This window comes from Clostridium sartagoforme AAU1, assembly GCF_000401215.1.
Taxonomy (GTDB): domain Bacteria; phylum Bacillota; class Clostridia; order Clostridiales; family Clostridiaceae; genus Clostridium; species Clostridium sartagoforme.
This window is the reverse complement of sequence record NZ_ASRV01000150.1, coordinates 57,672-108,654: the sequence shown is the minus strand read 5'-3', so window position 1 is coordinate 108,654 and position 50,983 is coordinate 57,672. Positions and strand designations below refer to the sequence as shown.

Genomic DNA, 50,983 nt, shown 5'->3' with positions numbered 1-50,983 from the left:
GGCTCCTTGGTCAAGCGGTCAAGACACCACCCTTTCACGGTGGTAACAGGGGTTCGATTCCCCTAGGAGTCACCAGTATGGAAGCATAGCTCAGCTGGGAGAGCATCTGCCTTACAAGCAGAGGGTCACAGGTTCGATCCCTGTTGTTTCCACCATATTTGGCTCAGTAGCTCAGTTGGTTAGAGTGCCGGCCTGTCACGCCGGAGGTCGAGGGTTCGAGCCCCTTCTGAGTCGCCACTTTAAGTGGAAAATTTGTTATACGCTGGCATGGCTCAACGGTAGAGCAGCTGACTTGTAATCAGCAGGTTGTAGGTTCGATTCCTATTGCCAGCTCCAAAAGATTTTAGATTACTCTAAAGTCTTTTTTTATTTTAGAAAATTACATTTTAATAAACCAAAAGTGCAGTATTAAATATATACTGCACTTTTGGTTTATTTTCTTTTTAAATTTAATTGTATTCTTATATCTTCAGAATAAAATTTATATAATTTAAAATTACCAAGTAAACGAGAAGAAATTCTTTCAGAATAATTTTTGCTTATATCAGGTAAAGATAAATTTGTAGAGACTAGCATTTTCTTCTTCTTTAATAATTTTTTATTTAAAAAGTTAAAGAATTCTGTAGCTGAGAATTCAGTTAGTTGCTCTGCACCTAAATCATCAATAACTAATAAATCACAATTTATTAGAAGATCTTCTAGGTTATAATTATTTTCGAAGCGTATTTCCCTTAAATCCTTAATTAGCTCATCTATAGTTCTGTATACTACTAAATAACCATTATCAAGAAGCTCTTTTGCAACACAGCAACTTAAGAATGTTTTTCCAGTACCAGAATCACCATAAAAAAGCACATTATCAGAATTATTATTAAAATTAGGTATAAAGTTTCCTTTTAAATATTCAATAATATTTTCTATATTTTTCTAGGGGTATATTTATCATCACTTATCCTATAATTTGCAAATAAGGATAAGTCAAAGTTATTAAAATTATTAACTCTTAAGGTATCTTGTAAGTCAGAATCTTTATAATATAAACTAACTAATTTACTCTTATAGCAAGAACATTTTGAATTACCAATATAGCCTTGATCCTTACATTTATGGCATCTGTAATTAAGTGTGAGGTATTCTTGGTCATACCCGCTAGCTACAAGAGCTTCATATTTTTTAAATCTTAATTCTGTTATTTCTTCTTTTAATTTTTTTAATTCTAATTCATTTAATCCTTTTAGAATAGACATAGCTAAATTAAGAGATTTTTTTTGAATTAAATTATCCATTTCTAAAATTTCAGGATGTTTTTCTTCAATTTCACTACGTCTTTTTTTTAGTTTTTTCTCTTCTTCAACTCGTATATTTTCATATATTGATGTTAATTCCTTTTCATATCCTTTAATCATCATTATCCCATCCTAATAACTTCTTTTCTAAATCATCATAATCATAGTCACGACCTTTAAAATTATTAAATCTTAATTTAGGTTTTTCATAAGAATTAGCTTTTTGATTATTAAAATTCTTTTTAGAAGATGAATTTTTGAAAGAGGCTTCTTTTTCCTCTATTTGTTTTAAGGTTCTTAAGTTATCCTTATTCCAGCTTGCTAATATTCCATCTATATATTTAAAATCTGCTCTATTTAACCTTTGAAAGCATATATCACAAGCTTTTTTTATGATATCTAAAGAAAAATTATAAGTTGTAGTCCATTTTTCTAACATATCTTCTTGCGGTTTCATTATTTCTGTATTTCTAATACCTAAAAATTTAAGAATTTCTCTATAAGTGCCCCACTTATCTTCCGTTTTTCTTATATAATTTTGAGCATCATAAATAGTTTTTATATTCATTTCATTCCAAGCTAATGCTACCTTTTCTATATATCTGTGATTTGTTTTTCCTTTGGAAGCACAAAACTCAATTAGTAATAGTATCAATTCTGAAGAAAAGTCAAAATCTTTTTTCCATCCTATATAAGTAGCAAACTCACTAGGGGATAGAGGACGGCCTAATAATTTTTCAATATCCTTTAGCATACCATTATTAGTTTCATCCGATAATTCTTCTAATAAATTGAATTGATTTTTACCAACACATTTATCCTCAGAAAGATCTATAAATTCTATTTCAAAGTTTCCCATTCTATCTATTGGAATTAATTTAATAATACCTTCCTCATTCCAATAGTTAAGTGCATTTATTATATCAGACTCTAAAAGATTTAATGTAGTAGCTAATATTGAGGCGTTAACGCCTATTTCACCAGTAAAATTATATTTAAGCATTAAAAGATATACTTTAATAAATTCTCCTCTAGCTTTTGGTATATACTTTTCAATAAATATGTTGCTTACAGGAGTAAAGTCTAAAGGCTTTGATTTAAGCATAAAAGTGCTCATAATTACATCTACCTTTCTAAAAGTAATATTACAATAAGTTAATTATAACAAAGTGAAGTAATAGGCTCAACATAACTAAGGAATATAAAAAAAGAATATTATTTCTAAATTTGGCAAAACTAAAAGATGTGTTGCTTAACATTATTAAAAATGAAAGGAGTTTTTATGGATAAAAAAGGAGACTCGATAAGGTTAGTTGAAAAATTTACAGTATCGATATTTATAATTATACTTGTAGTAAATATTAATTTAATTAAAGCAAATGCAAAGATAAATGAACCATTTAGTAATATGAACTTAAATAACAAAACATATACTATATCTAATAGAATATCTAATAATAATATAATTGATAATCTATTAGTTGCATTAACAGGAAAAGTAAATGGATATGAGTTAGTTTTAGAGGATAGGGTAGTAGGATATACTTCACTAGAAAATAATATGAATAATATAAAAGATTTAGTATTACAAAAATATATAAATGAAATTAATATTAGACAAGATGCAGTATTATCTTTTGAAATAGAAGGAGATATTAAGCTAAAGGAAGATAGATTTGATGTATCTTTATTACAAACTAATAAAGAGTTATCTGATTATATATATGAATTATCAAAGGAAGATAAAAATAACATTAAACTAAGTTTAAAGTGTATTGATGAAGAAATAGTTAAGGTGCAGCCTAGCACAACGATAATCCCTACTGAAGATATGTATTTGGGAGAAAGTAAAGTCGAATATGGAGAAGTAGGATTGAAAAACCAAGTAAGGGAAGTTACATATAAAAACAAGGAAATTACAGAAAGCAATATAATAAGAGAGGAAATTATAAAAAAAGAAGTAGGTAAAAAAATATATAGGGGAACTAAGAACCCTTATGATTATGGTATGGCTTTTTTAAAAAGTCCAACTAGGGGGGATATATGACCTCTGGGTATGGAGAAAGATGGAATTCATTTCATAAGGGGATAGACATCGCAGGAAATATAGGAGACGATGTTCTTGTTGCTATGGATGGAGAAGTAATTTACTCTCAATATAATGATGGAGGCTATGGTAATTTAATAATTGTTAAGCATGAAGATAATATGAATACATATTATGGACACTTAGATGATTTTTATGTAAAGGTTGGAGAGAAAGTTAAAAAGGGCGATATAATTGGAGCTATAGGAAATACTGGCTTTAGTACTGGTCCTCATTTACATTTTGAACTTAGAGTAGATGATGAACCTGTAGATCCAACAAATTATATAGTACAATAATATTAAATATACAAATATAAAATGAAAGGTACTACTTTAAGTAACCTTTCATTTTACTATAGACTTAATATTTACTTTACCATCGCCTTGATAATTCTTTGGAATCTCTACTGGTTCGCAGGCAATTTTTAAAAGAGACCTTATATCTTTTGGTGTTAAGCTTTGATCACTTTCATAGATTAAAGCACATATACCGGAAACATAAGCAGCAGCTAATGATGTACCAGTAAATGTCTTGTATGAGCTATCAAGCTTTGAAGGGTATAATTTAATACCATCTCTTTCAGAGATATAATTGGTATTAGAGTTTAAAGATACTATATCAACACAAGCAGCGCATAAGTTAGGTTTGGAGTCTTTCTTTAAGCCTCCTATTGATGAATAAGTATAAGGTTTAATTTTGGAAGTGGAATCATATCCTGAAACAGTTATACAATCGTTACATAGTGCGATTCCTGTAATAGATCCATCAAAGTTTCTATTGCTACCACTTGGAACTATACAAGTTATATTTTTACTATTTTCTAAAGATACCATTGAGCTAAAACATTTTTGAACAAATACATTATAATTTAAAAGCTCAAAGGGTAAACATAAAACTTTAATATTATTTTTTTCACTTGTTTCAGCTATAAGTTCCATTGCATAAAGTATGTCAGATATAAATCCTTTGCCACTTTTATCAAAGGCTTTATAGCAGTGAATATTACAATTTGGAGCAATACCACGATACATTCCATTGGATTTTTCACCATTTCCAGCAATAATTCCAGCGGTACAAGTTCCATGGCCATTATCATCATAAGGATATTTAAGATTATCTATTAAATCTACAAATGTAGATATTCTATTTATTGGAGTAACTAAATCAGGATGAGGATATACTCCAGTATCTATTATAGCGACACCAATGCCATTACCCTTACTTTTTGTTTTGTTAGATAGTCTAACCTTATTTGCAGTACTAACACTCATACCACATAAAAATAAGTACTCATCAAAGCAAATATATTCTACTTCAGGATATTCCAATAATCTGTGAATAGCCTTAGAATTTAATTTTGCACAAATTAAATTACAATGTTTTATATTATTTATAAGCATACCATTATATGAGGATATTTTTTTTATTAAACTTTCCTGAAATCTTTTATATTTAATAATTACCCTATAATTATTATAGGGTTTTGATAACATACAGTTTTTTAAGTTTAAGTCTAATTTTTTATTAGAAGAAAACATAATATACTCCTAAAATTGATTACAATATATAGTATATTAAAAGTATGATTTTTGTTAATAGTTATAAATTAATATATAAAAAAGGTAATATGTAAGTTTTCTTAAAGAGTAAAAAAAGAGAAGTATTAACTTCTCCATTTAAAAATAATAATTCCTAATATCATAATAGCTATACCTATAAATTCCTTTAAGTGAAATGATATTTTTTCTGTTCCAAACAAGCCAAAAGCATCAATCATGCCAGCAGAAGCTAATTGGGCAACTAAAATTATACCTATACCACATGTTGCTCCCATAGCACCAATACTTTTCATAACAGTAAATATAATTATAACACCTAAAAATCCACCTAATAAATAAAGCTTATTTACATCTTTTATAGCTTTAAAATTACCTTTCCCAAATAAGGTTACAATAATTAGAGTAACTATTAAAGCAGTTCCTTGAACTATAACATTTGTTTCCCAGGTTCCTACCTTTTCTTCTAACTTAGTATTAAATACACCTTGTAATGTCATGGATATGCCTGAAATTATTGCATAAATAATTGCCAACATTTAAATCACCTCTAAGATAGTATTCCATTTAAAGATGATAAATATGAAAAAACCTTCTATGTTTTTTATAGAAGGTTTTTTGTTATATACTAATAAATGACTCTGTGATTTTAGATTCTGAATAACCTAAAGTGATTCCTAAGCTAATAAAATCTTCAATAAGAGTTATATAATGATCTTCAGATGGTGATATTATTAAATCATTTAAGTCTATAAATAAGTTTAAAAATTGATCGCTTAAACAGTAATCATTTGGCTTTATAATAATTTCTTGTATACTGTCATAATGTCTATAAATTCCAAGATTAATTATATGAGAAAAACAATCTAAGTATTTTTCAAATAATATAGACTTATTTACTGGAATATCTTCTGATAACCAATATTTATAACATTGGGTCTCGTCAGCTAGATAACTAAGCTTTGTATGTAATTCTAAGTGTTTTCTAGCCCAGATTTTATATTCGCTTAAAGTGTTATCAATAATAATATTTTTATTTTTTTCCTTTTGTGCTTCAAAAAAAGCTATTATTTCCATAAATATCCCCTATTTTTAAGGATTTACTATTATATATTTTACAAAAATATTTTACAAATGAAAAGCGGGGTAAACGAATACAAAAAAATAAATTTTTTTTATGTTAAGAAAAATAAAAAAAGTGTTTAAATTTAAACACTTTTTCAACTTATAAATATAAATTCTTTTTTAATGGATAACTTTTTATTAAAGTTTCCCTTTTATTGGTAGATACCTTCCAAATTTCAATTCTATCAACTTTAAGAGTTTCACAATTAGATTTAAAGTTAACTTCGCCATCAAATTTTTTCATATCCTTAGGTATATAGTTAAGATTAGCTAAGGATATATGCATTGATAATTCACTATTATAATTTTGTATATTAAACCCATGTAATTTTAATGTATCACTCATTAATCTATTAAGCCTTTTGATATATCCTACATCTTCTATTTTCATATTTAAAGTCTTATTGGTTTCAGAAACTGAAACTTCTGTAGATAATTGAACTTTAAAGTTTTTATAGGGCTTAACTATCTTATCTATCACAACATCTAATTTATCTATATTAGGATTTTCAATTATTTCTAAGGGAATATAAGGTGTTGGCGAATTCCTATTTGCTCTAAAACGTTTAGATAGATTTTTTTGGATTGGATTTAAACTTTTATAAGACTCATCATCAAATAATGCCACTAAATAGTATTTCATAGCTTTAGCCTCTCTTATTAAATTAATTTGTATAGATACAAACTTTGTTATAAATTATAACATATTACAAAAAAATTAAAAAGGAAATATAAATAAAAGTTCAATATTATAAAGGTTAGTAAAAAAGCTTTTATTTGGAAGAAAAAACTCTATTTCCTTAAATTATTTTTATGTTATAATGAGTATTGTAAGTTTTTAAGAATGTCACAGAAAAATGGTTAATAGTTGAAATAATAGGAAAGATTAATATATATACATAAAATATGATAAGGGTGAAATGGATGGAAAAATTAGTTATAAGCGGGGGAAAATCTCTAAAAGGTTCAGTAGATATAAATGGTGCCAAAAATTCAGCTGTAGCTATATTACCAGCAGCAATAATGGCAAGTGAAGGAAAATGTACAATAGATAACGTACCAGATATAGAAGATGTACATTGTCTTGAAAGAATATTAAGAAGTCTTGGATGTACAGTAAATAAACTAGATAACAATACTTTAGAAATAGATGCTACAGATGTAAGAAGTGTGGAAGCGTGTACTGATGACGTAAGAAGAATGAGAGCTTCATATTATTTTATTGGAGCTTTATTATCAAGATTCAAAAAAGCAAGAGTGGAACTTCCAGGGGGATGCCCTATAGGAGTTAGACCAATAGATCAACATATAAAAGGATTTGAAGCATTAGGAGCTAGTGTAACTATAGAACATGGAGCAGTTATTGTTGAAGCTGAACATTTACATGGAGCAAATATATTTTTTGACGTTGTAACAGTTGGAGCAACTATAAATGTTATGATAGCAGCAACACTAGCAGAAGGAACAACAGTACTTGAAAATGTTGCAAAGGAACCTCATGTAGTAGATGTTGCAAATTTTTTGAACTCTATGGGAGCAGATATAAAAGGTGCTGGAACAGATATAATTAGAGTAAAAGGTGTAGAAAAATTATCAGGATGTAATTATAGTGTTATACCAGATCAAATTGAAGCAGGAACATTTATGATAGCAGCAGCAGCTACTAAAGGTGATGTAACTATAACTAATGTTATACCAAAGCACTTAGAATCAATTGCAGCAAAACTTATTGAAATGGGAGCTACAGTTGAAGAGGGTGATGATAGTGTTAGAGTATATGTTGAGAGAGACTTAAAAGGAGTTAATGTAAAGACAGCTCCATACCCAGGATTTCCAACAGATGTACAACAACCTATGTCAGCTTTATTAAGTATAGTACCAGGTAAGAGTTTAATTGCTGAAAGTATTTGGGAAAGTAGACATAAGCACATAGATGAACTGAAAAAAATGGGAGCAACTATAAAGGTAGAAGGAAGAACTGCTATAATTGAAGGTAGTGAAAAGTTAGCAGGAGCTAGTGTTATAGCTACAGATTTAAGAGCTGGGGCAGCAATGGTTATAGCTGGATTAGTTGCAGAAGGTGTAACAGAAATATTAGAAATTGAACATATTGATAGAGGATATCCGCATATTGAAGATAAGTTTACTGCATTAGGTGCAGATATTGTGAGAGTAATAGAATAGTATCTGCATGGGGGATAGTAAAATGAAATTTTGCTCATTATATAGTGGGAGCAGTGGAAACAGTATGTTTATTGCTTCAGAGCATGCTAAAATATTAATAGATGCGGGTTTGCCAGGAAAAAAAATAGATGACGCTTTAAAAATCATAGGAGAAAATCCAGGAGATATAGATGGAATATTTGTTACTCATGAACATTCAGACCATATAAGAGGAATTGGGGTATTATCGCGTAAATATGATATTCCAATATACACTAACTCAGACACCTGGTCAGCTATGGAGGCAGGAATAGGAAAAATAAAAGAACATAATATAAGAATAATGGATAGAAGGTCCACATTATCTATAAAGGATTTAGATATAACATCATTTAATATACCTCATGATGCAGTTGCACCAGTAGGATATACAATGCATTATAAAAGAAAAAAGATAAGTGTGACTACAGATTTTGGAATATATACAGAAGAGATAAGAGATAATATAAAGGACTCGGATATAATATTATTGGAAAGCAACCATGACGTAAATATGCTAAAGTTTGGACCGTATCCCTACAATTTAAAACGAAGAATTTTAAGTGAAGTTGGACACTTATCTAATGAAGATTGTGGCAAAGCTATAGTTGATTTAATTAGATATAAACCAAACAAAAAGATAATATTAGGACATTTAAGTGGTACTAATAATCATCCAGACCTTGCATTAGAAACTGTTATTGGAGTATTGAGGGAAAATGATATAGTATCAAAATTAGATATAGAATTAACTATGGCTGATAGACACAGTCCAAGTAACATAATAGAAATTTAGTTATTAGGAAGAAGATGATTTATATGGATAGTAGAAAAATATACGCATGTAAGGATCATGTTGAAGATGCAATGGATGATTTTATTAATTATGAAGAAACATTTCCTATTATAGAAGAAGTAAAAGGTGTTAAATGTAATTATTGTGAAAATGATTCATGTTACATAATTAAATCAAAAGAGTAAAACTTATTAAATTAATTATAAAACCATTTAAAAAGGAGAATGAACTATGAGTTATATAAGCAATGGACAGATATGGTAGTTGAATATGTTAAGACAAAAGGAGAACAAGCTTTTTGGAATGAGTATATGGAAATTGAAAAAGCTATATACAAAGAAATATTAGCTAAGCATAAAGATAATTTCAAATTTACAATTAGTGATTTAGCAGCTAAACATAATACAACAGAAGAATTCGTTATGGGATTTGTTGATGGAATAAATGATAGCTTAAAAGAAACACTTGATTTAGAAGTTTTATCAGCTAATGATGAAATTTCATTACAAGTAGATTTAGAAAAACTTTATATTAATATGTTAGATGCAAAAGCTGAATACTTATATACACTACCACAATGGGAAGGAATATTCTCGCCAGAAAAGAGAAAAGAATTACAAAAAACATATAGAGAATCTGTTATTGTAAGAAATGAAAATAAAGTAGGAAGAAATGATCCTTGTCCATGCGGAAGTGGAAAGAAATATAAAAAGTGTTGTGGAAAATAATTTTATTAAAAGGCCTATGAATTTGGGTCTTTTTTTGTTATAGAATTAGATAATATATAAAGTACAAGTAATAATAAATATTTATATAAATATATTTTAAAAGTATATTAGTTTAAATTTAAAATTCATTTTATTATAATAAATATGAAAATAAAAATTATTGGGGGAAGATTATATGGATAGTAGTTTAAATTGGGTTAATGAACAAAGGATAAAAAGGACAATAGAGTCATTAAATAATAATAATATGAATGGATATTTAGTAAATTCAAAGGAAGAATTATTCTTTAAAATTGAACAATTAGTTTCTGAAGGTTCAGTAGTATCTTGTGGTGGATCAATGTCCTTATTTGAATATGGAGTTATAGATTATCTAAGAAATGGAAGATATAAGTTCTTAGACAGATATAAGGAAGGTTTAACATCAGAACAAATTACTAAAATATTTAAAGAGAGCTTTTTAGCGGATGCATATTTTGCAAGTAGTAATGCAGTAACTGAAGATGGAAAGTTATATAATGTTGATGGGAATGGAAATAGAGTAGCAGCAATGTTATATGGACCTGATAAGGTAATCCTTTTAGTAGGAGTAAATAAAATAGTAAAAGACATAGACGAAGCTATAAAAAGAAACAGAGAAATATGTGCTCCAGCTAATGCAAAGAGACTAAACAAGAAAACTCCATGTACAAAGGTTGGATATTGTATGGATTGTAAAAGTAATGAAAAGGTATGTAGAGAATTTACCGTTATAGCAAGCCAAAATAGGAAAGATAGGATCCACGTAATATTTATGAATGAAAATATAGGGTACTAGAAAAATTAACAATGGATAATTATTGATGTAATTTTTTTAAGATTACTAAAAATAAATTAAATTTAAAAGCTATATGAGATTTTTCTATTAGCTTTCATTTTAAGTTTTTAATTTTTATTGTGTTATATCTCCTTTTATTGTGTCAAAAAGCCTTATATAAAATAAAATTATATTATATAAGAATTTTTTAAGTAGGAGATATAATATGTTTCAGATATTCCCTTTTTTAATGAACAATATGACTGGTGGAATGTTTAATGGAAATAGTAATAATACTAACAATATAAATAATTTTAATAGTAATTATGGATATACTAGTTTTACTAGCAGTAATAATATATTTGGAGCTTTTGGAGGTACGTTTAATACTGTATTTAGTGAAGTTTTTACTTCATTAGTTACAAATGAAAATTTAATGAATAATATAGTAGATTCAGTCTTAAATAGTGAGGCTTTAAATTCAGCATTTAGTAGCATAGAAGATGAATTAGACTTAAAATTTATTGATTACGGAGATCGATATTTAATAGAAGGAAAGTTAGTTGGCCTAAATAAAAAAGATATAGATATAGATTATGAAGAAGATCACATAAGAATTAAAGTTAAAAAAAATCAAATTTTTAGTAATGAAAATTCCATGGTTGCAATCTTCCAAGAAGGATCAAATTTAGAAAAAAGCTATTATGTTCCTAATGTTGAACCAAGTAAGATACAAGCTGTTTATAATGCAGATGTACTTAGAATTTATTTAAAGAAAAAAACTCCAGTAGAAAAAGGAACAACAATAATAGATGTTGAAAACTTTACTAATGCAGATTAAATGATTTATATCTATAATAGTATAAATCATTTACTAATTAGAATAAGGTAAAACTTAAGAGGAGAAAATGGTTATGAATATAACAATAATTTCAGTAGGTAAATTAAAAGAAAAGTATCTAAAGCAAGCAATAGATGAATACTCAAAAAGATTAACTAGATATTGTAAATTAGATATAATAGAACTTCAAGATGAAAAAACACCAGATAATGCTTCGGAAAAAGAAGAATTACAAATAAAAGAAAAAGAAGGAGAGCTTATACTATCTAAAATAAAAGATAATATGTTTGTAATTGCAATGGACTTGAAAGGAGAAAATCTGACTTCAGAGCAATTTGCAAACTACATAGAAAACTGTGGAGTAATGGGGAATTCAAACATAGCCTTTATAGTAGGAGGAAGCTTAGGATTATCGCAAAATGTTATAAAAAGAGCAAATTATAAGCTTTGCTTCTCAAAAATGACATTTCCACATCAATTATTTAGAGTTATGCTTTTAGAACAAATATATAGAGCATTTAGAATAATGAAGGGAGAACCGTATCATAAGTGACACCTCAAATCTTCGATTTGATCGGTGGAACTTACTCAGTGAACGCATGTGAGTGGAGTTTCCTTATAAATGATTTTTATAGTCTTAGCTAATTAATATCAACGGCTAAGGCTATTTTTATATGTAAAAATAGCCTATCATAAGAAAGCCTATATTTACAAATTATGTTATAATTAATAAGTAATAAATTTAGAATTAAAGTTAAAAGGGGAATTTATAAAGGGGGTTAATAGGTGAATAATGATAGAGACTGGACAGTTTTATTTATTGGTGGAGCTTCGGGAACCGGTAAATCAAGCCTAGCGTATGAAATTGCAAAGTTTTACGGTGTTAATGTTCTAGAAGTAGATGATATTCATCTATCTGTAGAAAAGGTTACAACTAAGGATAGTTTTCCAGCAATACATTATTGGGATGATGGTTTGAATTGGGAGGATGTTGGAGTTGATGACAATGTGAACTGGTTGATTGATGTAAGCAAAGAGATGATTCCAGTATTGAAAGAGCTTGTAAACAGGCATATTAAAGACAACTTACCTATTATTATTGAGGGCGATTTTATCTACCCAGAGTTCACAAATTCATTTAGGGAACCAGAAGTAAAGTCAATTTTTGTAAACGAAACAGACATTAATCAAATATTACAGAATTATTTATCAAGAGAAGGTGGTAATATGCAACACTACAGAGCCGAAATAAGTATTACATATGGAAAGTGGATAGCAGATATTTGTAATCAAAATGATATTAGGATGATTGAGTCAAGACCCTGGGATACTGTTTTAACAAGAGCACTAAATAGACTTTAGTGATGCAAGTTTTTCTCATGATCTAAGGATAGGTTAGTTAGGGAAGAGATGAGTATAATTAATGAACCCTATTTTAATATTAGAGCAGAAGCTGTAGAGTCATTTTCTTTCTCTAAATATTCAGTTATAAGTAGAGAGCCAGAATAGAATGCTATAAAACATATGCAAGATTGGGCTAATAGTAATGGAATTAATAGACCACAAATAATAGGATGGGATTTTCCATACGTATCACAGGAGCAAATTAAAAGAAAAGAGTATCTTTATTATTACAGGAGAATATATGAAAAAGATTATGAATGAACAATTGATTTATCAAATACTTTCTGTTGTTGAAGAAATCCCAAAAGGGAAAGTAGCTACGTACGGACAAATTGCAAGTCTTATTGGTAGAGACAAAAATGCACGACTTGTAGGGAGGGTCCTTAGCCAGGCAGAATTTTATGGCAAATATCCATGTCATCGTGTGGTAAATCATGCTGGAAGGTTAGCACCAGGATGGCAGGAACAACGATATCTACTGTTAGAAGAGGGTGTATCTTTTAAAGATGAGAATCATGTTGATATGAAGAAAAATAAGTGGGATTGCTAGGAGCGAGGAATGCAGAATAAAGATAATTTTATAGAACAGTATAATATTAATATAAATAAGAATTTAAATTTTCAAAAGTAATAAAAGGAGCTGTCGCAACAGTGCGACAGCTCCTTTTATTATCCAATAAGATAAAAATTGAATTACATAAATCTAAAGTTACTTAACTTAGTAGTAATTAATAAAATAAAATTATCAACTATGAGATAAAGGTAAAATACTATTTACTATTTCTAACTATATTTTTAAAGCTAATATAAGTTGTATAGAAATATCCACCGTATATTATAGTAAGAGCTAAAGCTATTATTATAGAAGAGTTACTGAATAAATTTTTATTATAAGTAGCAAAGACTTCATTTACTACTTTCATACCAATTATTGAATGTATAATGGCTAGTGATAAAGGTGCCATGAAGTAAATTAAGGTTTGCTTTAATATTGATTTATTTATCATTTTTTCAGTAACACCTATTTTCTTAAGAGAATTATATCTACTAATACTATCACTTGCTTCTGATAATTGCTGTAATGCTAACACTGCAGCACTGGATATTAAAAATACTACGCCTAAATATATACCCAAGAATACAACCATTGCAGATGAACCATACACTAGGGAATATAATTGTTCCAATGTGTTTCCAAGAACTAAAGCAGTTGAACCATCAGGATTTCTATTTTCTAAAATATTAACATAGAATTTTGAAAACTTTTCTTCAGATTTTGCATAGTTACTTTTATCATATATTACATTAACATTTGATTGTTCTAGTGTTAATTTTCCTTCAAAGTTATCAGGTATTATGAAATATATAAATTTTAATTCACGGGCCACACTAGATATATTATCTTTAACTGTACTCCCATTTTTAATGATATAAGTATTATTATCGATTACTACAGAGTTTTCATTTTTAATAAATTTATGGAAGGCTTTGTTAAATTCATCATAGTTTGACACAATTAATATCTCATTATCTTTTAAATCTATAGAATCTTTATCTAAAAGTTTATTTATAGAATTATATTCAGATACTTTTACTGCTGGTATAGTATGATCTGAATAAGAAAACTTCATTTCATCTATCTCTTTTTTAGTTAAATAATCATTTAGTAGTTCGCTTAGATAAATATCAAGTTTGTATTGATTGAAAAAAACATATTTTTCAGAAGAATCAAAGTTAAAATTTATACTATTTAAAAGCTCTTCCATATCATTAATTTCTTGGACATCAGTATCAACATAAAGCTTTGCAGAACTATCAAAGTAAGTATTACCTTTTAAGGATTTATCAAAGGTATTTTTATAGCTAAACATGCTAAATAAAAGTGTTATAGTTAAAAAAAGCATAAGACATATAGTAGTCATGGATATAAAGTTAGTTGTTATTTTATTATTAATTTGTCTTAAAACAAATATATTTAATTTTTTAAAATATATATTTTTATTCTTTTGTATAATTTGAATTAAAAAGCTTGAGAGACTAAAAAACCATAGTATAGTTCCAATAATCCCTAAAACAATTGAAAGCATAAAACGATAATCATCAACAGATAACCCAATTTTCATTATTAGAGTATATGCAGATATAAGTGATGCTAGGGATAAAATAAACATAATTATTGAAATAATAGGATTATTGATCTTTACTTCCTCATTCTTCTTTGCTGCATTAAGCATGTCTATAAGTTTATACTTAGAAATAGTAACTTGATTAAATATCATTACTAAAATGAATATTACTCCAAAATATAATGAAGACTTAGCTATTGAACTTATTGATATAATAAATTTATAGTTATTCATATTAACTGATAATAATTTAGCTGTAATAACTGATAGCCCTTGAGAAACTATAATTCCTAATAAAATTCCAACAACTAAGGATAATAAGCCAATAAAAAAGGTTTCTAGAATTAGGATTCTAGAGATTTTCCTCTTAGACATACCTAATGTCATGTATATACCTAATTCTTTTTTACGCTTTTTTATAAGAAAATTATTAGCATAAACTATAAGACCGCCTAGAATAAAAGATACAAATATAGAGGCTCCAGCTATTAGTTTATTTAACATTATCATGTATTCTTCAGTACTAGTATTTATATCAAGTAGTGACTTTTGAGATTCAATAGAATTAAAGCTATAAAAAATACATACTGCAAATGTTAGAGTAAGAAAATATATAGAATAATCCTTAAAGCTCCTTTTTACATTATTTATTGCTATTTTAGAAAACATCGCTAGCATCTCCTCCAAGTAAAGTTACAATTTCAATTATTTTATTGAAAAATTCTTTTCTAGAGTCATTTCCACGAATTAGTTCATTAAATATCTTGCCATCCTTAATAAATAAAATTCTATGAGCATAGCTAGCTGTAAAAGCATCATGAGTAACCATTAGTATAGTAGCTTGAAGCTCTTTATTTAACTTTTCAAAAGAATCCAAAAGAAGTCTTGAGGATTTAGAGTCTAATGCTCCAGTAGGCTCATCAGCTAGTATAAGTGAAGGTTCAGTAACTAGAGCTCTAGCAGAAGCTACTCTTTGCTTTTGACCTCCTGACATTTGGAATGGATATTTAGTTAAAACATCTAATATCTCTAGTTTTTCTGCTACCTTTTTAATAAGACTATCTATTTCAGTAACCTTCCTATCTTGTATTGTTAGAGCCAAAGCTATATTTTCATAGGCAGTAAGAGTATCTAAAAGATTAAAATCCTGAAATATAAAGCCTAACTCATCACGTCTGAATTTTTCTATGGACTTAGGTCTAAGCTTAGTAATATCCTTATTATTTATAATAATATTACCTGTTGTAACATTATCTATAGTTGAAATACAATTCAATAGAGTAGTTTTACCACTACCTGAGGGCCCCATTATTCCAACAAATTCTCCCTTATCCACAGTAAAACTTATATTATCTATAGCCTTTGTTATATTACCTTTATTACCATAATATTTTTCAATTTTTTCTACCTTTAATATATTTTCCATTGCTTTCCTCCAAAGTCTTTCCCCCTAAAGAGATTTAATATTTACAGTTATTCCATATTACTTTAATTTTTTACTTTAAATTCAATTTTTTGTTCTATAATATCATTATTGCCATTAAAGATTGCTACTCCATATTCACCTTCTTCAAGACCTCCAGGAATTGATAGCTCGGCAGTAAAATATCCAGAGTTATTTATTTCTATATTTTCCTCTACCTTAAATCTATTTTTTGTTAATATCTCACCCTTGTACCAAACAACAGTTGCTTCTTTTATAGCAAACTTTTTTCCCTTTGCAGAAAGGTAAATCTTATCTTTGGAAGTAAAAGTATTAGTTGCCTCATTAGCTTTTCCTTTGTCATCAACAGATTTAGTTAGTGTAATTTCTATAATTTTAGGACCGAAGAAATAATTATAAGCAGAGTTCAATCCGGTCCATATTAAAATTACTAGTAAAATAGGTATTAAAAATTTTTTCATAAAAAATTCCTCCAAGCTTTGATTAATAATTTCTTTATGTATATTATTTTACTAACACTTCTGCTAGATGCATATTAGTTTATATTTCATTAAGGTTACATTTTTGCAAGATAAAAAATCTAAGTGGATAAAAAATAATGGACTCATAGCTATTTTAAATATAATTACTATGAATCCATTATAAATATAAATTTAATTTATCAAGTTAACCTTGCCAATTGGAAAGACAATAATAACTTTTGTTCCCTCACCAAGTTTAGAAGTTAAACTAAGGCCTAAGCCTAGTTGATCACAAAGCTTTTTGCATAAATAAAGTCCTATTCCAGTAGACTTACCAAGTTTTCTTCCATTATCCCCAGTAAAGCCTTTTTCAAAAACCCTATTGATATCCTTGTTTATTATACCTATTCCATTATCTTCTATAGTAAGAATTATATTATTTTCATTTAAAGTAGTATAAACTTTTATCCTTCCTTTATTTTCTGTGCTATATTTAATAGAATTTCCTATAATTTGATTTAATATGAATTCAAGCCACTTGGAATCACAGTATATATTACCTTCTACTGAGTCCATATCAACAGAAATTCTTCTGTTTATAAAGTTTCTTGAATTTTTCTTGATAGTATTTCTTACTACAGAGGCCAAAGAAATCTCTTTTATTATATAATCTTTGCTTACATTATTACTTTTTGAGTAATATAGTACTTGCTCAATATAATCTTCAATTTTTCTTATTTCATAATCAATACTCGTAGTAACCTTATTTTCATTATTTTCTATGATAAGTCGCGTTGAGGAGATAGGAGTCTTTATTTCATGAACCCAAGTCTCTATATACTCACGGTATTCACTTTGCATATCCTTATATTTTTTTACATGCTCATGCATAGCTTTGTTTGTTTCTTTTAATATATTGTAGGCAGTTTTTCCTTCAATAAAATCAGGTTCCTTTATAATTTCAGAGATAAGATATTTTTCATCTAAGTTTTCCATAGTATTATTTAAGTCCTTGTAAAACTTATTTGTTTTTATAAACTCAGTAATAATAAAAGAAAAAAGGGGGAAGAACCATATTGAGAAAACTAGAATTATTATATTGCTATTAACATTAATAAGTAGCATTATTAAACAGATGATAATGAATAATATAAAATTAATTAAAAGAAATAAGAATCTGTCTTTTAAATAATCTTTTAAACTCATGGCAGTATATATCCAAGTCCACGTCTAGTTTCTATATTGTCTTTCATTCCAATCGCCTCTAATTTCTTTCTTAATCTTGTAACATTAACAGACAAATTATTATCATCTACAAAAATATCTGAATTCCACATAAAATTCATTAGCTCATCTCTAGATACTATCTTCCCCTTATTTTTAATCATACATGAAAGTATTTTAAGCTCGTTTTTAGTTAACTCTACTGTATTTTCATTGTAAGTAATTGAGCTATTAGACAAATTAAGTTTTAAATCATAATAATACATTGTATCTTGAAGAGATGACCCTTGAGATCTTCTTAAGAGTGAAGAAATCCTCGCTAAAAGAATTTGAGTATTATAAGGTTTTGTAATAAAATCATCAGCACCTAAATTCATACTCATAATTTCATCCATTTCACTGTTTCTGCTTGTAACTACTATAATAGGCATATTTGAACTTTTTCTTATTTCTCTACATATGTGATAGCCATCAAATACAGGAAGATTTATATCTAGAAGTAATAAATCAGGATTTTCTTTTAGGATGTAATGAATAATGTTTTCAAAATTTGATGGAGCAAGAACTTCATAATCATATCTAGTTAAAAAGATATTTAATTCCTTTCTTATTGTTTCAGTATCTTCAATAATAATTATCTTTGACATAAATTCACTTCCCTTATAAGAATATTAAGATTAATGATATTATAATTTATTATAAGTATTACTGCAAAAATAAATCTAGATATTAAAGAAAATTGTTTTAAAGCTTAGAATACAATGATATATATTTAATACAAACCAATTACTTCTAATGCTTTTTTCTTAATTTCAGAGATAGCTTCAATAGGTTCAATAATTTTAATATCTTTACCATATCCAAAAGCAAATTCTATACCTTGCCATATTGCATCAAACTTTATTTTAATATAAAGTTCATCTTCTTCAATAAAGGTATCAATAATAGTTATGAATTGCCTTTCTTTTATATTATTTAATATATTTCGGTTAATTTTAAATGTAAAAGTATGTTTAGGAATTAACTTTTTATAATTGGTAGTAGAAGTTCTCCAGTAGTTTTTAAGATTAAAATCATGAGGTCTAATAAAAGAATCCATTAATAAAGCTGATTCAATAGATTTAACTTTATATGTTTTAATAATTTCATTGTTTATAGCTACTAAATACCAAATACTTCGTTTGCAAACCAAGCCAAGTGGGTTTAACTCTACTTCTTTTGTCTCATTTACTTTTCTATATAATATTTTTAAGGACTTTGAATTCCATATAGCATTTTGTAATATAGAAAGAATATTTATGTTAACTATATTATTAGATTCATTCCAAGTATACATATCTATATAAATATAGTTTTGAATATTTTCTAATTCTTGTATTTCATTAGTTGTAGATGTTCCTAAGATTTTAAGAACTGCAGAATATTTAAGGTTTTCTATACCTAAATCTTCTAAAATCTTATCACTAGTAGGAATGAATAGTGATAAAAGTTCTTTTTTACTTATTCCATTAAGTGATGTCTTATAGTCTCCTAAAAGTTTTATTCCACCATTTATGCCCTTATCAGTAAAAATAGGAACTCCAATTCGACTAAGTGTATCAATATCTCTGTAAATAGTTCTTATAGAAACTTCAAGCCTTTTTGATAGTTCGGAAGCAGTTAACTTTTTATTTATTTGCAATAACATTATTATAGAAATTAATATATCAGCTCTCATTTTTTCCTCCTATCACATGACATAAGATGTCAACTATTATGAATTATAATTAATTATATATTAAATAATAATGATAATAAAACATTTAAAAATTAAAATAATTTGTATAATTAAGGAGGCATTTAATATGAAAAGAAAAATAATTTTGAATTTGGCAATAAGTCTTGATGGGTATATAGCATCAGATGATGGAGGATATGATTGGATAGTTGGTGCTGGAGACAGCATATTAAATACTAAAGATAAATTTGATTTTGATAAGTTTTTGGAAGGTGTAGATATAGTGGTTATGGGAAAAAATTGTTATGATCAAAATATGCATAATGATTATAAAAATAAAAAAGTATATATAGCAACATCTAAAAATATTCATGATAAAGATAATATACACTTTATTAATGGCGATATAGTTAAAGTAATACAAGAAGAAAAAGAAAAGAAAGGAAAGGACATATTTCTATTTGGTGGAGGTGTACTTATAGATAGTTTTATTAAAGCTGATGTTATTGATGAATATATTATTGGGATAATTCCAATAATATTAGTTCCGGAAGACCTTTATTTTTAGGAAATAATCCTACGATAAAATTGCATCTAAATGAATATATAGTAGATAACGGTATTACTATATTAAAATATACAAAAAGAGATAATTAAAACAGACTAATATTTTTATATTAATTTTAAATAGTATATAAAGATTAAAAAATATGGAGGAGACTTGAATATCCTCCTCCATAATACTAGAATATCACTATTTGTAAGCCTGTTTAAATTAAAGTATTGCTTACTATATATCCATTACTATTTTGCCATCTTTTATTTCTATAATCCTATCAGCCTTTTCAGCTATTTTTCTATCATGAGTTATTACTACAAATGTTGTATTAAACATTTTATTTATATCTCTCATTAAATTATATATATTTTCAGTAGATTCAGAATCAAGATTACCAGTAGGCTCATCTGCTAATATTATCTTTGGATTATTCATTAAGGCCCTTGCTATTGCAGTTCTTTGCTGCTGACCTCCAGACATTTTAGTTGCAATATTATTTTTAACCTTATCAAGACCAACAAGACATAATAGTTCTTCAGCCTTTTTAATTATTTCCTTTGAAGGTTTAGAATGTTTAATATTATATGGCAATAAAACATTCTCTAGTGCGGTAAATTCAGGAAGAAGATGATGAAACTGAAAGATAAAACCTAAAGTTTCATTTCTAAGTTCTGCAAGTTCATTTTTATTCATAATGGAAGTTTTTTCTCCATTGATAAAGACATCTCCGGTAGTTGGTTTATCTAGAGTTGCCATTATATTTAAAAGAGTACTTTTGCCACTTCCAGAAGAACCTATTATAGAGTTAAAGCTACCTTCTTCAATTGATAGATTAATATTATTTAATACTTTAGTTTTTATTACATCACCATAAGTTTTATTTATATTATTTAAATTAATTATATTAGCCATTACGTATCACCTCTATTGGATTAAGTTTTGAAGATCGTTTTGCCGGTATTAATGAAGCTACAGTAGCAGATATAAGTGCAATTATTGCAGAAAGTGCTATGAAGCCATAATCAATATAAAGATCTACAACTGGGGTTCCATCAGGATTTAGTGCAAATTTGGTAAATACTACTCCTAATAGAAGCCCAAGTAACACGCCAAGGATTGCTCCCATAACTCCAAGCAAGAGTCCTTGGAATAAAAATATTAAACTTGCGGATCTATCTTTTATACCCATTGCTTTAAGAATACCAATCTGCTTTGACTTCTGAATAACTGTAATAGCTAGAATGCTAGCTATTGCTAGTGAAACTGATATTAGAACAAAAACTTGTATCATTATGCTTGAAATGCTTTGACCATTAAGTCCGCTAAGTAACTCTGCATTTTGAGCTTTCCAGTTATCAACTTTAAAATTATTATCAAGAGTAGGGATTAATTTTGATGCAATCTCATCTGCTTTAAAAACTTCATTAACTTGCATTTCAATACCTGTTATCCTATTATCAAGTGAAAATATCCTCTGTGAGGTTTCTAGGGTTGTAATCATCCAAGATTTATTTATAGAAGCCACATTAAGATTATAAAAACCAGTTATAGTCAATTCATTAATTTCCCCTGAATTAGTTATAATTTGGAGTTTGTCCCCGATTTTAGCTCCTAATTCTTGTTGAAGCTCTTTACCAATAATAGTTTCAAGCTCACTTTTTGGCTCTCTTCCTTCATATATTCTTTTTTTTATATTATAAATTTTATCGGAATCTTCTATATTCATTCCTCTTACTAAAACAGAATAGTTTTTTTCATCTTCATTAACAAGTGCTGGAACATCAGATGCTACAGAAATGTTTATAATTCTGTTATCTGAAGTTTTAATTTTATTAATAATTTCGCTATAGTCTTTTATAAACCTATCATCTGTATTTGACGAAATGGTAATTTGAGATGAATTACCTATGGTTTTATTTATAAGGCTTTTTTGAAGCCCTTGTATTAAAGAGCCAATAAATATCTGAACTGATACACCAACTGCAATTCCCAGTGCAATAAGTGCAGTTTGACCTTTACTTGACTTTAAAAAACGTACAGCTATTTTAAATGGTAGTGTCATACTATATCCTCCTATGTCAGTATAATTATTTTCAAATTTGGATAATGATTATTAGTTAAATATTGATATTATTATATATCACAATATGAATTAAAGCAATGACAAATACAAAAAATACTTATAAAATACACGAAATGTGATATAATTAATTAATGATATAAAAGAAAAGGAGTATAGTATGAATAACGGGTTTGCAAATCGTATGAAAGAACTTAGAAAGAATAAGGGATACACGCAAAAAAACTTGCAAGTTTACTTAATATAGGGCAGACTACTGTAGCTAATTACGAGCAAGGAACTAGAGTTCCAGATATGGAAAAGCTTAATAAGATAGCTGACTTATTTGAGGTTACTCTGGATTATCTTTTAGGAAGATCAGAGGAAATAGCTCGTTCTACGAAAGATGCTAAAAGTAAGGGTATAGATTTAAAAACTGCTGATAAAGTCTATTTAAATTATCTTTTACAAGGAGATAGTGAAAATGCAAGAAAACTTATAGTAGGTTTTCATGAAGATGGTGTGAATATAGAATATATATTTTTTAATATATTAGATAAGGTCTTGAAGGAAGTTGGTGTTTTGTGGGAGAAGGGTACAGTAGATGTATGGAAGGAACACTTTATATCAGAGGTTACAATTGATATTATGAGAGAAATAAAATTTAGGGAGAAGAAAAAAATATTAAATCAAAATCAATGATAGCCTTAAATGCAGGTGCAGAGCTTCATAATATTGGGTTAAGAATGATAAGTGATATATTGGACATTGAAGGCTGGAATGTAATTTACTTAGGATGTAATGTTCCAGTACAGAGTGTTGTTAAGGCAATAAATATTGAAAAACCTAAATTTATTGCTATTTCTATTACACTAGAATATCACATAGACTCTGCAATATATATGATAAGTGCTATAAAAAATCATTTCGGTAAAAATTCACCTATAATAATATTAGGAGGTTCAGCCTTCTCAAATTATGCGAAGGTATGTGAGAAAACAGGCGCGGACTATTATGCTAGGGATATTGATGATATCAGAGATATATTGAAAAAGAATAAACTTTAACATAAATAAATACAAGAAATTAATGTATAAAAGTAGTTATGATATAATTAGGTTGTTATTTGGATTAAAAAGGAATTGAGGAGATAAGTAAATGTATAAAATTCTTATAGTAGAAGATGATTTAATAATTTCTAAAGCTTTAAAAAATCATATAAAATCATGGGGATATGAAGTAGACTGTGTGACCGATTTTAAAGATGTACTTTCTATTTTTGCCTCCTATAATCCACAGCTTATTCTTCTGGATATTACCTTGCCCTTTTTCAATGGCTATCATTGGTGCAATGAGATTCGAAAAGTTTCAAAAGTTCCTATTATATTTATATCATCAGCTTCGGATAATATGAATATAGTTATGGCTATGAATATGGGGGGAGACGATTTCATTGCAAAACCCTTTGATCTTAATGTCCTAACAGCTAAGGTGCAGGCTTTACTTAGGCGAACTTATGATTTTACAGGACAGACTAATCTACTTGAGCATAGAGGAGCAATACTTAATATGAGCGATTCTTCCTTAACCTATAATGGGAATAAAGCTGAGTTATCAAAAAATGAAAATAAAATATTACAAACACTTATGGAGAATAAAGGAAAAATTGTATCTAGAGATATTATTATGACAAGATTATGGGAGACAGACAGTTATATTGATGATAATACATTAACTGTTAATATAACAAGATTACGCAAAAGGCTACAGGAGATAGGGTTATACGATTTTATCGTAACTAAAAAGGGTATAGGATATTTGGTGGAATGATATGAAAAAGACAGAGATTTTTAAGATTATAACTTTTTATATTAAGGCTAGACTTAAGGGCGTTATTTTTTTGATTTTGAGTTGTCTAACTTTTGTAATTGTATTTTCTTTATATAATCTTCCAGTAGAACCTGTAGCCTATGCTAGTATTCTTTGCATAAGTATAGGGTTCCTTTTTCTTATAGTAGATTTTTTTTATTTCTACAAGAAACATAAGCTGCTTCAAGAGTTAAAGGATAATATTATTTTAAATTTTGATAATCTTCCTGAGGCTAAAGATTTGATTGAAAAAGACTATTATGATTTGCTTACTATAACTTACAAGCAAAATCTTCAAACAGCTTATAATGCAGATATAAGTCGGAGCGATTTAGTAGATTACTATACTTTATGGGCTCATCAAATAAAGACACCTATTTCAGCTATGCATTTGATTCTTCAGTCGGAAGAAAGTGATTTAAGTTCAGAACTTTCTATGGAATTGTTTAAGGTTGAGCAATATGTAGAATTTGTATTACAGTACCTAAGACTTGAAAGCATGTCTTCTGATCTCGTATTAAGAAAGCAAAGTCTTGATAAGATTGTAAAACAGGCCGTACGGAAATATTCCAGAATGTTTATAAGAAAGAAGATAAAATTAAATTTTAAGGAGCTGAACTGTGATATATTAACAGATGAAAAATGGTTAGTATTCGTTATTGAGCAACTGTTATCAAATGCATTAAAGTACACGAAAGATGGGACTATTTCAATATACATGGATAGGATTTCCAAAATGACTCTTGTTATAGAAGATACAGGAATTGGAATAAGAGCGGAAGATCTATCACGTATATTTGAAAGAGGATTTACAGGATATAACGGAAGGTGGGATAAAAAATCTACAGGCCTTGGGTTATATCTATGTAAGCAGATTTTAAATAAGCTTTCTCACAGTATAACTATAGAATCAAGGGTTGATGAAGGGACAAAAGTAAAAATTAATTTAGAAACTATTGAGTTAGGAATAGAATAAGCTTTAATTTCAATCTTACAAAGGTGTAAGGTTATAGGAAGAAATGTAAGCCAAAGTTAAGGCAGGCATTTCTTCCTTTTGCTATACTGAACATAATAAGAAGTTTGGAGGTAACTTAACAGTTACAAAAACGTTATAAGAGTTTATAAAACCTTATAATGACTTTATAACATTAGCCTCCCACATTCATAAAGAGTGTGGAGTGATAGTTTAAAACTATCCAAAATCCTTTGAATTGCTGGAAGTTCCTAAAGCTAACTAAACCACAACGTAAGTTTGAAATAAAGCTAAGCGTGATGGTTACGAAAGTAGAAAAAATTAGTTAGATAGCATAAGGTTAAATCCTAAGTGTTAGTACAATGGATAATCAGCAGGTAAGCTCCGAACAGGAGAAACTTCAACGACTATCCCATAATGGGAGTACATCACAAGCTATTGGTGGTGGAAGTAGAGGATACCCAACCTATACTATATGTATAACGGGTAGTGATATAGTCTACGCTCGTATCCGAAAGGTCGAGGTCATTAACGTGAGTGAAATGGCATTATAGAAGTAGCGTTCTGTAGTAAATAAACATAAACTTTAAAAAAGTTCTTTGAAAACTTTATATAACTTTATAAAAAATAACGCTCTATTTTTCAGGGCGCTAGATACAAATTTCTTAAGAATAGTAATTATAAATCTCAAAATATTAATTTATTCTTCTTAATATAATTAAAAAAATTTTATGTTTAGTTAGTTCAAAATTGTTGTAATATCTATTAAAGCTTTTCATCTTCAATAATTTTTATATTTTACTTAGTACCATAAAAAGTACTTAAAATGGAAAAACTAAGTATATAAAATATAAAGTTAAAGGAGGTGAACTCTTGGTAAAAGCAAGAAAAATAAGATTATTACCAACAAAAGAACAAGAAATATTAATGTTTAAATCAATAGGTTGTAGTAGATTTACTTATAATTGGGCTTTGAATAAATGTATTTTAGCTTATGAACAAGGTGAAAAATATTCAATGTCAAGCATAAGAAAAGAATTTACAAAACTAAAAAAAGAAGAAGATTTTAAATGGCTAAATGAAGTTTCAAATACAACAATGGTTGAAAGTATGAGAAATTTAAATAAAGCATTCAAGTCTTTCTTTAAAAATAAAAGTTGTTATCCTAAATTTAAAACAAAGAGAAAATCTAGTAAATCTTTTTATGTTAGATATGATCATCTTTATTTTAAAGGTGATATTTGTAACATAGAAAAGATAGGAAAAGTAAGATTCAAAACAAATTATAAAATACCTAGTTGTAACTATAGTAACCCTTATTGCAGCTTTGACGGGAAGTACTGGTATTTAAGTTTTACTTTTGAGGACAACGAAAACCAAGTTGAACTTAATGAAGATTTATCTATTGGAATTGATTTGGGAATAAAGGATTTAGCAACTATAAATGTGCTAGATAAACCTATTAAAAACATTAATAAAACTAAACGAGTAAAAAAATTAAAGAAAAGATTAAGAAGATTGCAAAGACAAGTATCAAGAAAATATGAAGCAAATAAGGAAGGAAATAAATTTGTTAAAACTAATAATATTATAAAATTAGAAAAACAAATTAAATTGCTTTACAGAAAATTATCTAATATAAGAAAGAATCACATTCATCAAGCTACAAATAAAATAATAAAAATGTACCCATTTAGAATAGTAATGGAAAATTTAAATGTAAGTGGAATGATGAAAAATAAACATTTATCTAAAGCAATAGCAGAGCAAGGCTTTTATGAATTTATAAGACAAATAAAATATAAATGTGAATTTAATAAGATAAAATTTATTCAAGTAGATAAGTTTTATCCTAGCTCAAAAACTTGTAGCTGTTGTGGAAGTGTAAAGAAAGATTTAAAATTAAAGGATAGAGTTTATAGATGTGAAAAATGTGGTTTAGAAATAGATAGAGATAAAAATGCTTCAATTAATCTTGGTAATTATGGGTTAGCATAGGTGAATTTTGAGAAATTACTAATCTTAGTAGGATGCGTTGTATCCGAATTTAAGCCTTTTGAGAACTACACCAAACTAGAGTAGATTTTTAAATTAAAATAGAGTTTGATGAAAAAGGAATTAAAATAAAATTTATAAGGTTATATAAAGCTTTTATAGAGTTTATGCAACGGTTGAATGATTTATGTCAATATTAGAAGTAAAAAAACTTAAAAAAATATATACCAGCCGTTTTGGAGCAAACCATGTTCAGGCCTTAGCAGATGTATCCTTTTCAGTGGAAAAAGGTGAATATGTAGCTATCATGGGGGAATCTGGATCAGGTAAGACAACACTGTTAAATATTATTGCAGCTCTTGACAAGCCAACAAGTGGAGAAGTAGTGCTTAATGGAATAAGCAGTATTAACATTAAAGAAAAAGAGATTTCTAAGTTCCGACGTGATAATTTAGGATTTGTATTTCAAGACTTTAATCTTCTTGATACTTTTTCACTACAAGATAATATATTTTTACCTCTTGTTTTATCCGGAAAGGCTTTTAATGAAATGAATAGTCGTTTAAAACCTATAGCTAAAAAGCTTGGTATAGATGAAATATTACACAAGTATCCTTATGAAGTATCTGGAGGACAAAAGCAAAGGGCTGCTGTTGCAAGAGCTCTAATAACTAATCCGCAACTTATTCTTGCAGATGAGCCTACAGGAGCGTTAGATTCTCATTCTAGCGATGAGCTTTTACGTTTATTTAATGATATAAATAAAGAAGAACAAACTATAATAATGGTTACTCATAGTACTAAAGCAGCCAGCCATGCAAGTCGTGTACTTTTTATAAAGGATGGAGAAGTTTTCCACCAACTGTATAGAGCATCCATGTCTCAAGAGGAAATGTATCAAAAAATTTCTGATACACTTACTATAATTGCTACAGGCGGTGCAAAAAATGAGTAATATGTTCTATCAAAAGCTGGCAGCTACTAATATTAAAAAGAATGGGAAGACTTATTTCCCATATATTTTAACTTGTATATCTTCCATTGCTATGTTTTATATAATGCATTTTATATCAGTAAATGATGGTTTAGACGTTATGTCTGGGGGAAGAGAACTTAAAATTATACTAAACTTAGGAACTTATGTTATTGGTTTATTCTCTATTATTTTTCTTTTTTATACTAACAGCTTTCTTATTAAGAGACGTAAAAAAGAGCTTGGTTTATATAATATACTAGGTATGGAGAAAAGGCATATTGCTAAAGTACTATTTTGGGAAATATTTTTTGTAACTCTTATAAGTATGGTACTAGGACTTCTTTTAGGAATTGGAGTAAGCAAGCTTATCTTTTTGGTGCTTCTTAAGATTTTACATTTTAAGGTGCCTATGGGCTTTTTTATTTCAACTAAGTCTTTAATTATAACAGCTGCTTTATTTGGTTTTATTTTTGTATTAACACTTTTAAATAATCTAAGACAAATTTATCTTGCAAAACCTGTTGAGCTTCTTAAGGGTGGTCAGGTTGGAGAAAAAGAGCCAAGAACAAGGTGGGTTCTTACATTGATTGGACTTACTAGCCTTGGCTCAGGATATTATATTGCAGTAACAACAGAAGCACCTTTAGCTGCACTTAATAGGTTCTTCCTGGCAGTAATTCTTGTTATGATAGGAACTTGGGCACTATTTACTGCAGGAAGTATAGCGCTTTTAAAAATGCTTAGAAAGAATAAGAAATTTTATTACAAGACTAATCATTTCATAAATGTATCTGGTATGATTTATAGAATGAAACAAAATGCAATAGGACTTGCTAATATTTGTATTCTTTCAACAACAGTTTTAGTAATGATATCTACTACAGTATCATTATATATTGGTATGGAAGATGTCCTTAGAACAAGATATCCAAGAGATATTTCAATAAGTGCAGAAAATGTATCGAAAGAACAGGCAGAAGAGCTTAATTCTATGATAAAAGAACAGGCGGAAAAGAATGGTACGGCTATGGAAGATATAGTTAAATACCGATCATTTTCTTTAGCTATGATACAAGATAAGAATTATTTTACAGATGATTCTAATGATTTGGATGCAAATAATTTATGCTTTTTAGAGCTTATACCATTAAGTGAATATAATGACTTGGAAAATAAGTCTATAACTTTAAATGAAAATGAAGTACTTCTTTTTACTTATAGAGGAGGAATAGCTGAAGACAGCCTTAATATCTTAGATAATGAGTTTAAAATAAAGGAACGTATAAATAATATGACAGTGGATGGAATTGCATCTGCAATAGTTGCTAATGGTTACTTTGTTGTAGTACCTGATGAGAAAACAATTGAAGAAGTATATGATTCCAGTACTCGAGCTGATGGAGATATGGGAGAGTTATCTTATTATTTTGCATTTGATACTGATGATAATGCAGAAAAGGAAATTACTTTAACTAATGAAATTAATAATAAAATACAAGAATTATCTGTTAATGGTAGTTGTGAAGGGGTAGAGGAGTCTAGAGAATCTTTCTTTTCTCTATACGGTGGACTTTTCTTCCTAGGTATATTCCTTGGAGTACTATTTATTATGGCCACAGTACTTATTATCTACTACAAACAAATTTCAGAAGGCTATGATGACAAAGAGCGTTTTGAAATTATGAAAAAGGTTGGAATGAGTAAAGAAGAAATAAAAAAATCAATTAGCAGTCAAGTGCTTATGGTATTTTTCATGCCTCTTTTAACCGCTATTATTCATATTGCCTTTGCTTTTAAGGTTATAGTGAAGCTTTTAGCAGTATTAAATCTTACTAATGTTACATTGTTTGCATTTTGCACAGCAGGAACAATTTTTGTATTTGCTATTTTCTATGCCATTGTGTATGTTCTTACTTCAAAAGTTTACTACAAAATTGTTAGTTGATCTAATTATATAATCACCACTAAAGACCAACTAAAAAAAGTCAAATAAAATATTAAAAAGTATTTATATTAAAGTTTTGCATAACGAATAGATCATTTGAAAATACGAACAATTATAAAAATTGTAAAAAAGGCTGTATGTTTAAAGAATATCCTACAATGAATTTGAGGACCTCTTTGAGCATATAGCTTTTAATTTTTTATTACGGAAAATACATATCTAACAATCTTGTGCATTAATGCATCTATTGTTATGGTGGTTAATTATCTAATTTTAGGAATTGTTGTTAGTGATGGTGATGGATATTCACTTAAAAGATCTAGTGATGTTTTAAGTATTAATAAACCGATTACACGATTTACATGAATAGAAATTTATTTTGTATTTATAATATAATTATGATACAATTTACAATAAATTCAATATAAAGGAAAATTTATATTGAATTTATTACACATTTATGAAGGATGGGGATTATGGATAGAAAAAAAAGTGATATTATTGAGATTATGTTAATTATAGGTTTATGTTTTGCTAATATAGTTGAGAGTAATAAAATATATCTTTTTAACAGTTTATTAATTATTTCTTATGTTATTTATTTTAGATTAGTTAAACCAATTTTAGTTAGAAATAAGTTTAAAAATGAAATATTAACTGTTAAGCAATATGGAATAATGTTAAATTATATTATTATTTTGGTAATAATTCTAATTTTGGGATCAAGATTATTAATAAATGTTAGGACTAATGGAGCCTTAGAGTTTGAACAAATATCATTTAATAAATTTTCTAGTATGATATTTTTGGGACAATAGTTAGCATAAGTATATTTTTACTGGTTAGTTATTTAATTAATATTAGAAATAAAGCTAATATTTACAAAGAAGGTTTTTTATTAAGAGATGCTAAACTAATTGCTTGGACGAATATTAAAAATGTAAGAAGAAGTAGTTCGGGAAATATAATTAAATATAAAATTTTTACTAAAAATAAAATTGATAACTTTAATATTAAATTAGATATTAATGAAAATGATAAATTTATAGAATTACTTTTAGAGCATAAAATTAAGGTGAATTAAATAATGGTCAAATAATTATTAATAAAAATCTTTATACAATGGAAATTATAGGATATAATACATAATATGTAATAAATACAATATTATGTTAAGGGGGACTGAGGTTATGAAAAAATATACAAACAGTTTAGTTTTGGGGTTAATTATGACATTACTAGCTACAACTATTACACCAGGTAAAGTAGCTAATGCAAAAACAAGGAGTTTAAAAGAACCAGTTACAATTACTTATACAGATGAAGAAAATTTACAAAAATATGGATTTCCACCAAGTAGTGAAACATCAGAATCAGGGATTGGAATATTTGCCTTGCCAAATGATAATCCAGATTCAAAATTAATTGTTGCGCCAGTCTATAGAACTTATACTAATCAAGAATTGAGAGTTGTAGCTGATATATTTACATCTTATATAGTAAGTAAAATACCAACAGCAATTACTAAGAATGTTCTATTTAATTACTATATCAGTAAGTTAACTAAAATTTCACAAAGTATACCAGTAACTTATGTTGGATCATGGGTATATGAAACACATGATTATAATAGACAGTTACATATTAGATATGCAACTGTAGTTCATTATTCAGATGCAACGTATTCAAAGCCAATAAGTGTTGAACTGATACAAGTTGATTACTATTCAATAGATTATCATAAATAAAATACTCCAATTATAATAGAGTTAATTTTAAATTTATTAATACAAGGGGCTGTCGTATAGGCGGCCCAATTAAGAATTAATAATTAAAAATAATTTATTTTTGAAAACTCCTAAGGGAGTTTTTTTATTAAATTTTCATTCGTCTCGATTTTCTTTCCCAATGTTGAAGTTGAAAAAGACATAAGCTATACTCATATTAGTTTAAATGTTTAAACCTATTATGTTAAGGAGAATTCAAATGAATAATAATGATAGATTTAATATTCTTAAATCAGATTTCAAATCATGTACTCAAGTATTGACTGCTATTGGTGATGAAACACGTCAATTGATAGTAATTGTACTCATTGGTTCAGGCTGCAGTGGAATGAGAGTTGGAGAAATTACATCTCAAACTCACTTATCCAGACCAGCAGTATCTCATCATCTGAAAATTTTAAAGGATGCAGGAATTGTTGATGTTCGCAAGGTGGCAACAATGAATTATTATTATCTTGAGCCATCAAGCAAGCTTATGAATTTAAAAAAACTGATTAATAATATAGAAGAATTAATAAATGATCATGGGAAGGAGTAAGGGGGATAGTATTATGAAAGCGATGATTATAGAAAAGTATGGAAAAGTATCGTTAAAATTAGCTGATATGCCAGTACCGGATATTGGAAAGAAGGATGTTTTAGTAGAAATAGTTGCAGCAAGTATTAATCCTGTTGATTTTAAAATAAGAGATGGCAAGGTACGGATGCTGCTAAAATATAAAATGCCACTTATTTTAGGCAATGACTTTTCTGGTATTGTTAAACAGGTAGGAAAAGATGTAACAAAGTTTAAAGTTGGAGATCAAATATATGGTCGAGCTATGAAGGATAGAATTGGTAGTTTCGCTGAATATATCTCAATAGATGAAAATGCCATAGCAATTAAGCCTAAAAACCTATCCTTTGAGGAAGCTGCATCGATTCCATTAGTTGGACTTACTTCCTATCAAGCCTTACATGATATATTAAAGATGTCTCCCGGACAAAAAGTGTTAATTCAAGCTGGAGCCGGAGGTGTTGGAAACTTTGCCATTCAGCTTGCTAAAACAATGGGTGTTTACGTAGCAACTACAGCAAGCAAAGCTGGATACGAACTCGTCAAGTCACTTGGTGCAGATCAAATTATTGATTATAAAAGTGAATCCTTTGAGGAGGTTCTAAAGGATTATGATGGGGTATTTGATACAATTGGCGGAGAAACATTGGAGAAAGCATTTAATATGCTAAAACCAGGAGGGCAGGTTGTTTCTGTTTCAGGGCTGCCAAATGCACGTTTTGGAAAAGAGTATGGTTCAGGTTTTCTTAAAACTAATTTATTTAGGCTGCTTACTCTTAAAATATCGAAGTTGGAAAAACAACATAATGCCACATACACCTTTTTGTTTATGAAACCAAGTGGAGAGCAGTTAAAAATAATTACTGAGTTAATTGAACTTGAAAAAATTAGACCTGTCATTGATAGAGTATTTCCTTTTGAGGAAGCACAAAAGGCTTTAGAATATTCTGAAGCTGGGAGGGCAAAAGGAAAAGTTATATTAAAAATAAAATAAATAAAAAAGAAGATACTACAAATGATGCAAATTTTTAGGGGCTGTCGTATAGACAGCCCAATTAAGAATTAATGATTAAAAATGAATAATTATTGATGTAATTTGTTTTTGAAAACTCCTAAGGGGGTTTTTCATTAATTTTTCAGTGTGCGACAGCACCCTTAAAGCATCTTATAAGAATATTAAGACTTAGTTTATTTATTATAAACAAACTTATAACATTAATTTCATTAAATTATCTGTCTGTTCATCTTCACCCAATTTGAAAATATGTGTATCAAATTTTTCAAATCCTTGCTTTTCATAAAATTTTATTGCATTAATATTGTTTTCCCATACACCTAACCAAATATAATTTAGGCTATTGTTTTTTCCAATTTCTATAGCTTTTTGTATTAATTTTTTACCAATGTGCTTACTTTTATATTCTTGTAATACATAAATTCTTTGAACTTCTAATGTATTATCATGTCCTGTTTCTGTTTGAGCTTTGTCAAAATTAACTTTCATATATGCAACTACTTCTTCATTAGTTTCAACTATGTAAAATTTTGAGCCATTATTTTTAATTTCACCTTCTAACTTCTCATAAGAAAAGTTTTCTTTTAGATAATTTTCCATATCTTCTTTCGTGTTTTCACCAGAAAATGTTTCATAGAATGTCTTTTCACTTATATATTTAACTTTTTCTATATCCTTTAAGCTACATTCTTTAATTGATAAATTGTTCATAATTTATTCCTCCTAAAATTTATTTTTTATTAATTTTATAATGAAATATAATTTTGTTATTATATCATTTAATTAATTACAATATTGTATAGAAGCATAAATATTGCAGAATTCAATATTTATGCTTAATAAGAAATTCTGTAATAGTTGGTAATACTATATATTTTGCTAAAAATCTAAATATAATTAGTTCAAAAGATTAATTATTGAGTTATATATGAGGAAGCTGCCTATTCCCCCAACAACTAATGGAGTAAGTATATTGGAATACTTGCTCATTTTTTCTTTTATTAGAGTATAGAATTTATCTACCTTGTCTTGGCACTTAGCATATAAGATATATAATAAAATTAATGGTGAAGAATATATAAAGTTATATAATAACATTATTAAAACTACTGTTATAACTGGCAGTTTATAATTGAGTATAATTGTTAAAAATGCAAAGTATGGCAAAGCAGTAGTAAGTTCGCAAATTGTTGCCACAGAACCTATAATAAATAATGATACAGGATTGAGAGATTTAAATCTTATTAATGTATCATTTTCTTCTGATGGTTGTACGACATCTCCTTTTAAAGTTGAGATTTTATTTTCAAGAAATTTTATTTTTTTATTCATTATTATATAACTTACAGCAATAAACATTGCTATTCCAAGTATTAATTCAGTTGTATAAATTAATTGAAAATACTTACCTAGAATAATATCCATATAATTTTTTAGAATTGATGCTAGTCCGAAGTATACCAACATACCACCAATAAAATTTACTATTGCTGTAGCTGAAATAAAATACCAAATATGATGCTTTTTCTTTACAAGGCCTTGAAGTACAAACTGTTGTGTAATTGCTACAGGATTTAAGCTATCTATAGCACTTGTAGTAATTGTTGCAATTAATAATGATAACATTTTATCACATTCCTTTCATATAGATTTAATAAAAATAAAAAAAGCCCAAAGAGATACTAAAAAATATCTCCCAGGCTTTTATCCTTCCGTGAACATAGTATAAACTATGCGTTTTATCTCGGACCAAACCAGTTATTATCTTAAACTGTGGAACCCTATAAAACTTTGAACTATTAAATTTACTTCGTATAAAAATATTATCAAAACATATATGCTTAGTCAATAGTGTCTTTGTTTTATAATAAAAAAGTCTACACTACCCACCAGAGTTTTAATTATATGTTACAATTAATTGATGCAATCAAGGCTTTAAACAGGAGATAATTAATGAAAAGTTACACAACAGCTCAAATAGCTAAAATTATTAATGTTCATCCTAATACAGTTATATATATAGAAACGATAATTTAAAAGTAATGGAGGGATAAAATGGCTGATGAATTTATTTATTTAAAAGGATGTAGAGAAAATAATCTAAAGAATGTATCTTTAGAAATACCTAAAAGAAAAATAACAATTTTTACAGGGGTTTCTGGGTCAGGGAAATCCTCAATTGTTTTTGAAACAGTTGCTAAGGAAGCGCAACGCCAATTAAATGAGACATTTAGTGCGTTTATAAGAAATTTCTTACCTAAGTATGGGGATGTAAAAGCTGACCACATTGAAAATCTTTCCACACCAATTATTATTGATCAAAGCAGACTTGGTGGTAATTCAAGATCAACTTTAGGTACTATTACAGATATAAATTCATATCTTAGAGCTTTATATTCGAGATTTGGAAGTACATATATTGGAAAGGCAAATATGTTTTCATTTAATGATATAAATGGAATGTGCCAGAGTGTGAAGGCCTTGGGAAAAAGTTAGTTCCTAATATGTATGAAATAGTTGATACAACTAAATCCTTAAATGAAGGAGCAATATTACTTTCTGGGTTTGGGATTGGGTCTTGGCATTGGAAGCTGTTTACTGAATCCGGATTCTTTGATAATGATAAAAAGATATGTGACTATTCAGAAGATGAATTACAAAAATTTTTATATGGAGAAGCAGAGAAGATAAAAATAGATGAAGTAGGAACAATGAATTTAACATATGAAGGCTTAATAGTTAAATTTAATAGACTTTACTTAAAGAAAGAAGGAGAAATTTCTGAAGCTGCTAAAAAGAAATTAAGTAAGTTACTTATAGAGGGGGAATGTCCTCTGTGCAAAGGAAAAAGACTTCATGAAAGAGTATATAGTTGCTTAATTAATGGATATAATATTGCAGATTTAACTAGTATGCAAATTGATACCTTGGTTAAAGTGATTGCAGAAATTAAGGAACCAGAGGCAGAACCTTTAGTTAAGGGGATTAGTGAAAAGTTAAGTAATATCATTGATATAGGTCTTGGATATTTAACTTTAGATAGAGAAACATCATCATTGTCAGGTGGAGAATCTCAACGTATTAAAATGGTAAAACACCTTAATAGTAATCTTATAGATTTGATGTATATATTTGATGAACCAAGTATAGGTCTTCATCCAAGGGATGTTTATAAGTTAAATAACCTTTTAAGAAAATTACGTGATAAAGGAAATACCGTAATTGTCGTTGAACATGATCCTGATGTTATTAAAATTGCAGATCATATTATTGATGTTGGACCATTAGCAGGAACTAATGGGGGAGAAATAGTATATGAAGGAAGTTATGAAAACTTACTTACTTCGGGGACTTTAACAGGTAATGCCTTAAATAAGTCACTTGATATCAAGGAAAATGTAAGATTACATAATGGATATTTAAAAGCTATTAATTGTAAGAAAAATAACTTGAAGAATATATCTGTCAACATACCAAAAGAAGTACTAACTGTAGTAACAGGAGTTGCAGGTTCAGGGAAAAGTACATTAATTAAACAAGAGTTTTTAAAGCAAAATAAAGAAGCTGTATTAATAGATCAAAGTCCTGTAGGAGCAAATTCAAGATCGAGTTTAGCAACTTATAGTGGAATTATGGATAATATAAGAAAGGCTTTTGCAAAAGAAAATGGTGTTAATGTATCATTATTTAGTGCAAACTCAGAAGGTGCTTGTGAAAATTGTAAGGGGAGTGGAGTAATAGAAACAAATCTTGCCTTTATGGAAAATATTAAGAGTACTTGTGATGTTTGTGATGGTAAGAAGTTTAAAAAAGAAGTTTTAGAGTATAAATTGCAAGGTAAAAATATTATTGAAGTTCTTGATATGACTGTAACAGAAGCTATAAAATTATTTAATATAAAAGCAATTAAAACAAAGCTACAATCTATTGAGGATATGGGAATTGGATATATAACTTTAGGTCAAACTTTAGATACACTATCAGGTGGTGAATGCCAAAGATTAAAGCTAGCAAGTGAATTACATAAAGAAAGTTCAGTATATATAATGGATGAACCTACCACAGGTCTTCATATGGCTGATGTTGAAAAGTTTGTAAATATAGTTGAAAATATTGTGGATAATGGAAATACAGTTATTATTATTGAACATAACATAGACGTAATTAAAAGAGCGGATTGGATTATAGATCTTGGACCAGATGGAGGAACTAAAGGGGGAGAAATAATATTTGAAGGAACTCCTCTAGAACTAAGAGAATGTAAAAAATCATTAACTGCTAAATATTTATAATTGTATTACTTAAATTTTTCTTTGAATTTAGGATTGACTATGACCTTACGTCATAGTGTAGAATGTGATAAAGAAGAGTAATATAAATTGGAGTTTCACGAAGGGAGATAACATAAATGAGTAATACACTTATTGTTTATTATTCGCTTTTCCAAAATACAAAGAATTTAGCGTTAGAAATATCAAAGCATACTGGTGGCATTATAAGAGAACTAATTCCAGATAAGAAGTATTCTTTTGACTATAATACAGCATGTAAAGAAGTTAGAAGCGAAATTTCACGGGGTTTTTGCCCTAAGTTAATATCTGGGAATGAGCCGATAGATGATTATAAAACAATATTTATAGGTACACCTAATTGGTTTAAAAAAGCAGCACCTCCAGTTACGAGTTTCCTTAAACAACATAACTTTGAAGGGAAAACAATAATTCCTTTTTGCACTCATGGGGGTGGAGGATTTGGCCAAATTGAAAATGATATAGCAAGAGAATGTACGGAGGCCATAATTCTACCGGGTATTGATATAAATGGTAACACTACATCTGAAGAAATTTTAAATTGGCTTGAAGCAATTGGATATGAATTAGAATAAATTTAAATTTGAGGTGAAATACTATGGGCAAATATACGATAGAAGAACTGGAAGAAGCGCTACGAGTTGTTTCCTCAACTATAAGTAAGTGTGAAAAAGCACAACAAAAGTTTACGGAAGGAACTTCTCAGCATACACTCTTAAAAAACAGAATAAAGGCAATGTATATTTCAAAATCGTTTATAGGAAATGAAAATAATATGAACAAATATACAAAAGAAGAATTGCTTGAAGCTCTACGCCCTGTATCATCAATTATAAGCAAATGTGAAAAAGCACAACAAAAATTTGCAGAGGGAACATCCCATAATACACGTCTTAAAAACATTATAAAAGCAATGTATATTTCAAATGCATTGATAACAGCTGAAATTACTAAAAGAGGTTAACTTGTGTTTTATGGCAACATTATAATCAAAGTTTGAAGTATGACCAACCGCCAATATATTTGCTAGTAGGCTAATAGGATTGAATCTTGTAAACATACAGGATCAATCCTTTTTTTGATATGAAAGTAAAATAAAAATAAGAATTGATTTGTTATAAATTGTAATGAATATAAGAATAAGATATAATTAATCTAAATGATGGTTCAATTAATGATCTACATTAGTACTATATTATAGAAATGCAGATTAATAATATTATTTAAAAAGAATGGTAAATTTGAAAGCATATATAAGTAAATAATCTGGAGGCATGGCTATGGATAAGAAGGAATTTTCTGACTTAGAAGATCAAATTATGAATACTGTAAAAAGTGCACTTAATGCAATAGATTTTGCTACACTAAAAAGGGATTTTACAAACAAAGCCGATGACACCATGAGTAAAGTGAAGAGTAAGATTAAGGAATATAATGAAAAGGTGGAAAGTAAATATACTGAAATAGATAAAAGTGCTAAAAATAAAATATCATTATATATTGATAAAAGGCCAACGGGAACTGTGTCAGGAATACTTTATATAGTGATTGGTTCTATGGTAAGTGTACCATTAGGAGTTTTATTAATTATATATATGTTATGGACTTCGCTTATAAGCGGATTTTTAGTAAGCAGTACTATTGGACTAGGAATTTTAGTAGCTTTTTTTGTAGGAAGCATTGGGTTAATTTTTCGAGGTGTAAATTTAAGAAAAAGAGTAAGACGCTTTAAGAGATATGTGAGATATCTTGATAATAAAGGATATTGTTTAATTGAAGACTTAGCCAATACAGTTAGAATGAAAAATAAGTTTGTTATAAAAGACTTAAAAAGAATGATTGAATTAGGTATGTTTAAGGAAGCACATATTGATGAAGAAAAGACTTATTTAATGATAAATGATGATGTCTATAAAGACTATTTAAATTTAAAAGCTCAGGAAGCTAATAGAGATAAGCAAAGAGAAGAGCAAGAAGTTAGAGAAGAAAAATTCAATTCAGAAGGTGAAGAGTTAAGAGCTGTAATTCAGAAAGGGAAAAATTACACTGAAGAGATAGAAGTTGTAAAAAATAAAATTAATAATAGAGAATTTATATTGAAATTAGATAAATTACGAAATATTGTAATTCAGATACTAAATTATATAGAGAAAAATCCTAAGAAGATACAAGAAGTTAATAAGTTTATAAATCATTATCTTCCTATTACAATAAAATTAGTTAATTCATATAAGGAGCTAAATGAGCAACAAGTTCAGGGAGAGAATATTAAAACTGCAAAAAATGAAATTGAAAAGAGTATTGATGTTATAAATATAGCCTTTGAAAAGTTGTTAGATGACTTATTTGAAGATGTTGCTTTAGATATTTCTACAGATATTTCTGTTTTAAAAACACTATTTACTCAAGAAGGTTTAACAGATAAATCTGATTTTAAAAAGTGATGAAAAGTGGGAGGATTTTATAATGAAGGATGAATTTAAGGAGAATATTGATATACAGCCAGAATTAACTTTTGATACTTTTCAGGAGGTGGTTCCTGCAATTAAAGCAGAAGAAGAGAAAGTAGAAGATATAATTAATGATGCTAATTTAACTGAAGAAGAAAAAAGGATGGTAAATCAATTTGTAGATAAGATTGAGATAAAAAATTCAAATTCAATTCTACAATATGGAGTGGGTGCACAAAAGAAAATTGCTGATTTTTCAGAATCAGCATTAAATAATGTAAGAACAAAAGACTTAGGTGAAATTGGAGATATGCTTTCAAATGTAGTGCATGAGTTAAAGAATTTTGATGAGTCAGAAGAAAAGAAGGGTATATTAGGCTTATTTAAAAAAGGGAAAAATAAGATTTCTCAAATGAAAGCTAAATATGAAAAAGTGGAAGATAATATAAATAAAATGTGTTCTACCCTTGAAAGTCATCAAATACAGCTTTTAAAAGATGTTGCTATGCTTGATAAAATGTATGAAATAAATAAAGTTTATTTTAAAGAGCTTTCAATGTATATTTTGGCTGGAAAAAAGAAGCTTAAGAAGTTAGAAAATGAAGAACTTAAAAAGCTTCAAGAGAATGCAATAAGAAGTGGTTTGCCACAGGATGCTCAGGAAGTAAATGATTTTATTTCTCTTTGTCATCGATTTGAAAAGAAAATTCATGATTTAGAACTTACTAAAATGATATCTCTTCAAATGGCTCCCCAAATTCGATTAATCCAAAATAATGATTCTCTAATGGCTGAAAAAATACAATCTACAATTGTAAATACAATTCCACTTTGGAAAAATCAAATGATATTATCCCTTGGAGTTGCTCATTCTAGTAATGCTGCAAGGGTACAAAATCAAGTTACCAATATGACTAATGAACTTTTACGTAAGAATGCGGAAATATTAAAAACCTCAACAATAGAAACTGCTAAGGAATCTGAGCGTGGAATAGTAGATATTGAAACCCTAAAAATAACAAATGAATCTCTAATTTCAACTCTGGATGAGATTCTTAGAATACAAAATGAAGGGCGTCAAAAGCGTAAGGATGCTGAATTAGAATTAGTTAATATTGAGGAACAATTGAAGAATAAGCTTTTAGATTTTAAAAGATAATATAAATAATATATCTTGAAGATGGGCCTTACTATTTTAATAGTAAGGCCTTAAATATTAAGGCAAAACTTTACTAAAATTATAGAGTAATTATTATTTTATATTATTGACATCTTTTAAGAGTTTTTCAAGTTTCTCTATTGATACAATTCTATCATTACAAGTTTTGCTGTCTAAGCAGATATTAAAGCCAAGTGATTTATATCCACCTTCTTTAGAATTATTAGTTTTACAAATAGGTGAAACTGACGCTATTTCATCAGCTTTCCCCACACGATTGCAGAGTACACATATATGAGCATTGTGAAAGTCTGGATTTGAAATTCTACATGCCATACCAACAAGATTATTATTCATATTATAAGCTATAAATAATTTCTTTATGGAGTCATCAACCCACCCTAGGTAAACATTTTTTGATTCTTGAGCATCTTGGCTTGGAAATTTAAATTTTTTTCCTTTTTAAATAATCTATTAATTTGAGCGTTTGTAATAACGGGCATTCCATAAACATATTCATTTAAATCATCTAAATATCTATCTATATGATGTGATTTAGTTATTTTACTAATATCAAGTAAATCTTTTTCTTGTTCAGATAAATCACCAAAAATATTTAATATTTTATCTTGAATATATATTTTAGTAGCTTCAATGATATTAATGTCTACGCATCCAGTAAAAGCATTATTTAAATCTTTTAAACACTTTTTTATATAATTAAATTCATGTTTTTTTATAAAGGTATTCATAAAGTTCTCTCCTATCTTAAATAATTTATAAAATAAAAAGATGATTATTATTACTTCAACTGAAGTTAACAATAATCATCTTAATTTAAAAGCATCATATATTCACAATCATTTCCTTTGAATTTTGTTTTAAATTATAAGTAATAACTTCCATTGATTCTACAATGAAAGAATAACATAGTTTCAAATAAGTATTCAATCTAATAAATAATTCTGTAACAATTATGAGCCTGTATGTCTTTCTTGACTTATTATTCTTCTTATACTTTTTTCTGATAGATAGTACTCCTTAGTTAACTCATTAATAGTAGATCCATTAATATACTTTTTATAAATCTCATTATTTCTTATCTTAAGACTATGTCTTATACCACTTTTTTCTCCCCAGGATTTATGATTGTCATCTTTCCTAGGGACATAAAGATACTTTCCATCAATATATTCCTGTATTATTTTAATAATTTCCTCTGGTAACACATCTTGTGCCTTTGCATATTTCATTTCTTTACTCCCTCACTTTTATTAAAGTATTAAAGCAAAGAATACAAAAAGCTATGCGTTATAGAGCCTAAATGATTTATGCACTTCAGCTAATTTAACAGCTTAGGCTCCAAACAAAGTATAGCTGACTTTGTATAGTCTTTGCAGGAGCAAGCTGATTTATAGCTGAATGTATTACAGACTTTCATAAAAACACCCCCAATACATTATAATTACTATTATTATAACATGATGAATATATATAAATACAATATATTATTTACTATTTTCACAAGTATTAACAATATTTAATAAACCAAGATTTAGTTATAAAAAGTAATTTTTATGAAAAAAATATAAAAGAGTTAAATAGAAGGATTTCAGTAGATAATGAAAGTTTAATTACTTATGAGGAATATTATGAAAAAGACATTGCATGATTATAAAGAGAAAATAATTAAATTACCAATAAAGGATAAGTATAGCAAGGATGAGCTATTAATTAATGATTTTTTAATGGATAAAGAAAATAATTTAGAGATATATTATTCTCCACATAATGAATATTTGAATTCAAAAGCCAAGGTATTTATTATTGGAATAACACCGGGATTCCAACAAATGAGCATATCTATAGCAACAGCTAGAAAAGAACTTGAATTAGGAAGCGATATTAAAAATATACAGTATAAGTGTAAGGTAGCGGGACGTTTTAGTGGAATAATAAGAAAAAATATAATAAGTATGTTAGATGAAATAAATTTAAATAAGGTCTTAAATCTAAATAGTTGCAGTGATATGTTTGAAAAAAGTGATTATTTTCTACATACATTTTCTTTAATTCCTTATCCTGTTTTTTTTAACAAACAAAATTATTCAGGGCATACTCCAAAGATGATAAAGAACAAATTTTTAATGAAGTATATATATGAAAGTTTTATTAATGAATTTAGAAGTCTAGATAATAGAGAGCAAATTTTATTAATACCATTAGGTAAGGCTGTAGAGGAGGTTTTATGTAAATTAGAAGGTGAAGGTATAATAATAAAAGGACAGATACTTAAAGGCTTTCCACATCCTTCAGGAGCTAATGTTAATAGATTAATACAATTTAGAGAGAATAAAAACATTATGATTAATTTTATTAATAAAAAATTATAGCTTTTAAAATAAAAGAAAAAATAAGATTTTAAGGAATATAAGAGTATATAACTCTTGTATTCCTTTTCAAACTTAGTATATTTATAAGTTCCATTTATCTATCGAGATCCTTACTAGTAAATCCTAATGGAAGTAATTCTTCTAGTAAATATTCTTTAAAATCATCTTTATTTTTAGCAAGATAAATTTTAAAGGTTTTAGGATCGCAAAATTCTGCTAGTACCTGTCTACACACACCACAAGGAGCACAATACTCTGTATTTTCTGCATCATCTTTATTGCCTACTATGGCAATTGCTAAAAATTCACGCTGACCTTCTGAAATAGCTTTAAAGAAAGCTGTTCTTTCAGCACAATTAGTTGGTGAGAAAGCTGCATTTTCTATATTACAGCCTAAATATATTTTTCCGTTTGTACCAAGTAGAGCTGCACCAACATTAAATCCAGAATAAGGAGTATAAGCAAATTTTTGAGCTTCATAAGCCTTTTCAACTAATAATTTTGCATCAATCATAAATTTCACCTGACACTTTCTATAATAATTCATTTATTAATATCTACTAGCAATAGTATATAACAATAAATGGATTATTATTATAACACTAAAATTTTTACATGTATATAATGCTTTAAATACAAAACATTTTTGTTATATAAAATGTCATATTAATACCATAGGATTTATTTTGCGAAGCAAAATAGTGAAAAGTGAAAGAGTGAAGAAGGAAAAGTGAAGGAGAAAATCCTTACAGGATTTAAAAAAAGATATGTTCATCTACTTTAGGCAAGCTTCAGTAGATGGACTTTCATACTAAGTTCAGTTATCGTTACACTTAACTTCACTAAGTATTCAATGCCTCGCACCTATAGTTTAAGTTTTGCATAGCAAAACATCCTCAATTTTTCACTTTTTCACTTTTCACTTATAAATTGTTTTGCAATTTATATCATAACCTGTTCATTGTTACCTATTACTTTATCAAAAAAACTGTGAACTGTGAATTGTGCCCTGTGAACTGAATAAATTGTTTCGCAATTTAAATAAAAAGTTTAATTTTAAGTATTGACATTCACGCAACGTAATGCCTTATTATTAAAAATGTCAGGAGGTAATGATATGGAATATACAATTAAAAAGCTAGCTGAATTGGCAGGAGTAAGTACACGAACACTTAGATACTATGATGAAATTGGACTATTAAAGCCGTGTAGGGTAAATTCTTCTGGATACCGAATTTATGGTAAAAGAGAGGTAGACTTATTACAACAAATATTGCTTTATAGATCTATGGATATGAGATTAGAGGATATACAAGAGATAGTTTCTAAGCCTAATTTTGATATTTGCCAATCTTTAATTGAGCATCACCAAAGACTTATTTCCAGACGAAATCAACTTGATCAATTGATTTTAACAGTGGAAAAAACATTAAAATATAATAAGGGAGAGATAGAGATGTCAAATAAAGAAAAATTTGAAGGATTTAAAAAAGAAAAGCTACAAGAGAACGAAGTAAAGTATGGTAAGGAAATAAGAGAAAAATATGGGAAAGAAACAGTTGAAGAATCTAATAAGAAATTTTTAAATATGAGTGAAGAGGACTTTAAAAAGATGCAGCAAATTGAATGTGAAATGTTTGAAGCTTTAGCTGCAGTTACAAAAACAAGTGATATAAGCTCGAATGAAGCAAAATCTGTATATGAGAAGCATAAAGAATGGTTAAGTTTTTCATGGCCAACTTATTCAGCAGAAGCACATATAGGGCTAGCTGAAATGTATGTTGCAGATGAAAGATTTGCGAAATACTACAATGATAGGGGCGGTAAGGATATAGCTAAGACTTTAAGAGACATTATCGTAAGATATGCAAAATAACTATGTACCATCTATAATATAAAATTATTAGAATATAAATTAAAGAAAGCTGAAACTATGCAAATAGTTTCAGCTTTTCAATATAATATTATTTGAATTATCAGAGAATCCATAGGAATATTATAATATTTTTAAGTAGAGTATAAATCTTTACATCTTTTATTTAATTTATTTTAATGATATTCTATAGTTAACTCAGTTATTTAATATAGTTTATTTAATTAATTACGTCAAAATAAAATAATTTACATAGAAGTAAGTTCTAAATTTATGGAGGATTTCAAGTGGATATTTTATATAAGATACAAAAAACGTATGGAGAGTTTTCTGGTAAGGAAAGGGATATAGCAGACTATATTATGCAATATGGTGATAAAATAAAGAATATAAGTATAACTGATTTGGCAAAGGAAATAGGAACATCAGGAGCCACTATAACAAGGTTTGCCAAAAAGATAGGCTGTAATAGCTTTGTAGATATGAAGATAGAGCTTGGAGCAAATAAAATAGAAGTGCCATCTATTGATGAAGAGGGTATATTTTCAGCTGCTTATCAATACTATAATGAAGTTATAGAAAGAACTAAAATGTTAATAGACAAAGAAGCAATATTGAAGGTAGTAAAAGAAATAAAAAAGGCTAAAAATATATACATATATGGTGTAGGAAGTTCTGGCTTAACAGGCAATGAAATGATGCATAGACTTCTTAGAATGGGTTTTAGTGTGCACTCTATTTCTGATTCTCATATGATGATTATAAATAGCTCAATAGTGTCAGAAGAAGATTTAGTAATAGGAATTTCTATATCAGGAGAAACTCAAGAAGTTGTACATTCATTAAGAAAATCAAAAGAAAATGGAGCCAAAACAGTTTCAATAACAAGTTTTGAAGAAAGCTCTATAAGTAAATATTCAGATATTAAGTTTATGGTATATAATCCAAATTTTATTGACAGAAGTAGATTTATTAATACTCAATTTTCTGTTATGTATCTTCTTGACTTAATATCTATGGTTTTATTAAAAGACACTGATTTAAGTAATAAGATGCAAATTACTATTAACGCTATTATAAATAGTTAAGAAAATAAAGGAATTAACAACCAATAACCAACAATTGTCAATTAAGGAATAAAGGACTAGTAAACTTTCAAATAAAAGGTGCTTTGTATCAATTGAATTTTAAGTTTTACATAGTAAAATATCCTTAATTGTCAATTGTGCATTGTTAATAAAATAATTTATCTTGCAAATTATTTCATAAATTGTTTAGTTCTCCCCATGTTATATGCAGTTTTTATAATGGATTTTTCTTCTTCAGACATTTCTCTATTGTACATTTTATTAAATTGCTTAAATAGTGAAACAGTATCAATTTTATTTCTATATGTATTTTTTGTAGCATTCCTATTAACATAAATATAGTTTTCAGGAACTATATTATCATTAATAATTTTTTTGAAAACTTCAGCTGTATAAAAAGCATCATAAAAGGCATTATGAAAATTTTCTTGAAATTCTATGTTCAAAAGCTCAACAGCTGTTTTTAAACCGATTTGAGTTCCTTTGGAAAGTTTGAAAAATTTAGAAGTATGTTTTTGCACATCTATATATTTCGTAGGAAATATTTCGGTAGATAAATTATTAAATTTTATATTTCTTATAAATTCTCTTAAATCAGCTTTTCCCCACACACATAGCACTAAATCTTCATTTCCAATAAACTCTATAAATCTATTATAAGTGATAGTAAATGTATCACATTTAGCCAGCATATCTTTCGTTATTTTTGTAATATTTTCTACGTAAGGATTGATATCATTATATACAGTAGGCCTTACGAATTCATTAAATGTTGATATAACTTCTAAGCTCTCATTAAGCTTTAGTGCACCAATTTGAATTATTTCAAAAGGTAATTGAGATATAGATATATTATTAGGAGTATTAATATTATTTTGGTTAAATTCTAAATCATAGAATATATAATTCATTTAAATTACCTTCTTCCAAGATTAATAAAAGTTTTATTTTATATAATTTATTCTAACCTTTTTAATAGATATATTATATATTATCTTTATAAATTTCCATAAAAATAATATGGCAAAAATTATTATTTCAAAATATATATAAATTATAAGTAATTATAAGGGATTAAGTAATGTACACAAAAGGAGATTTTCATATTCACTCAACAGAATCAGATGGAGATTTAAAACCCGGAGAAGTTGTATTATTAGCTAAAGAAAGAAGAGTAGATATAATAGCCTTAACGGATCATAATACTATAAGTGGAAATAAGCAAGCTATCAAAGTGGGAAAAATTCATGGAGTAAAGGTTATACCGGGAATAGAACTATCAACAAGATTTAAAGGGCAAAAAGTTCATATATTAGGGTATTTTACTGATGATAAGTACGAAAGTACTGAGTTTAAGTTAATTTTAAATAATTTGCGTGCTAGAAGATTTAAGGCGTGCCAAATTTATTTTAAAGGAAAGTTAAGTTTTAAATCAGAAGCTGGAAAAATAATAACATCAGCAGGAATAGAATTTTTACACCATTATAATGCGAAAGTTGTGTTAGCTCATCCAACATTGTTAAACAAAAATATATTTAAAGAGATAATTAATTTAAATTTTGATGGAATAGAAGCTAAATACTATAGAAATAAAGAAAATGAAACAGAATATTTTATGAGTATTGCAAAGAAAAAGAATATTATATATACAGCAGGTTCAGATTTTCATTCTTTAAATAAGCTAGATATGAAACATGGAACTCTTGGACAAATTTATCTAGAAAGTGATGAAATAAGTGATTTTATAAAAATTTTAAATTTAAATGGAAATTAAAGCATACAAATATAAGCATCATTCACAACTACCACGACAAAAAGGGATTTATCACATATAACCTTTTAAGTGAATAGAATAGTAAAACAATATATTTGGAGGGTATCGATTTTGTCTACAGGATATATATTAGTAAGGTTATTTAAAGTGGAAAACTTATTACCAAAGACAAAAGCAAATTTAAAAATTATTAATGCTAAGTCCAGAAATATAGTTTATGAAAAATATAATGCATTTGATATAAGTGGAAAAAGTACAATTATACCACTAGAAACTGTAGATAAAAGTTTATCTCAAAGCCCGAATAGTCAACTTATAATCCCATATGAAATTTATGATTTAGAAGTTAGCGTAGAAGGAGTTAATCCAATTATAGTAAGAGGTATAAGTGTATTTGATGGAATAACATCAATACAAAATATTGAGATTAAAGATTATAATAATACAATAAATTTAGAAAACTTATCTGAAAATGCTACGGTAAATGAGCAACAAGAGTACACAAGTATTAATAAGAACCTTTTAATGACTCCATTTGTTCTTAAAGATGTATTCGTACCTGAATTTATAGTTGTACATTTAGGAACGCCCAATTCATCGTCAGAAAATATTAAAGTAAGGTTTATTGATTATATTAAGAATGTTGCTTCTAGTGAAATTTATCCTACTTGGCCAGAAGAAGCAATAAGGGCTAATATATATTGCCAAATATCATTTGCATTAAATAGAGTGTATACTGAATGGTATAGAAATAGAGGTTACTCATTTCAAATAACCAATTCAACCGCCTACGATCAATACTTTATAAAGGGAAGAAATATATTCGATAATATAAGTAAAATAGTGGATGACATTTTTAATGAATATATAAGAACTGTTGGTAATAGAACACCTTTTTTCTCTCAATATTGCAATGGAACATCAGTCAGGTGTGCAGGATTATCTCAATGGGGAACTGTAGATTTAGCTAAAAAGGGAATGAAGGCGTTAGATATAATTAAATATTATTTTGGAACTGACAAGGAGCTTGTTAGAGCTACAATTATTGAAGGAATACCTGAATCATATCCAGGCCAAGCATTAAGAATTAATGATGTAAATAATAATGTTAAAGTAATTCAAAAATATCTAAATATGATATCTAAGAACTTTCCAGCTATCCCAAAGATATATCCTGAAAGTGGGGTGTTTGGAAGAGAGACCGAGCAATCGGTAAAAGTATTTCAGGGGGTATTTAATTTAGTTACAGATGGTATTGTGGGAAGAGTGACTTGGTATAATTTATCAAGTGTATATGTAGGAATAAAGAGATTAGCGGAATTAAATCAGGAGTTAGAAATAGATTTAGGGACAGGAGGAATACGGGAACCTACTGATTCTTATGAACCAAAGTGGGATGGTAAATATCCGGGGTATCCCATGAAAGAAGGATCAAGAGGAAATAAAGTAATTGAGTTTCAATATTATCTTAAAACAATAACGAATGAGTATAATATACCTACTAATCTTATTGTAGATGGTGTGTTTGGGAATGTTACTAGAGATACAGTTATAAAATTTCAAAAACTATATGGGCTAGAAACAGATGGGGTAGTGGGTCCATATACTTGGAATAAGATAGTGAATGTTTATACAAATTTATAAATGTCCACTTTTTCATAATGATTGCATAGTATATCTTAGGAGAAAAATTAAACTATAGAGGAGAAGATGGGTATGCAATCAATAAACTTTGGGAAATATAAGGGAATTGATATATCAAGCTGGCAAGGAGAGGTTAATTTCAAGGAAGTTAAAGAAAATGGTATTGAAGTTGTATATATAAAAGCGACTGAAGGTAGTCACTATTTAAATCCAAGAGCAGATGAATATTACTTAAAAAGTAAAAGTAATGATATACTTATAGGGTTTTATCATTTTTTTAGGCCTAAGGTAGATGCTAAAATTCAAGCAAACTATTTTTCAAGTTATGTAAAGAAAAAGGACTTTAATTGTAAATTAGCATTAGATATAGAAATAACAGATGGATGTAATGCTGATGAATTATCTAAAAATTGTATAATATTTTTAGAAGAAGTAAAAAGTATTACAGGAAAAGAAGTGGTAGTGTACACATATACAAGCTTTGCGAGAGCAAGTCTTACTAAAGAGTTAGGAAGGTATCCACTATGGATAGCAAATTATGATGTAGAAAAACCTGAAGAAAATCCTATATGGGATGAATGGATAGGCTTTCAATATTCAGAATCTGGGAATATTCAAGGAATAAGCACCTATTGTCCATTAGATGTATTTACAGAGGAAATATTATTGTCTAATTAATATAATTATAGTAAGCTTACCTATAAGGTTAAAGGGTAGGCTTATTTTTTGTATAAGAAAGTATAAAATTTAAGTACTAAAATAA

Annotated in this window: 52 protein-coding genes, 4 tRNA genes, 5 pseudogenes and 1 riboswitch; of the genes and pseudogenes, 41 read left to right on the top strand and 20 right to left on the bottom strand. The window is 27.8% G+C overall.

Annotated elements, in window-relative coordinates; all coding sequences use genetic code 11:
- The 4 genes from A500_RS12340 to A500_RS12325 all read left to right on the top strand — a co-directional run bounded on the left by A500_RS12340 (nucleotide 1) and on the right by A500_RS12325 (nucleotide 336).
- Nucleotides 1-75, top strand: a tRNA-Glu gene (locus tag A500_RS12340).
- A gap of 4 nt (nucleotides 76-79) precedes the next feature.
- A tRNA-Val gene (locus A500_RS12335) sits at nucleotides 80-155 on the top strand.
- Between the two features lie 5 nt (nucleotides 156-160).
- Nucleotides 161-237: transfer RNA gene (locus A500_RS12330), tRNA-Asp, on the top strand.
- A 24-nt stretch (nucleotides 238-261) separates the two neighbouring features.
- Nucleotides 262-336: transfer RNA gene (locus A500_RS12325), tRNA-Thr, on the top strand.
- 96 nt (nucleotides 337-432) lie between these two features.
- Here the strand turns inward: A500_RS12325 and A500_RS12320 are convergent.
- Both A500_RS12320 and A500_RS12315 read right to left on the bottom strand, forming a co-directional pair.
- A pseudogene (locus tag A500_RS12320) lies at nucleotides 433-1,406 on the bottom strand (ATP-binding protein).
- Nucleotides 1,399-2,403, bottom strand: coding sequence for a DnaD domain protein (locus A500_RS12315; RefSeq protein ID WP_016207920.1), 1,005 nt, complete (start codon nucleotides 2,401-2,403; stop codon nucleotides 1,399-1,401). The pseudogene A500_RS12320 and the gene A500_RS12315 overlap by 8 nt, the downstream one beginning before the upstream one ends.
- 165 nt (nucleotides 2,404-2,568) lie before the next feature.
- Between A500_RS12315 and A500_RS19550 the strand changes: the two genes are divergently transcribed.
- Both A500_RS19550 and A500_RS12310 read left to right on the top strand, forming a co-directional pair.
- Nucleotides 2,569-3,333 (top strand): G5 domain-containing protein, encoded by a 765-nt coding sequence (locus A500_RS19550; RefSeq protein WP_051993152.1) that lies wholly within the window; start codon nucleotides 2,569-2,571, stop codon nucleotides 3,331-3,333.
- On the top strand, nucleotides 3,330-3,671 hold the full coding sequence (locus tag A500_RS12310; RefSeq protein WP_051993151.1) for a M23 family metallopeptidase: 342 nt from the start codon (nucleotides 3,330-3,332) through the stop codon (nucleotides 3,669-3,671). The genes A500_RS19550 and A500_RS12310 overlap by 4 nt, the downstream gene beginning before the upstream one ends.
- A gap of 48 nt (nucleotides 3,672-3,719) precedes the next feature.
- Here the strand turns inward: A500_RS12310 and A500_RS12305 are convergent, their stop codons facing one another.
- The 4 genes from A500_RS12305 to A500_RS12290 form a co-directional block, all read right to left on the bottom strand.
- Nucleotides 3,720-4,913, bottom strand: a complete 1,194-nt coding sequence (locus A500_RS12305) for a S8 family serine peptidase (protein WP_016207919.1) — start codon at nucleotides 4,911-4,913, stop codon at nucleotides 3,720-3,722.
- Nucleotides 4,914-5,038: 125 nt separating this feature from the next.
- Nucleotides 5,039-5,470, bottom strand: a complete 432-nt coding sequence (locus tag A500_RS12300; protein WP_016207918.1) for a DMT family transporter — start codon at nucleotides 5,468-5,470, stop codon at nucleotides 5,039-5,041.
- A gap of 82 nt (nucleotides 5,471-5,552) precedes the next feature.
- Nucleotides 5,553-6,008 carry a dUTP diphosphatase gene (locus A500_RS12295; RefSeq protein WP_016207917.1) on the bottom strand — a complete coding sequence of 152 codons (456 nt, stop codon included), beginning with the start codon at nucleotides 6,006-6,008 and terminating at the stop codon, nucleotides 5,553-5,555.
- Between the two features lie 148 nt (nucleotides 6,009-6,156).
- Nucleotides 6,157-6,699, bottom strand: a complete 543-nt coding sequence (locus A500_RS12290) for a hypothetical protein (RefSeq protein ID WP_016207916.1) — start codon at nucleotides 6,697-6,699, stop codon at nucleotides 6,157-6,159.
- A 281-nt stretch (nucleotides 6,700-6,980) separates the two neighbouring features.
- On the opposite strand from A500_RS12290, the gene A500_RS12285 reads away from it, so the two are divergent.
- The 10 genes from A500_RS12285 (at nucleotide 6,981) to A500_RS12250 (ending at nucleotide 13,373) form a co-directional block, all read left to right on the top strand.
- Nucleotides 6,981-8,240 (top strand): UDP-N-acetylglucosamine 1-carboxyvinyltransferase, encoded by a 1,260-nt coding sequence (locus tag A500_RS12285; protein WP_016207915.1) that lies wholly within the window; start codon nucleotides 6,981-6,983, stop codon nucleotides 8,238-8,240.
- A 22-nt stretch (nucleotides 8,241-8,262) separates the two neighbouring features.
- Nucleotides 8,263-9,054 carry an MBL fold metallo-hydrolase gene (locus tag A500_RS12280; RefSeq protein WP_016207914.1) on the top strand — a complete coding sequence of 264 codons (792 nt, stop codon included), beginning with the start codon at nucleotides 8,263-8,265 and terminating at the stop codon, nucleotides 9,052-9,054.
- A 23-nt stretch (nucleotides 9,055-9,077) separates the two neighbouring features.
- On the top strand, nucleotides 9,078-9,239 hold the full coding sequence (locus tag A500_RS20040) for a CxxH/CxxC protein (RefSeq protein WP_016207913.1): 162 nt from the start codon (nucleotides 9,078-9,080) through the stop codon (nucleotides 9,237-9,239).
- Between the two features lie 39 nt (nucleotides 9,240-9,278).
- The gene (locus A500_RS12275; protein WP_016207912.1) at nucleotides 9,279-9,782 is read left to right on the top strand and encodes an SEC-C metal-binding domain-containing protein; all 504 of its coding nucleotides are present in this window, start codon (nucleotides 9,279-9,281) and stop codon (nucleotides 9,780-9,782) included.
- A gap of 175 nt (nucleotides 9,783-9,957) precedes the next feature.
- On the top strand, nucleotides 9,958-10,599 hold the full coding sequence (locus tag A500_RS12270) for a lactate utilization protein (protein WP_016207911.1): 642 nt from the start codon (nucleotides 9,958-9,960) through the stop codon (nucleotides 10,597-10,599).
- Nucleotides 10,600-10,804: 205 nt separating this feature from the next.
- Nucleotides 10,805-11,419 carry an Hsp20/alpha crystallin family protein gene (locus A500_RS12265; RefSeq protein WP_016207910.1) on the top strand — a complete coding sequence of 205 codons (615 nt, stop codon included), beginning with the start codon at nucleotides 10,805-10,807 and terminating at the stop codon, nucleotides 11,417-11,419.
- A 73-nt stretch (nucleotides 11,420-11,492) separates the two neighbouring features.
- Complete coding sequence (gene rlmH, locus A500_RS12260) at nucleotides 11,493-11,972, top strand: 23S rRNA (pseudouridine(1915)-N(3))-methyltransferase RlmH (protein ID WP_016207909.1); 480 nt, start codon at nucleotides 11,493-11,495, stop codon at nucleotides 11,970-11,972.
- A gap of 233 nt (nucleotides 11,973-12,205) precedes the next feature.
- Complete coding sequence (locus A500_RS12255) at nucleotides 12,206-12,781, top strand: hypothetical protein (protein ID WP_016207908.1); 576 nt, start codon at nucleotides 12,206-12,208, stop codon at nucleotides 12,779-12,781.
- Between the two features lie 162 nt (nucleotides 12,782-12,943).
- Nucleotides 12,944-13,084: a hypothetical protein gene (locus A500_RS20445; protein WP_157453661.1), complete on the top strand. Its 141-nt coding sequence runs from the start codon at nucleotides 12,944-12,946 to the stop codon at nucleotides 13,082-13,084.
- Nucleotides 13,065-13,373 (top strand): MGMT family protein, encoded by a 309-nt coding sequence (locus A500_RS12250; protein WP_016207907.1) that lies wholly within the window; start codon nucleotides 13,065-13,067, stop codon nucleotides 13,371-13,373. The genes A500_RS20445 and A500_RS12250 overlap by 20 nt, the downstream gene beginning before the upstream one ends.
- A 220-nt stretch (nucleotides 13,374-13,593) precedes the next feature.
- Here A500_RS12250 and A500_RS12245 read toward each other — a convergent pair whose 3' ends face one another.
- The 6 genes from A500_RS12245 to A500_RS12220 form a co-directional block, all read right to left on the bottom strand.
- The gene (locus A500_RS12245) at nucleotides 13,594-15,618 is read right to left on the bottom strand and encodes an FtsX-like permease family protein (protein ID WP_016207906.1); all 2,025 of its coding nucleotides are present in this window, start codon (nucleotides 15,616-15,618) and stop codon (nucleotides 13,594-13,596) included.
- Nucleotides 15,608-16,375 (bottom strand): ABC transporter ATP-binding protein, encoded by a 768-nt coding sequence (locus tag A500_RS12240; protein ID WP_016207905.1) that lies wholly within the window; start codon nucleotides 16,373-16,375, stop codon nucleotides 15,608-15,610. Before A500_RS12240 ends, A500_RS12245 begins: the two co-directional genes overlap by 11 nt.
- A gap of 62 nt (nucleotides 16,376-16,437) precedes the next feature.
- Nucleotides 16,438-16,854 (bottom strand): hypothetical protein, encoded by a 417-nt coding sequence (locus tag A500_RS12235; RefSeq protein ID WP_016207904.1) that lies wholly within the window; start codon nucleotides 16,852-16,854, stop codon nucleotides 16,438-16,440.
- Nucleotides 16,855-17,046: 192 nt separating this feature from the next.
- Nucleotides 17,047-18,060 carry a sensor histidine kinase gene (locus A500_RS12230; RefSeq protein ID WP_016207903.1) on the bottom strand — a complete coding sequence of 338 codons (1,014 nt, stop codon included), beginning with the start codon at nucleotides 18,058-18,060 and terminating at the stop codon, nucleotides 17,047-17,049.
- Complete coding sequence (locus A500_RS12225; protein ID WP_016207902.1) at nucleotides 18,057-18,725, bottom strand: response regulator transcription factor; 669 nt, start codon at nucleotides 18,723-18,725, stop codon at nucleotides 18,057-18,059. The genes A500_RS12230 and A500_RS12225 overlap by 4 nt, the downstream gene beginning before the upstream one ends.
- 125 nt (nucleotides 18,726-18,850) lie before the next feature.
- On the bottom strand, nucleotides 18,851-19,795 hold the full coding sequence (locus A500_RS12220; RefSeq protein ID WP_016207901.1) for a helix-turn-helix transcriptional regulator: 945 nt from the start codon (nucleotides 19,793-19,795) through the stop codon (nucleotides 18,851-18,853).
- Nucleotides 19,796-19,922: 127 nt separating this feature from the next.
- Here A500_RS12220 and A500_RS12215 point away from each other — a divergent pair.
- A pseudogene (locus tag A500_RS12215) lies at nucleotides 19,923-20,452 on the top strand (dihydrofolate reductase family protein).
- Between the two features lie 133 nt (nucleotides 20,453-20,585).
- On the opposite strand, the gene A500_RS12210 reads toward A500_RS12215, so the two are convergent.
- Nucleotides 20,586-21,266 (bottom strand): ABC transporter ATP-binding protein, encoded by a 681-nt coding sequence (locus tag A500_RS12210; protein WP_016207899.1) that lies wholly within the window; start codon nucleotides 21,264-21,266, stop codon nucleotides 20,586-20,588.
- Nucleotides 21,259-22,416: an ABC transporter permease gene (locus A500_RS12205; RefSeq protein WP_016207898.1), complete on the bottom strand. Its 1,158-nt coding sequence runs from the start codon at nucleotides 22,414-22,416 to the stop codon at nucleotides 21,259-21,261. Before A500_RS12205 ends, A500_RS12210 begins: the two co-directional genes overlap by 8 nt.
- 228 nt (nucleotides 22,417-22,644) lie before the next feature.
- Here A500_RS12205 and A500_RS21915 point away from each other — a divergent pair.
- From A500_RS21915 to A500_RS12150, 13 genes and pseudogenes are all read left to right on the top strand, one after another.
- Nucleotides 22,645-22,722 (top strand): annotated as a pseudogene (locus tag A500_RS21915) (hypothetical protein); the annotation flags it as partial.
- Between the two features lie 6 nt (nucleotides 22,723-22,728).
- Entirely contained in the window at nucleotides 22,729-23,115 is a 387-nt protein-coding gene (locus A500_RS21350) for a B12-binding domain-containing protein (protein ID WP_016207897.1), read from the top strand.
- Nucleotides 23,112-23,480 (top strand): cobalamin B12-binding domain-containing protein, encoded by a 369-nt coding sequence (locus tag A500_RS21345; RefSeq protein ID WP_016207896.1) that lies wholly within the window; start codon nucleotides 23,112-23,114, stop codon nucleotides 23,478-23,480. The genes A500_RS21350 and A500_RS21345 overlap by 4 nt, the downstream gene beginning before the upstream one ends.
- Nucleotides 23,481-23,571: 91 nt before the next feature.
- A complete protein-coding gene (locus A500_RS12195; protein ID WP_016207895.1) occupies nucleotides 23,572-24,243 on the top strand; it encodes a response regulator transcription factor in 672 nt (223 codons plus the stop codon).
- Between the two features lies 1 nt (nucleotide 24,244).
- Entirely contained in the window at nucleotides 24,245-25,258 is a 1,014-nt protein-coding gene (locus tag A500_RS12190) for a sensor histidine kinase (protein WP_016207894.1), read from the top strand.
- Nucleotides 25,259-26,128: 870 nt separating this feature from the next.
- Nucleotides 26,129-27,253: an RNA-guided endonuclease InsQ/TnpB family protein gene (locus A500_RS12180; RefSeq protein WP_016207892.1), complete on the top strand. Its 1,125-nt coding sequence runs from the start codon at nucleotides 26,129-26,131 to the stop codon at nucleotides 27,251-27,253.
- Nucleotides 27,254-27,437: 184 nt separating this feature from the next.
- Entirely contained in the window at nucleotides 27,438-28,205 is a 768-nt protein-coding gene (locus A500_RS12175; protein WP_016207891.1) for an ABC transporter ATP-binding protein, read from the top strand.
- Complete coding sequence (locus A500_RS12170; protein ID WP_016207890.1) at nucleotides 28,198-30,171, top strand: ABC transporter permease; 1,974 nt, start codon at nucleotides 28,198-28,200, stop codon at nucleotides 30,169-30,171. Before A500_RS12175 ends, A500_RS12170 begins: the two co-directional genes overlap by 8 nt.
- Nucleotides 30,172-30,399: 228 nt before the next feature.
- Nucleotides 30,400-30,537, top strand: a complete 138-nt coding sequence (locus tag A500_RS20785) for a hypothetical protein (protein ID WP_198010584.1) — start codon at nucleotides 30,400-30,402, stop codon at nucleotides 30,535-30,537.
- 110 nt (nucleotides 30,538-30,647) lie between these two features.
- Complete coding sequence (locus A500_RS12165; RefSeq protein WP_016207889.1) at nucleotides 30,648-30,989, top strand: hypothetical protein; 342 nt, start codon at nucleotides 30,648-30,650, stop codon at nucleotides 30,987-30,989.
- A 372-nt stretch (nucleotides 30,990-31,361) separates the two neighbouring features.
- Nucleotides 31,362-31,919 carry a hypothetical protein gene (locus A500_RS12160; RefSeq protein ID WP_016207888.1) on the top strand — a complete coding sequence of 186 codons (558 nt, stop codon included), beginning with the start codon at nucleotides 31,362-31,364 and terminating at the stop codon, nucleotides 31,917-31,919.
- Between the two features lie 238 nt (nucleotides 31,920-32,157).
- Nucleotides 32,158-32,496 (top strand): ArsR/SmtB family transcription factor, encoded by a 339-nt coding sequence (locus A500_RS12155; protein ID WP_016207887.1) that lies wholly within the window; start codon nucleotides 32,158-32,160, stop codon nucleotides 32,494-32,496.
- A gap of 13 nt (nucleotides 32,497-32,509) precedes the next feature.
- Nucleotides 32,510-33,508, top strand: coding sequence for an NADP-dependent oxidoreductase (locus A500_RS12150; protein WP_016207886.1), 999 nt, complete (start codon nucleotides 32,510-32,512; stop codon nucleotides 33,506-33,508).
- 213 nt (nucleotides 33,509-33,721) lie between these two features.
- Here A500_RS12150 and A500_RS12145 read toward each other — a convergent pair whose 3' ends face one another.
- Nucleotides 33,722-34,240 carry a GNAT family N-acetyltransferase gene (locus A500_RS12145; protein WP_016207885.1) on the bottom strand — a complete coding sequence of 173 codons (519 nt, stop codon included), beginning with the start codon at nucleotides 34,238-34,240 and terminating at the stop codon, nucleotides 33,722-33,724.
- Between the two features lie 186 nt (nucleotides 34,241-34,426).
- Nucleotides 34,427-35,155: a GAP family protein gene (locus A500_RS12140; protein WP_016207884.1), complete on the bottom strand. Its 729-nt coding sequence runs from the start codon at nucleotides 35,153-35,155 to the stop codon at nucleotides 34,427-34,429.
- Nucleotides 35,156-35,220: 65 nt separating this feature from the next.
- A riboswitch (guanidine-I (ykkC/yxkD leader) is annotated at nucleotides 35,221-35,325 on the bottom strand.
- Nucleotides 35,326-35,584: 259 nt separating this feature from the next.
- Here A500_RS12140 and A500_RS12135 point away from each other — a divergent pair.
- The 5 genes and pseudogenes from A500_RS12135 to A500_RS12115 all read left to right on the top strand — a co-directional run bounded on the left by A500_RS12135 (nucleotide 35,585) and on the right by A500_RS12115 (nucleotide 41,448).
- A pseudogene (locus tag A500_RS12135) lies at nucleotides 35,585-37,821 on the top strand (ATP-binding cassette domain-containing protein).
- Between the two features lie 116 nt (nucleotides 37,822-37,937).
- The gene (locus A500_RS12130) at nucleotides 37,938-38,414 is read left to right on the top strand and encodes a flavodoxin (RefSeq protein ID WP_016207883.1); all 477 of its coding nucleotides are present in this window, start codon (nucleotides 37,938-37,940) and stop codon (nucleotides 38,412-38,414) included.
- 23 nt (nucleotides 38,415-38,437) lie between these two features.
- A complete protein-coding gene (locus A500_RS12125) occupies nucleotides 38,438-38,803 on the top strand; it encodes a hypothetical protein (protein ID WP_016207882.1) in 366 nt (121 codons plus the stop codon).
- A 316-nt stretch (nucleotides 38,804-39,119) separates the two neighbouring features.
- Nucleotides 39,120-40,283, top strand: a complete 1,164-nt coding sequence (locus A500_RS12120; protein ID WP_016207881.1) for a 5-bromo-4-chloroindolyl phosphate hydrolysis family protein — start codon at nucleotides 39,120-39,122, stop codon at nucleotides 40,281-40,283.
- 22 nt (nucleotides 40,284-40,305) lie between these two features.
- Nucleotides 40,306-41,448 carry a toxic anion resistance protein gene (locus tag A500_RS12115; protein ID WP_016207880.1) on the top strand — a complete coding sequence of 381 codons (1,143 nt, stop codon included), beginning with the start codon at nucleotides 40,306-40,308 and terminating at the stop codon, nucleotides 41,446-41,448.
- Between the two features lie 93 nt (nucleotides 41,449-41,541).
- Here the strand turns inward: A500_RS12115 and A500_RS12110 are convergent.
- Both A500_RS12110 and A500_RS12105 read right to left on the bottom strand, forming a co-directional pair.
- Nucleotides 41,542-42,200 (bottom strand): annotated as a pseudogene (locus tag A500_RS12110) (elongation factor G-binding protein).
- A 222-nt stretch (nucleotides 42,201-42,422) separates the two neighbouring features.
- Nucleotides 42,423-42,701 carry a CD3324 family protein gene (locus tag A500_RS12105; RefSeq protein WP_016207879.1) on the bottom strand — a complete coding sequence of 93 codons (279 nt, stop codon included), beginning with the start codon at nucleotides 42,699-42,701 and terminating at the stop codon, nucleotides 42,423-42,425.
- Nucleotides 42,702-43,100: 399 nt separating this feature from the next.
- On the opposite strand from A500_RS12105, the gene A500_RS12100 reads away from it, so the two are divergent.
- Nucleotides 43,101-43,841, top strand: a complete 741-nt coding sequence (locus A500_RS12100) for a hypothetical protein (RefSeq protein ID WP_016207878.1) — start codon at nucleotides 43,101-43,103, stop codon at nucleotides 43,839-43,841.
- A 94-nt stretch (nucleotides 43,842-43,935) separates the two neighbouring features.
- Here A500_RS12100 and A500_RS12095 read toward each other — a convergent pair whose 3' ends face one another.
- Nucleotides 43,936-44,355: a cytidine deaminase gene (locus tag A500_RS12095; protein WP_016207877.1), complete on the bottom strand. Its 420-nt coding sequence runs from the start codon at nucleotides 44,353-44,355 to the stop codon at nucleotides 43,936-43,938.
- Nucleotides 44,356-44,958: 603 nt separating this feature from the next.
- Between A500_RS12095 and A500_RS12090 the strand changes: the two genes are divergently transcribed.
- Complete coding sequence (locus A500_RS12090) at nucleotides 44,959-45,717, top strand: MerR family transcriptional regulator (protein WP_016207876.1); 759 nt, start codon at nucleotides 44,959-44,961, stop codon at nucleotides 45,715-45,717.
- Between the two features lie 284 nt (nucleotides 45,718-46,001).
- Nucleotides 46,002-46,802, top strand: coding sequence for a MurR/RpiR family transcriptional regulator (locus A500_RS12085; protein ID WP_016207875.1), 801 nt, complete (start codon nucleotides 46,002-46,004; stop codon nucleotides 46,800-46,802).
- 170 nt (nucleotides 46,803-46,972) lie between these two features.
- Here A500_RS12085 and A500_RS12080 read toward each other — a convergent pair whose 3' ends face one another.
- On the bottom strand, nucleotides 46,973-47,713 hold the full coding sequence (locus tag A500_RS12080; RefSeq protein WP_016207874.1) for a 3'-5' exonuclease: 741 nt from the start codon (nucleotides 47,711-47,713) through the stop codon (nucleotides 46,973-46,975).
- 170 nt (nucleotides 47,714-47,883) lie between these two features.
- Here A500_RS12080 and A500_RS12075 point away from each other — a divergent pair, with 170 nt between their 5' ends.
- From A500_RS12075 to A500_RS12065, 3 genes are all read left to right on the top strand, one after another.
- The gene (locus A500_RS12075) at nucleotides 47,884-48,576 is read left to right on the top strand and encodes a PHP domain-containing protein (protein ID WP_016207873.1); all 693 of its coding nucleotides are present in this window, start codon (nucleotides 47,884-47,886) and stop codon (nucleotides 48,574-48,576) included.
- Between the two features lie 111 nt (nucleotides 48,577-48,687).
- Nucleotides 48,688-50,220, top strand: coding sequence for a peptidoglycan-binding protein (locus A500_RS12070; protein ID WP_016207872.1), 1,533 nt, complete (start codon nucleotides 48,688-48,690; stop codon nucleotides 50,218-50,220).
- A 72-nt stretch (nucleotides 50,221-50,292) separates the two neighbouring features.
- Nucleotides 50,293-50,898: a GH25 family lysozyme gene (locus A500_RS12065; RefSeq protein ID WP_016207871.1), complete on the top strand. Its 606-nt coding sequence runs from the start codon at nucleotides 50,293-50,295 to the stop codon at nucleotides 50,896-50,898.
- Nucleotides 50,899-50,983 lie beyond the last annotated feature (85 nt).

Excerpts from the sequence above, each read along its gene's own strand:
- A500_RS12315 (WP_016207920.1), bottom strand. The coding sequence starts at position 2,403 with ATGAGCACTTTTATGCTTAAATCAAAGCCTTTAGACTTTACTCCTGTA.
- A500_RS19550 (WP_051993152.1), top strand. The coding sequence starts at position 2,569 with ATGGATAAAAAAGGAGACTCGATAAGGTTAGTTGAAAAATTTACAGTA.
- A500_RS12310 (WP_051993151.1), top strand. The coding sequence starts at position 3,330 with ATGACCTCTGGGTATGGAGAAAGATGGAATTCATTTCATAAGGGGATA.
- A500_RS12305 (WP_016207919.1), bottom strand. The coding sequence starts at position 4,913 with ATGTTTTCTTCTAATAAAAAATTAGACTTAAACTTAAAAAACTGTATG.
- A500_RS12300 (WP_016207918.1), bottom strand. The coding sequence starts at position 5,470 with ATGTTGGCAATTATTTATGCAATAATTTCAGGCATATCCATGACATTA.
- A500_RS12295 (WP_016207917.1), bottom strand. The coding sequence starts at position 6,008 with ATGGAAATAATAGCTTTTTTTGAAGCACAAAAGGAAAAAAATAAAAAT.
- A500_RS12290 (WP_016207916.1), bottom strand. The coding sequence starts at position 6,699 with ATGAAATACTATTTAGTGGCATTATTTGATGATGAGTCTTATAAAAGT.
- A500_RS12285 (WP_016207915.1), top strand. The coding sequence starts at position 6,981 with ATGGAAAAATTAGTTATAAGCGGGGGAAAATCTCTAAAAGGTTCAGTA.
- A500_RS12280 (WP_016207914.1), top strand. The coding sequence starts at position 8,263 with ATGAAATTTTGCTCATTATATAGTGGGAGCAGTGGAAACAGTATGTTT.
- A500_RS20040 (WP_016207913.1), top strand. The coding sequence starts at position 9,078 with ATGGATAGTAGAAAAATATACGCATGTAAGGATCATGTTGAAGATGCA.
- A500_RS12275 (WP_016207912.1), top strand. The coding sequence starts at position 9,279 with ATGAACTATGAGTTATATAAGCAATGGACAGATATGGTAGTTGAATAT.
- A500_RS12270 (WP_016207911.1), top strand. The coding sequence starts at position 9,958 with ATGGATAGTAGTTTAAATTGGGTTAATGAACAAAGGATAAAAAGGACA.
- A500_RS12265 (WP_016207910.1), top strand. The coding sequence starts at position 10,805 with ATGTTTCAGATATTCCCTTTTTTAATGAACAATATGACTGGTGGAATG.
- rlmH (WP_016207909.1), top strand. The coding sequence starts at position 11,493 with ATGAATATAACAATAATTTCAGTAGGTAAATTAAAAGAAAAGTATCTA.
- A500_RS20445 (WP_157453661.1), top strand. The coding sequence starts at position 12,944 with ATGCAAGATTGGGCTAATAGTAATGGAATTAATAGACCACAAATAATA.
- A500_RS12250 (WP_016207907.1), top strand. The coding sequence starts at position 13,065 with ATGAAAAAGATTATGAATGAACAATTGATTTATCAAATACTTTCTGTT.
- A500_RS12245 (WP_016207906.1), bottom strand. The coding sequence starts at position 15,618 with ATGTTTTCTAAAATAGCAATAAATAATGTAAAAAGGAGCTTTAAGGAT.
- A500_RS12240 (WP_016207905.1), bottom strand. The coding sequence starts at position 16,375 with ATGGAAAATATATTAAAGGTAGAAAAAATTGAAAAATATTATGGTAAT.
- A500_RS12235 (WP_016207904.1), bottom strand. The coding sequence starts at position 16,854 with ATGAAAAAATTTTTAATACCTATTTTACTAGTAATTTTAATATGGACC.
- A500_RS12230 (WP_016207903.1), bottom strand. The coding sequence starts at position 18,060 with ATGAGTTTAAAAGATTATTTAAAAGACAGATTCTTATTTCTTTTAATT.
- A500_RS12225 (WP_016207902.1), bottom strand. The coding sequence starts at position 18,725 with ATGTCAAAGATAATTATTATTGAAGATACTGAAACAATAAGAAAGGAA.
- A500_RS12220 (WP_016207901.1), bottom strand. The coding sequence starts at position 19,795 with ATGAGAGCTGATATATTAATTTCTATAATAATGTTATTGCAAATAAAT.
- A500_RS12210 (WP_016207899.1), bottom strand. The coding sequence starts at position 21,266 with ATGGCTAATATAATTAATTTAAATAATATAAATAAAACTTATGGTGAT.
- A500_RS12205 (WP_016207898.1), bottom strand. The coding sequence starts at position 22,416 with ATGACACTACCATTTAAAATAGCTGTACGTTTTTTAAAGTCAAGTAAA.
- A500_RS21350 (WP_016207897.1), top strand. The coding sequence starts at position 22,729 with ATGGAAAAGCTTAATAAGATAGCTGACTTATTTGAGGTTACTCTGGAT.
- A500_RS21345 (WP_016207896.1), top strand. The coding sequence starts at position 23,112 with ATGATAGCCTTAAATGCAGGTGCAGAGCTTCATAATATTGGGTTAAGA.
- A500_RS12195 (WP_016207895.1), top strand. The coding sequence starts at position 23,572 with ATGTATAAAATTCTTATAGTAGAAGATGATTTAATAATTTCTAAAGCT.
- A500_RS12190 (WP_016207894.1), top strand. The coding sequence starts at position 24,245 with ATGAAAAAGACAGAGATTTTTAAGATTATAACTTTTTATATTAAGGCT.
- A500_RS12175 (WP_016207891.1), top strand. The coding sequence starts at position 27,438 with ATGTCAATATTAGAAGTAAAAAAACTTAAAAAAATATATACCAGCCGT.
- A500_RS12170 (WP_016207890.1), top strand. The coding sequence starts at position 28,198 with ATGAGTAATATGTTCTATCAAAAGCTGGCAGCTACTAATATTAAAAAG.
- A500_RS12165 (WP_016207889.1), top strand. The coding sequence starts at position 30,648 with ATGGATAGAAAAAAAAGTGATATTATTGAGATTATGTTAATTATAGGT.
- A500_RS12160 (WP_016207888.1), top strand. The coding sequence starts at position 31,362 with ATGAAAAAATATACAAACAGTTTAGTTTTGGGGTTAATTATGACATTA.
- A500_RS12155 (WP_016207887.1), top strand. The coding sequence starts at position 32,158 with ATGAATAATAATGATAGATTTAATATTCTTAAATCAGATTTCAAATCA.
- A500_RS12150 (WP_016207886.1), top strand. The coding sequence starts at position 32,510 with ATGAAAGCGATGATTATAGAAAAGTATGGAAAAGTATCGTTAAAATTA.
- A500_RS12145 (WP_016207885.1), bottom strand. The coding sequence starts at position 34,240 with ATGAACAATTTATCAATTAAAGAATGTAGCTTAAAGGATATAGAAAAA.
- A500_RS12140 (WP_016207884.1), bottom strand. The coding sequence starts at position 35,155 with ATGTTATCATTATTAATTGCAACAATTACTACAAGTGCTATAGATAGC.
- A500_RS12130 (WP_016207883.1), top strand. The coding sequence starts at position 37,938 with ATGAGTAATACACTTATTGTTTATTATTCGCTTTTCCAAAATACAAAG.
- A500_RS12125 (WP_016207882.1), top strand. The coding sequence starts at position 38,438 with ATGGGCAAATATACGATAGAAGAACTGGAAGAAGCGCTACGAGTTGTT.
- A500_RS12120 (WP_016207881.1), top strand. The coding sequence starts at position 39,120 with ATGGATAAGAAGGAATTTTCTGACTTAGAAGATCAAATTATGAATACT.
- A500_RS12115 (WP_016207880.1), top strand. The coding sequence starts at position 40,306 with ATGAAGGATGAATTTAAGGAGAATATTGATATACAGCCAGAATTAACT.
- A500_RS12105 (WP_016207879.1), bottom strand. The coding sequence starts at position 42,701 with ATGAAATATGCAAAGGCACAAGATGTGTTACCAGAGGAAATTATTAAA.
- A500_RS12100 (WP_016207878.1), top strand. The coding sequence starts at position 43,101 with ATGAAAAAGACATTGCATGATTATAAAGAGAAAATAATTAAATTACCA.
- A500_RS12095 (WP_016207877.1), bottom strand. The coding sequence starts at position 44,355 with ATGATTGATGCAAAATTATTAGTTGAAAAGGCTTATGAAGCTCAAAAA.
- A500_RS12090 (WP_016207876.1), top strand. The coding sequence starts at position 44,959 with ATGGAATATACAATTAAAAAGCTAGCTGAATTGGCAGGAGTAAGTACA.
- A500_RS12080 (WP_016207874.1), bottom strand. The coding sequence starts at position 47,713 with ATGAATTATATATTCTATGATTTAGAATTTAACCAAAATAATATTAAT.
- A500_RS12075 (WP_016207873.1), top strand. The coding sequence starts at position 47,884 with ATGTACACAAAAGGAGATTTTCATATTCACTCAACAGAATCAGATGGA.
- A500_RS12065 (WP_016207871.1), top strand. The coding sequence starts at position 50,293 with ATGCAATCAATAAACTTTGGGAAATATAAGGGAATTGATATATCAAGC.